The organism is Solirubrobacter deserti (assembly GCF_027587175.1).
GTDB classification, from domain to species: Bacteria; Actinomycetota; Thermoleophilia; order Solirubrobacterales; family Solirubrobacteraceae; genus Solirubrobacter; species Solirubrobacter deserti.
On sequence record NZ_JAPCID010000012.1, the window covers coordinates 55315 to 108922 of the forward strand.

General features: G+C 72.5%; 68 protein-coding genes (2 of these 68 running past the window's edge). 45 read left to right on the forward strand and 23 right to left on the reverse strand.

Translation table 11 applies throughout. The features are described 5' to 3' along the window. The 3 genes in view from OJ962_RS10280 to OJ962_RS10290 are tightly spaced (at most 21 nt apart) and all read left to right on the forward strand, a layout consistent with a single transcriptional unit that may run on beyond the window. A protein-coding gene (locus tag OJ962_RS10280; protein WP_202952788.1) for a DMT family transporter crosses the window boundary here: on the forward strand, positions 1 to 862 show its 3' portion. Its footprint begins 14 nt before the window's first position; 862 of the gene's 876 nt are visible here — the last part of the coding sequence; its start codon lies beyond the left edge, outside the window; it ends in the stop codon at positions 860 to 862. Between the two features lie 21 nt (positions 863 to 883). Further along, a complete protein-coding gene (locus OJ962_RS10285; RefSeq protein ID WP_202952789.1) occupies positions 884 to 1321 on the forward strand; it encodes a hypothetical protein in 438 nt (145 codons plus the stop codon). Between the two features lie 10 nt (positions 1322 to 1331). Beyond that, positions 1332 to 1961, forward strand: a complete 630-nt coding sequence (locus OJ962_RS10290) for an MOSC domain-containing protein (protein WP_202952790.1) — start codon at positions 1332 to 1334, stop codon at positions 1959 to 1961. Here OJ962_RS10290 and OJ962_RS10295 read toward each other — a convergent pair. Beyond that, on the reverse strand, positions 1949 to 2446 hold the full coding sequence (locus OJ962_RS10295; protein WP_202952791.1) for a ribonuclease H family protein: 498 nt from the start codon (positions 2444 to 2446) through the stop codon (positions 1949 to 1951). The genes OJ962_RS10290 and OJ962_RS10295 overlap by 13 nt on opposite strands. Before the next feature lie 79 nt (positions 2447 to 2525). Here OJ962_RS10295 and OJ962_RS10300 point away from each other — a divergent pair, with 79 nt between their 5' ends. The 3 genes from OJ962_RS10300 to OJ962_RS10310 all read left to right on the forward strand — a co-directional run bounded on the left by OJ962_RS10300 (position 2526) and on the right by OJ962_RS10310 (position 4870). Further along, positions 2526 to 3566, forward strand: coding sequence for a histidine kinase (locus OJ962_RS10300; RefSeq protein WP_202952792.1), 1041 nt, complete (start codon positions 2526 to 2528; stop codon positions 3564 to 3566). Continuing rightward, a complete protein-coding gene (locus OJ962_RS10305; protein ID WP_202952793.1) occupies positions 3557 to 4216 on the forward strand; it encodes a response regulator in 660 nt (219 codons plus the stop codon). Before OJ962_RS10300 ends, OJ962_RS10305 begins: the two co-directional genes overlap by 10 nt. A gap of 69 nt (positions 4217 to 4285) precedes the next feature. Next, positions 4286 to 4870 (forward strand): sensor domain-containing protein, encoded by a 585-nt coding sequence (locus tag OJ962_RS10310; protein WP_202952794.1) that lies wholly within the window; start codon positions 4286 to 4288, stop codon positions 4868 to 4870. On the opposite strand, the gene OJ962_RS10315 is transcribed toward OJ962_RS10310, so the two are convergent. From OJ962_RS10315 to OJ962_RS10345, 7 genes are all read right to left on the reverse strand, one after another. After that, the gene (locus OJ962_RS10315) at positions 4867 to 5823 is read right to left on the reverse strand and encodes a hypothetical protein (RefSeq protein WP_202952795.1); all 957 of its coding nucleotides are present in this window, start codon (positions 5821 to 5823) and stop codon (positions 4867 to 4869) included. The two genes, OJ962_RS10310 and OJ962_RS10315, sit on opposite strands and share 4 nt — an antisense overlap. After that, entirely contained in the window at positions 5820 to 6314 is a 495-nt protein-coding gene (locus OJ962_RS10320; protein WP_202952796.1) for an RNA polymerase sigma factor, read from the reverse strand. Before OJ962_RS10320 ends, OJ962_RS10315 begins: the two co-directional genes overlap by 4 nt. Positions 6315 to 6359: 45 nt before the next feature. Then, positions 6360 to 6866: a TetR/AcrR family transcriptional regulator gene (locus OJ962_RS10325; RefSeq protein WP_202952797.1), complete on the reverse strand. Its 507-nt coding sequence runs from the start codon at positions 6864 to 6866 to the stop codon at positions 6360 to 6362. Then, entirely contained in the window at positions 6863 to 7846 is a 984-nt protein-coding gene (locus tag OJ962_RS10330; protein WP_202952798.1) for an aldo/keto reductase, read from the reverse strand. Before OJ962_RS10330 ends, OJ962_RS10325 begins: the two co-directional genes overlap by 4 nt. 76 nt (positions 7847 to 7922) lie before the next feature. Beyond that, positions 7923 to 8291: a PIN domain-containing protein gene (locus OJ962_RS10335; RefSeq protein ID WP_202952799.1), complete on the reverse strand. Its 369-nt coding sequence runs from the start codon at positions 8289 to 8291 to the stop codon at positions 7923 to 7925. After that, positions 8288 to 8551, reverse strand: a complete 264-nt coding sequence (locus OJ962_RS10340) for a hypothetical protein (RefSeq protein ID WP_202952800.1) — start codon at positions 8549 to 8551, stop codon at positions 8288 to 8290. Before OJ962_RS10340 ends, OJ962_RS10335 begins: the two co-directional genes overlap by 4 nt. 43 nt (positions 8552 to 8594) lie before the next feature. Further along, entirely contained in the window at positions 8595 to 8987 is a 393-nt protein-coding gene (locus tag OJ962_RS10345) for a hypothetical protein (RefSeq protein ID WP_202952801.1), read from the reverse strand. A gap of 113 nt (positions 8988 to 9100) precedes the next feature. On the opposite strand from OJ962_RS10345, the gene OJ962_RS10350 reads away from it, so the two are divergent. The 7 genes from OJ962_RS10350 to OJ962_RS10380 all read left to right on the forward strand — a co-directional run bounded on the left by OJ962_RS10350 (position 9101) and on the right by OJ962_RS10380 (position 20524). Beyond that, positions 9101 to 13729 carry a hypothetical protein gene (locus tag OJ962_RS10350; protein WP_202952802.1) on the forward strand — a complete coding sequence of 1543 codons (4629 nt, stop codon included), beginning with the start codon at positions 9101 to 9103 and terminating at the stop codon, positions 13727 to 13729. Next, a complete protein-coding gene (locus OJ962_RS10355; protein WP_202952803.1) occupies positions 13726 to 13983 on the forward strand; it encodes a hypothetical protein in 258 nt (85 codons plus the stop codon). The genes OJ962_RS10350 and OJ962_RS10355 overlap by 4 nt, the downstream gene beginning before the upstream one ends. A gap of 137 nt (positions 13984 to 14120) precedes the next feature. Further along, the gene (locus tag OJ962_RS10360) at positions 14121 to 18245 is read left to right on the forward strand and encodes a sugar phosphate isomerase/epimerase (RefSeq protein WP_202952804.1); all 4125 of its coding nucleotides are present in this window, start codon (positions 14121 to 14123) and stop codon (positions 18243 to 18245) included. A 111-nt stretch (positions 18246 to 18356) separates the two neighbouring features. Then, positions 18357 to 18572, forward strand: a complete 216-nt coding sequence (locus OJ962_RS10365; RefSeq protein ID WP_202952805.1) for a FitA-like ribbon-helix-helix domain-containing protein — start codon at positions 18357 to 18359, stop codon at positions 18570 to 18572. Continuing rightward, entirely contained in the window at positions 18569 to 18979 is a 411-nt protein-coding gene (locus tag OJ962_RS10370) for a type II toxin-antitoxin system VapC family toxin (RefSeq protein ID WP_202952806.1), read from the forward strand. Before OJ962_RS10365 ends, OJ962_RS10370 begins: the two co-directional genes overlap by 4 nt. A gap of 55 nt (positions 18980 to 19034) precedes the next feature. Beyond that, positions 19035 to 20162 (forward strand): S8 family serine peptidase, encoded by a 1128-nt coding sequence (locus OJ962_RS10375; RefSeq protein ID WP_202952807.1) that lies wholly within the window; start codon positions 19035 to 19037, stop codon positions 20160 to 20162. After that, the gene (locus OJ962_RS10380; RefSeq protein WP_202952808.1) at positions 20159 to 20524 is read left to right on the forward strand and encodes a hypothetical protein; all 366 of its coding nucleotides are present in this window, start codon (positions 20159 to 20161) and stop codon (positions 20522 to 20524) included. Before OJ962_RS10375 ends, OJ962_RS10380 begins: the two co-directional genes overlap by 4 nt. 90 nt (positions 20525 to 20614) lie before the next feature. On the opposite strand, the gene OJ962_RS10385 is transcribed toward OJ962_RS10380, so the two are convergent. After that, positions 20615 to 20959 carry a hypothetical protein gene (locus tag OJ962_RS10385; RefSeq protein WP_202952809.1) on the reverse strand — a complete coding sequence of 115 codons (345 nt, stop codon included), beginning with the start codon at positions 20957 to 20959 and terminating at the stop codon, positions 20615 to 20617. A 30-nt stretch (positions 20960 to 20989) separates the two neighbouring features. Then, positions 20990 to 21868, reverse strand: a complete 879-nt coding sequence (locus OJ962_RS10390) for an MBL fold metallo-hydrolase (protein WP_202952810.1) — start codon at positions 21866 to 21868, stop codon at positions 20990 to 20992. Between OJ962_RS10390 and OJ962_RS10395 the strand changes: the two genes are divergently transcribed. The 10 genes from OJ962_RS10395 to OJ962_RS10440 are packed head-to-tail and all read left to right on the forward strand — an operon-like array spanning position 21852 to position 28450. Beyond that, a complete protein-coding gene (locus OJ962_RS10395; protein WP_202952811.1) occupies positions 21852 to 22646 on the forward strand; it encodes a hypothetical protein in 795 nt (264 codons plus the stop codon). The genes OJ962_RS10390 and OJ962_RS10395 overlap by 17 nt on opposite strands. After that, positions 22609 to 23139: an acetoacetate decarboxylase family protein gene (locus OJ962_RS10400; protein WP_202952812.1), complete on the forward strand. Its 531-nt coding sequence runs from the start codon at positions 22609 to 22611 to the stop codon at positions 23137 to 23139. The genes OJ962_RS10395 and OJ962_RS10400 overlap by 38 nt, the downstream gene beginning before the upstream one ends. A 2-nt stretch (positions 23140 to 23141) precedes the next feature. After that, positions 23142 to 23462 carry a co-chaperone GroES gene (locus OJ962_RS10405; RefSeq protein ID WP_202952813.1) on the forward strand — a complete coding sequence of 107 codons (321 nt, stop codon included), beginning with the start codon at positions 23142 to 23144 and terminating at the stop codon, positions 23460 to 23462. Continuing rightward, a complete protein-coding gene (locus OJ962_RS10410; RefSeq protein ID WP_202952814.1) occupies positions 23459 to 24094 on the forward strand; it encodes a hypothetical protein in 636 nt (211 codons plus the stop codon). Before OJ962_RS10405 ends, OJ962_RS10410 begins: the two co-directional genes overlap by 4 nt. Beyond that, positions 24091 to 24297, forward strand: a complete 207-nt coding sequence (locus OJ962_RS10415) for a dodecin (RefSeq protein ID WP_202952815.1) — start codon at positions 24091 to 24093, stop codon at positions 24295 to 24297. Before OJ962_RS10410 ends, OJ962_RS10415 begins: the two co-directional genes overlap by 4 nt. Further along, on the forward strand, positions 24297 to 25241 hold the full coding sequence (gene nudC / locus OJ962_RS10420) for an NAD(+) diphosphatase (RefSeq protein WP_202952816.1): 945 nt from the start codon (positions 24297 to 24299) through the stop codon (positions 25239 to 25241). Before OJ962_RS10415 ends, nudC begins: the two co-directional genes overlap by 1 nt. A 37-nt stretch (positions 25242 to 25278) precedes the next feature. Further along, positions 25279 to 26709, forward strand: coding sequence for a phosphodiester glycosidase family protein (locus OJ962_RS10425; protein WP_202952817.1), 1431 nt, complete (start codon positions 25279 to 25281; stop codon positions 26707 to 26709). Positions 26710 to 26768: 59 nt separating this feature from the next. Further along, positions 26769 to 27065 (forward strand): hypothetical protein, encoded by a 297-nt coding sequence (locus tag OJ962_RS10430; protein ID WP_202952818.1) that lies wholly within the window; start codon positions 26769 to 26771, stop codon positions 27063 to 27065. Positions 27066 to 27106: 41 nt separating this feature from the next. Then, positions 27107 to 27358, forward strand: a complete 252-nt coding sequence (locus OJ962_RS10435) for a hypothetical protein (RefSeq protein ID WP_202952819.1) — start codon at positions 27107 to 27109, stop codon at positions 27356 to 27358. Positions 27359 to 27397: 39 nt separating this feature from the next. Further along, the gene (locus OJ962_RS10440) at positions 27398 to 28450 is read left to right on the forward strand and encodes a glycosyltransferase (RefSeq protein WP_202952820.1); all 1053 of its coding nucleotides are present in this window, start codon (positions 27398 to 27400) and stop codon (positions 28448 to 28450) included. Here OJ962_RS10440 and OJ962_RS10445 read toward each other — a convergent pair. Both OJ962_RS10445 and OJ962_RS10450 read right to left on the reverse strand, forming a co-directional pair. Beyond that, positions 28413 to 29303, reverse strand: a complete 891-nt coding sequence (locus tag OJ962_RS10445) for a PfkB family carbohydrate kinase (protein ID WP_202952821.1) — start codon at positions 29301 to 29303, stop codon at positions 28413 to 28415. The genes OJ962_RS10440 and OJ962_RS10445 overlap by 38 nt on opposite strands. Continuing rightward, a complete protein-coding gene (locus OJ962_RS10450; protein ID WP_202952822.1) occupies positions 29300 to 30328 on the reverse strand; it encodes an NAD-dependent epimerase/dehydratase family protein in 1029 nt (342 codons plus the stop codon). Before OJ962_RS10450 ends, OJ962_RS10445 begins: the two co-directional genes overlap by 4 nt. On the opposite strand from OJ962_RS10450, the gene OJ962_RS10455 reads away from it, so the two are divergent. From OJ962_RS10455 to OJ962_RS10475, 5 genes are all read left to right on the forward strand, one after another. Beyond that, the gene (locus OJ962_RS10455; RefSeq protein WP_407697505.1) at positions 30285 to 31004 is read left to right on the forward strand and encodes a glycosyltransferase family 2 protein; all 720 of its coding nucleotides are present in this window, start codon (positions 30285 to 30287) and stop codon (positions 31002 to 31004) included. The genes OJ962_RS10450 and OJ962_RS10455 overlap by 44 nt on opposite strands. An 84-nt stretch (positions 31005 to 31088) precedes the next feature. Continuing rightward, positions 31089 to 31679: a TIGR04282 family arsenosugar biosynthesis glycosyltransferase gene (locus OJ962_RS10460; RefSeq protein WP_270006321.1), complete on the forward strand. Its 591-nt coding sequence runs from the start codon at positions 31089 to 31091 to the stop codon at positions 31677 to 31679. Then, positions 31676 to 32440 carry a class I SAM-dependent DNA methyltransferase gene (locus OJ962_RS10465; RefSeq protein WP_202952825.1) on the forward strand — a complete coding sequence of 255 codons (765 nt, stop codon included), beginning with the start codon at positions 31676 to 31678 and terminating at the stop codon, positions 32438 to 32440. Before OJ962_RS10460 ends, OJ962_RS10465 begins: the two co-directional genes overlap by 4 nt. Then, complete coding sequence (locus OJ962_RS10470; RefSeq protein ID WP_202952826.1) at positions 32437 to 33630, forward strand: molybdopterin-dependent oxidoreductase; 1194 nt, start codon at positions 32437 to 32439, stop codon at positions 33628 to 33630. Before OJ962_RS10465 ends, OJ962_RS10470 begins: the two co-directional genes overlap by 4 nt. A 40-nt stretch (positions 33631 to 33670) precedes the next feature. Then, on the forward strand, positions 33671 to 34060 hold the full coding sequence (locus tag OJ962_RS10475; protein WP_202952827.1) for a hypothetical protein: 390 nt from the start codon (positions 33671 to 33673) through the stop codon (positions 34058 to 34060). Here the strand turns inward: OJ962_RS10475 and OJ962_RS10480 are convergent. Further along, positions 34039 to 34683 carry a YncE family protein gene (locus OJ962_RS10480; RefSeq protein ID WP_202952828.1) on the reverse strand — a complete coding sequence of 215 codons (645 nt, stop codon included), beginning with the start codon at positions 34681 to 34683 and terminating at the stop codon, positions 34039 to 34041. The two genes, OJ962_RS10475 and OJ962_RS10480, sit on opposite strands and share 22 nt — an antisense overlap. On the opposite strand from OJ962_RS10480, the gene OJ962_RS10485 reads away from it, so the two are divergent. Next, positions 34668 to 35942: a hypothetical protein gene (locus OJ962_RS10485; protein ID WP_202952829.1), complete on the forward strand. Its 1275-nt coding sequence runs from the start codon at positions 34668 to 34670 to the stop codon at positions 35940 to 35942. The genes OJ962_RS10480 and OJ962_RS10485 overlap by 16 nt on opposite strands. On the opposite strand, the gene OJ962_RS10490 is transcribed toward OJ962_RS10485, so the two are convergent. The 5 genes from OJ962_RS10490 to OJ962_RS10510 all read right to left on the reverse strand — a co-directional run bounded on the left by OJ962_RS10490 (position 35912) and on the right by OJ962_RS10510 (position 38912). Beyond that, complete coding sequence (locus OJ962_RS10490) at positions 35912 to 36448, reverse strand: sugar transferase (RefSeq protein ID WP_255525728.1); 537 nt, start codon at positions 36446 to 36448, stop codon at positions 35912 to 35914. The two genes, OJ962_RS10485 and OJ962_RS10490, sit on opposite strands and share 31 nt — an antisense overlap. 101 nt (positions 36449 to 36549) lie before the next feature. Further along, positions 36550 to 37011, reverse strand: a complete 462-nt coding sequence (locus OJ962_RS10495; protein WP_202952831.1) for a cupin domain-containing protein — start codon at positions 37009 to 37011, stop codon at positions 36550 to 36552. After that, entirely contained in the window at positions 37008 to 37850 is an 843-nt protein-coding gene (locus OJ962_RS10500) for an amidohydrolase family protein (RefSeq protein WP_202952832.1), read from the reverse strand. Before OJ962_RS10500 ends, OJ962_RS10495 begins: the two co-directional genes overlap by 4 nt. Positions 37851 to 37893: 43 nt before the next feature. Continuing rightward, entirely contained in the window at positions 37894 to 38277 is a 384-nt protein-coding gene (locus OJ962_RS10505; protein WP_202952833.1) for a TOBE domain-containing protein, read from the reverse strand. Further along, a complete protein-coding gene (locus OJ962_RS10510; RefSeq protein ID WP_202952834.1) occupies positions 38265 to 38912 on the reverse strand; it encodes a molybdenum cofactor biosynthesis protein in 648 nt (215 codons plus the stop codon). The genes OJ962_RS10505 and OJ962_RS10510 overlap by 13 nt, the downstream gene beginning before the upstream one ends. Before the next feature lie 43 nt (positions 38913 to 38955). On the opposite strand from OJ962_RS10510, the gene moaC reads away from it, so the two are divergent. The 8 genes from moaC to OJ962_RS10550 all read left to right on the forward strand — a co-directional run bounded on the left by moaC (position 38956) and on the right by OJ962_RS10550 (position 44712). Continuing rightward, the gene (gene moaC / locus OJ962_RS10515) at positions 38956 to 39438 is read left to right on the forward strand and encodes a cyclic pyranopterin monophosphate synthase MoaC (RefSeq protein ID WP_202952835.1); all 483 of its coding nucleotides are present in this window, start codon (positions 38956 to 38958) and stop codon (positions 39436 to 39438) included. Then, positions 39435 to 40427 (forward strand): GTP 3',8-cyclase MoaA, encoded by a 993-nt coding sequence (moaA, locus tag OJ962_RS10520; protein ID WP_202952836.1) that lies wholly within the window; start codon positions 39435 to 39437, stop codon positions 40425 to 40427. Before moaC ends, moaA begins: the two co-directional genes overlap by 4 nt. Beyond that, entirely contained in the window at positions 40346 to 41617 is a 1272-nt protein-coding gene (locus OJ962_RS10525; RefSeq protein ID WP_202952837.1) for a molybdopterin molybdotransferase MoeA, read from the forward strand. Before moaA ends, OJ962_RS10525 begins: the two co-directional genes overlap by 82 nt. Before the next feature lie 120 nt (positions 41618 to 41737). Next, on the forward strand, positions 41738 to 42529 hold the full coding sequence (locus OJ962_RS10530; protein WP_202952838.1) for a hypothetical protein: 792 nt from the start codon (positions 41738 to 41740) through the stop codon (positions 42527 to 42529). A 42-nt stretch (positions 42530 to 42571) separates the two neighbouring features. Beyond that, on the forward strand, positions 42572 to 42832 hold the full coding sequence (locus OJ962_RS10535) for an SH3 domain-containing protein (RefSeq protein ID WP_270006322.1): 261 nt from the start codon (positions 42572 to 42574) through the stop codon (positions 42830 to 42832). After that, a complete protein-coding gene (locus OJ962_RS10540; protein ID WP_202952840.1) occupies positions 42833 to 44206 on the forward strand; it encodes a sigma-70 family RNA polymerase sigma factor in 1374 nt (457 codons plus the stop codon). 9 nt (positions 44207 to 44215) lie between these two features. After that, positions 44216 to 44425: a hypothetical protein gene (locus OJ962_RS10545; protein ID WP_202952841.1), complete on the forward strand. Its 210-nt coding sequence runs from the start codon at positions 44216 to 44218 to the stop codon at positions 44423 to 44425. After that, positions 44392 to 44712: an SHOCT domain-containing protein gene (locus OJ962_RS10550; RefSeq protein ID WP_202952842.1), complete on the forward strand. Its 321-nt coding sequence runs from the start codon at positions 44392 to 44394 to the stop codon at positions 44710 to 44712. Before OJ962_RS10545 ends, OJ962_RS10550 begins: the two co-directional genes overlap by 34 nt. Here the strand turns inward: OJ962_RS10550 and OJ962_RS10555 are convergent. After that, positions 44701 to 45168 (reverse strand): MarR family winged helix-turn-helix transcriptional regulator, encoded by a 468-nt coding sequence (locus OJ962_RS10555; RefSeq protein WP_202952843.1) that lies wholly within the window; start codon positions 45166 to 45168, stop codon positions 44701 to 44703. The genes OJ962_RS10550 and OJ962_RS10555 overlap by 12 nt on opposite strands. Before the next feature lie 103 nt (positions 45169 to 45271). On the opposite strand from OJ962_RS10555, the gene OJ962_RS10560 reads away from it, so the two are divergent. The 8 genes from OJ962_RS10560 (at position 45272) to OJ962_RS10595 (ending at position 49661) form a co-directional block, all read left to right on the forward strand. Next, positions 45272 to 45982: an MMPL family transporter gene (locus tag OJ962_RS10560; protein ID WP_202952844.1), complete on the forward strand. Its 711-nt coding sequence runs from the start codon at positions 45272 to 45274 to the stop codon at positions 45980 to 45982. After that, positions 45951 to 47297 carry an MMPL family transporter gene (locus tag OJ962_RS10565; protein ID WP_255525731.1) on the forward strand — a complete coding sequence of 449 codons (1347 nt, stop codon included), beginning with the start codon at positions 45951 to 45953 and terminating at the stop codon, positions 47295 to 47297. Before OJ962_RS10560 ends, OJ962_RS10565 begins: the two co-directional genes overlap by 32 nt. A gap of 61 nt (positions 47298 to 47358) precedes the next feature. Continuing rightward, on the forward strand, positions 47359 to 47574 hold the full coding sequence (locus OJ962_RS10570; RefSeq protein WP_202952846.1) for a hypothetical protein: 216 nt from the start codon (positions 47359 to 47361) through the stop codon (positions 47572 to 47574). Beyond that, positions 47571 to 47720: a hypothetical protein gene (locus OJ962_RS10575; protein WP_202952847.1), complete on the forward strand. Its 150-nt coding sequence runs from the start codon at positions 47571 to 47573 to the stop codon at positions 47718 to 47720. Before OJ962_RS10570 ends, OJ962_RS10575 begins: the two co-directional genes overlap by 4 nt. A 22-nt stretch (positions 47721 to 47742) precedes the next feature. Then, positions 47743 to 48378 carry a Crp/Fnr family transcriptional regulator gene (locus tag OJ962_RS10580; RefSeq protein ID WP_202952848.1) on the forward strand — a complete coding sequence of 212 codons (636 nt, stop codon included), beginning with the start codon at positions 47743 to 47745 and terminating at the stop codon, positions 48376 to 48378. A gap of 10 nt (positions 48379 to 48388) precedes the next feature. Then, positions 48389 to 48946, forward strand: coding sequence for a nucleotidyltransferase family protein (locus OJ962_RS10585; protein ID WP_202952849.1), 558 nt, complete (start codon positions 48389 to 48391; stop codon positions 48944 to 48946). After that, positions 48943 to 49437 carry an SRPBCC domain-containing protein gene (locus OJ962_RS10590; RefSeq protein ID WP_202952850.1) on the forward strand — a complete coding sequence of 165 codons (495 nt, stop codon included), beginning with the start codon at positions 48943 to 48945 and terminating at the stop codon, positions 49435 to 49437. The genes OJ962_RS10585 and OJ962_RS10590 overlap by 4 nt, the downstream gene beginning before the upstream one ends. A 32-nt stretch (positions 49438 to 49469) precedes the next feature. Then, on the forward strand, positions 49470 to 49661 hold the full coding sequence (locus OJ962_RS10595; RefSeq protein ID WP_202952851.1) for a hypothetical protein: 192 nt from the start codon (positions 49470 to 49472) through the stop codon (positions 49659 to 49661). 46 nt (positions 49662 to 49707) lie between these two features. Here the strand turns inward: OJ962_RS10595 and OJ962_RS10600 are convergent, their stop codons facing one another. The 4 genes in view from OJ962_RS10600 to OJ962_RS10615 are tightly spaced (at most 5 nt apart) and all read right to left on the reverse strand, a layout consistent with a single transcriptional unit that may run on beyond the window. Beyond that, on the reverse strand, positions 49708 to 50961 hold the full coding sequence (locus OJ962_RS10600; protein WP_202952852.1) for a vWA domain-containing protein: 1254 nt from the start codon (positions 50959 to 50961) through the stop codon (positions 49708 to 49710). After that, positions 50954 to 51790: an AAA family ATPase gene (locus OJ962_RS10605; RefSeq protein ID WP_202952853.1), complete on the reverse strand. Its 837-nt coding sequence runs from the start codon at positions 51788 to 51790 to the stop codon at positions 50954 to 50956. Before OJ962_RS10605 ends, OJ962_RS10600 begins: the two co-directional genes overlap by 8 nt. 5 nt (positions 51791 to 51795) lie before the next feature. Further along, complete coding sequence (locus tag OJ962_RS10610; RefSeq protein WP_202952854.1) at positions 51796 to 52635, reverse strand: FAD binding domain-containing protein; 840 nt, start codon at positions 52633 to 52635, stop codon at positions 51796 to 51798. Next, positions 52632 to 53608 carry the 3' end of a xanthine dehydrogenase family protein molybdopterin-binding subunit gene (locus OJ962_RS10615; RefSeq protein WP_202952855.1) on the reverse strand. Its footprint extends 1363 nt past the window's final position, so 977 of the gene's 2340 nt are visible here — the last part of the coding sequence; its start codon lies off the right edge, out of view; the stop codon is at positions 52632 to 52634. The genes OJ962_RS10610 and OJ962_RS10615 overlap by 4 nt, the downstream gene beginning before the upstream one ends.

Sequence of the window (53608 nt, forward strand, 5' to 3'; positions counted from 1 at the left end):
TGGAGCCCTACTGGTGCTGGCGTCGGCGGTCGCGTTCGGCGTCATGCCGATCTTCGGCAAGCTCTCGTTCGAGGCGGGGGTCGGCGTCGCGACGCTGCTCTTCGTCCGCTTCGCGATCGCGACGCCGGTCCTGTGGGCCGCCGTCGCCGTCAAGCGCGCCGTGCCGCGCGACCGCGGCCCGGTGCTGCGGGCGCTGGCCCTCGGCGCCGTCGGCTACGCGATGCAGGCCGGGCTGTACTTCCTCGCGCTCGAGCGCATGGACGCGTCGGTCCTCTCGCTGATCCTCTACAGCTACCCCGCACTGGTGACGGGGGCGGCGATCATCCTCAGGCGCGAGTCGGCCAGCCGGCGGCGTCTCGTCGCCCTCGTCACCGCGTCCGGCGGCCTCGTGCTCGTCCTCGCGGGCGCGGGCGTCGGCTCGCTCGATCTCGCCGGGTGCGCGCTGGGCGCCGGGGCCGCGCTCACGTACACGACCTACATCCTCGTGTCCGACGGGGTGACCAAGGCGCTGGACCCGATCCCGCTCGCCGCGCTCGTGTCGACCGGCGCGCTCGTCACGCTGGGCACCGTCGCCGCGTCGATGGGCGCGCTCGACTTCGGCTTCGACCCGGTCGGCTGGCTATGGCTCGGCCTGGCCGCGCTCGTGTCCACGGTCGCCGCCGTGGTGCTGTTCTTCAGCGGGATGAGCCGCGTCGGCCCCAGCACGGCGGCGATCCTCTCGACGCTCGAGCCGCCGGTGACGGTCGCGCTCGTGTTCGTCACCTTCGGCGAGGCGCTCGGCGCCGTCCAGCTGCTCGGGGCGCTCGCCGTCATAGGCGCCGCGATCATCGTCAACCTTCCCTCGCGGGTGAAGACCGTCTGAAATCCGGGTAATCGAGGGGCCATGACCAGGCCCTTCGTCACCTGCGCGCTCAGCGCGCTGTTGCTTGCCGCTGTCCCGGCCGTCGCCGAAGCCAAGAACTACAAGGGACGAACCAGCCAGGGCCGTGTCGCCGAGCTGCGCACGGGCGCCGACGGGGTGGTGAACCGCGTCCGCCTCGGCTGGCGCGCACCCTGCGGCGAGGGCTACCGCTTCAACGAGCACACCACGTTCCGGCCGCGGCTCGATGTCGCCACCGCCGACGCGGTCCAGGACGCCGGCACCTACCGGGTGCGCTACCGCGGCGGCCTGCGTGCGCGCATCACCGTCACGCTCGCCGGTGCGCGCGACCCCGCCACCGACCGCTGGTCCGGCACGCTCGCGGGCAAGGTCATGGTCACGCGTCGCGGCAAGGTGATCGACCGGTGCGAGGTCAAGCAGCTCACCTGGAACGCCAGATAGCCTGGGGGACGTGCCGAAGCTCGTCTCCGTGAACGTCGGAACGCCCCAGCAGATCGCGATGCGTCGCGGGCGGCCGATGATGAGCGCCATCACCAAGCACCCGGTCGACGCCCGCGTGCGGGTGGAGGGCGTCAACGTGGCCGGGGACGCGCAGGCCGACCTGCGCGTCCACGGCGGGCCGGACAAGGCCGTCTACGCGTACGCGCGCGAGGACGCGGACTGGTGGGCGGCCGAGCTGGGCCGCGAGATCCCGGCGGGCATGTTCGGGGAGAACCTCACGACCGAGGGCATCGACGTCTCCGGCGCGCTGATCGGCGAGCGCTGGCGGATCGGGACCGTCGAGCTCGAGGTCTGCCAGCCGCGCCAGCCGTGCTCGAAGCTCGGCCTGCGCTTCCAGGACCTCAAGATGGTCAAGCGCTTCTCGCAGGCCAGCCGGCCGGGCGCCTACCTGCGGATCGTCACCGAGGGCGAGCTCGGCGCGGGCGACGCGATCGAGGTCACGCACCGCCCTTCCCACGACGTCACGATCGCGCTCGTCTCCGACGCCATCCTGCTCGACGACTCACTGCTGCCGCGCGCCGCGGTCGCGACGGAGCTGCCCGTGCCGCTGCGCGAGTGGATGCTCGCTCAGGCGGCCTGACGCGCGGCCGCGACGGCCAGCTGGTCGGCGCGGTCGTTGAGCGCCTTGTAGTCGAAGCCGGCGCCGGTCTCGTGCCCGCGCACCCAGTGCCAGCGGACGTTGCCGAGCCGTGCGACCTCCGCCTCCAGCGCCATCAGCAGGTCCTGGTTCTTGACCGCGGACCCCGAAGCGGTCTTCCAGCCCTTCTTCTTCCAGCCGGGCAGCCACTTGGTCATCGAGTTGAGCATCAGCTGCGAGTCGGTGACCACGACCACGTCCTGGCCGTCCGGCAGCGCGCGCAGGCCGTTCAGCGCCGCGGAGAGCTCCATCCGGTTGTTGGTGGTGAGCTTCTCCCCGCCGGAGAGCTCGACGTTCTCGCCCCCGTCGGCCGGGATCACGATGGCCGCCCAGCCGCCGGGGCCGGGGTTGCCCGAGCAGGCGCCGTCGGTCCAGACAGCCGCTTCACCGGGGCGGATTTCTACGGGGGAGTCCTTGCGGGGTGGCATTGGGAGTAGGGATAGCCTCAGTCTCGGACGCCATCGCGCCCCATACGCAACGGGCGCTCAGAACGCGATCTTCTCTGTCATGGACAATGAGTACATGGTGGACGAGCCCAAGAGCGAGATCGACTGGCGCGCGGTCCACACGATGCAGCTCGGGGCCACCGGGTTCATCGTCTTCCTGATGGTGGTCATCTGGGCCGCGACCGGCCTGGGTGAATACTTCTGGCCGATCTGGGTGTGGTTCGGGCTGTCGATCCCGCTCGCCGTCCAGTACGCGGTCAAGCGGGCGCTGGACGGGCCACGACGATGGCGGGCGCTCTCGGTCCACGCGGCCCTGTCGTGCGTGAGCGGCGCGATCCTCACGTTCATCTGGCTGTTGACCGGCTTCGGCTTCTGGCTGTTCTGGCCGCTGTTCGGGATGTCCGCCGTGCTGATCCTGCACGCCTTCCTCACCGTCTGGTGGCGGGCGCTGCATCCCAAGCGCGAGAAGGAGCTGACCGAGCGCGTGGACGTGCTCACCCGCACCCGCCGCGGCGCCCTGGACGCGCAGGCCGCGGAGCTGCGCCGCATCGAGCGTGACCTGCACGACGGGGCGCAGGCGCGCCTGGTCGCGCTGAGCATGCAGCTCGGCCGCGCCGAGGACCGGCTCGACGACCACCCCGAGGCCGCCGAGCTCGTGCGCAACGCCCGTGTCGAGGCGTCCAACGCGATCAAGGAGCTGCGGGATCTGGCGCGCGGCATCGCCCCGCCGGTGCTGGCGGACCGTGGCCTGCCGGCGGCGGTGGAGGCGCTCGGCGAGCGCTCCGCGCTGCCGGTGAAGGTCGACGCGCGGCTGGGGCGCCGGCTCTCGCCGGTGGTCGAGTCCGCGGCCTACTTCGTGGTCGCCGAGTCACTGACCAACGCCGCCAAGTACGCCCGCGGGGCCGCCGCCAAGGTCTCCCTGTTCGAGGAGAGCGGGCGCCTGGTGGTCGAGGTCGACGACAACGGCCCGGGCGGCGCGAACCCCGAGGGCAACGGGCTGTCCGGGCTCAAGAGCCGTGTCGAGGCGCTGGATGGCATCCTGGTGGTGGTGAGTAACCCAGGGGAGGGCACGACCGTGCACGCCGAACTGCCGTGCGAGTAGTCATCGCGGAGGACCAAGCGCTGTTGCGGGAGGGCATCGTCGCCCTCCTGCGCGAAAAGGGATTCGACGTCGTAGCCCAGGCCGAGGACGGACCTGGGCTGCTGCGCATCTTGAGCGGGCACAAGCCGGACCTCGCGATCGTCGACGTCCGGCTTCCACCGACGTTCACCGACGAAGGCATCAGAGCGGCACTGGAGGCCCGGGCGAAATACCCGGGCCTCGGCGTGTTGATCCTGTCCGCGTACGTCGAGCCGGTCTACACGGCCGAGCTGCTCGACAGCGGCGGGGAGGGGGGCGTCGGCTACCTGCTCAAGGAGCGGGTGGGGGACGTGAAGGCGTTCGTCGCCGCCGTCGAGAGCGTGGCCCGCGGCGGCACCGCGCTCGACCGCGAGGTCGTGTCCGAGCTCGTGCGCCGGCGCGACCCGGACGGCACCGACGGCGCCCTCGGCGCGCTGACGCCACGGGAGCGCGAGGTGCTGGGCCTGATGGCCGAGGGCCGCACCAACACCGCGATCGCCCGCGCGCTCGTGGTCACGCCCGGCGCGGTCGAGAAGCACATCTCCAACATCTTCAGCAAGCTCGACCTGCCCGCGTCCGACGAGGACCACCGGCGGGTCCTGGCCGTTCTGGCCTTCCTGCGGCAGGGGTAGGGCTGACCTCAGTGCGGGACGCCCGCGCGCCGCATGGATCGGCGCGCGCCGCGGACCGATGCTGTGAGCATGCTCCCAACGCTCGATCGCACGGCCCGTGACGCGGCCTATCTGACCTTCACGCTGCTGACGTCGATCGCCGCGCTGGCGGTCTGGATCGTCGCCCTCACGGTCTCCCTGACCTTCGGCATCCTCGTCATCGGCCTGCCGATCGTGCTCGCCTCGGTCTACCTGATGCGCTGGACGGCCGAGCTGGACCGCCAGAACGCGGCGCTCGTCTTCGGTCGACCCGTCCGCGGCCACTATCGCTCGCACCGGGCGCCCGGCCTGTTCTCGCGCGTGTTCGTGACCTTGCGCGACCCGCAGGTGTGGCGGGACCTCGCGTGGCTGATCACGCACTCGGTCGTCGGGATGGCGTTCGGCGCGCTGGCCGTGTCGCTGATCGTCGGCACGCTCGGCACCGCCACGCTTCCGCTCTGGTACTGGGCGGTGCCCGGCGGCTACGAGCTCGGCGCGTACACCGTGGACACGTTCACCGAGGCCGTGCTGACCATGCTGCTGGCGGTGCCGTTCGCGTTCATCACGGTGTGGGTGATGCGAGGCATGGCGAAGTTCCACGCCTCGCTCGCCGTCGAGCTGCTGGGCCGTTACTAGGGAAGCTCGCCGATCCTCGTGACCCGGCCGGCCGCGAGGAACGTCTCGGTCTGCCCGCGCTCGGACCACTCGAGCAGCTCGCTGGTGTCCGGGTCGAAGATGATCGTGACGCCGCCGATCGTGACGCCGCGGCCGCTGCGGCCGCGGCGGTCGACCGCCTCCGGCAGCGGCGTCGCGCCGTCGTAGTGGCTCAGAACGGTGATCAGCGCGGCGCGCTGGTCCGGGGTGACGTTCGCGCGGGCGAGCAGGAGCACGATGTCGCGCAGCACCTGGTACGCCGCCCGGTCCGCGGCCGGATCCCAGCCACCGCCGGGCGACCAGCGGCCGTCCTCGTGCGCTTGGAAGAGCAGCTTTCCGAGCGCGTCGGGGTCGGTCGGGAGCTCGTTCAGCGGGACCTTCGCCAGCCCGGCGTCGCCGTACAGGTTCGGGATGTCCTCGGGCGTGTTGAACTCGCGCGGCTTGAGCACGCTCTGCGCGTAGCCGCGCCTGGACGCCTCCCACTGCGCGAGCTGCTCGGGCGTCATCCGCTCGCGCGCCTTGCGGGGGATCTCCGGGGCCGTGATCGTGCCTGAGACCAGCTTGGTGGTGGTCGTGCGGCGGCCCTGCCACTCGCTGTCGCTCCACCAGCGCTCCGTGGCCTCGATCGTGTGCGTCGCGGTCTCGCGGCGGTCGATCGACTCGAGGTAGCGATAGCCGGTCCACGGAGCCGGAGCGTCCTGCTCGGCGGCGGTCTGCGCGGTGGAGGTGAGGATGGCCGCGACGGTCGTCGGGGCCTGCTCGGACGGCAGCGCGGCGAACGTGATGCTCGCGGTGGCGGTGGCGGCGACGGCGATGCCCGCGATCCGCGTGCGACGACGGCGCGTGCGCCGGTCGGCGATCGTGAGCAGGCGCGCGATCTCCTCGTCCGTGGGCTCGTGCGGCTGCAGCGGTGAGAGGCGGTCTTCGAGCTTCATCGGTCGGTCTCCAGGGTCTCGCGCAGAGCTTCGCGGCCGCGGCTGAGCAGCGAGCGGACGGTCGCGGGGCGGCACCCGAGCGCGTGGGCGATCGCGGCGTCGGGCAGGTCGTGGACGTAGCGCAGCGTCAGCGCGGCTCGCTGGCGTGGGGGAAGGGGCGCGAGGAGCGCGAGCGCGTCGTCGAGGCTCGGCTGCTCGGCGTGCGGTTCGTGGTGCGGCTCGAGCAGCACGGTCGGGCGGCGCCTGCGCGCGAGGTCGATCGCCTTGCGCACCGCGACCTTGTGCAGCCACGCGTCGAGCTTGGCCGGGTCGCGGAGCTGGCGGGCGCGCTGGATGGCGACGATCGCCACCTCCTGCGCGACATCCTCGGCGGCGGCGTGGTCGCCGAGCACGCCGAGCGCGGTCGCGCGTGCGATTGCGAGCGCGCGGGCGGCGAGCTCCGTGCGCGAGTCGGTGCGCGCCTTCGCTCTGGGGAGCGCGACGGCGATCACGCGGTTGGGATGGGGTTGACCATGCCCCATAGACGGCGCGAAGACCTAGTTCTGTGGCAGCACGAGGTCGAGGATCCGGTCCAGGTCGCGCTCGATCTCCGGATCGGTCCACTCGTGCACGTGCGCGGGGTGGTGGAAGCGGGTCGTAGCCTGCAGCAGCGGGCGGCCCTTGTCGCCGACCATCGCCTCGAGTTGCTCGATCAGCCAGTTGACGTGCTCGTCGACGACGGCACTCTGCTCGTCGCACAGCGCCTGATAGGTGGCGAACAGCTCCGGGTCCACGCGCGCGGTGCCGCGCTTGGCCGCCGACAGCGTGCGGATCCACTCACGCGGGTCGTCGATCGGCTCCAGGGTCGCGTGGAACTCGTGCAGCCAGCGGCGGGTGACCGCCTCCCGCAGCGCCTGCTTGGACGGGAAGTGCCGGTAGACGGCGCCGTGGCTGACCCCGAGTGCGCGCGCCACGTCGACGACGTTGGCCTTCTGCGGCCCGTGGCGGCGGAGGACTTCCTCCGCCGCTTCCAGGATGCGCTCGGGGGTCAGCGGCTGCGTCATGCCGACAAATGTGACATCTGCGCCGCGGGGTAGCGCTCGCCGGCGGCGGCGTCGGCGGGCACGGCGGCCTCGATGCGCGCCGGGGTGTCGACGTCGAGCTCGAGCGCCTTCAGGGCCTCGGCGAGGCGCTCGCGGCGGCGCGCGCCGATCAGCGGCACGATGTCCTCGCCGCGGGACAGCGCCCAGGCGATCGCGGCCTGCGCGGGGGTCGCCCCGGCCTCCTCGGCCGTGGCGCGCAGGGTCTCGACGAGCGCGAGGTTGCGGTCCAGGTTCTCGCCCTGGAAGCGCGGGCTGAAGCCGCGGAAGTCGGTCGCGCTCATCTCACGGTCCTTGCTCCAGTGGCCGGACAGCAGGCCGCGGCTGAGCACGCCGTACGCGGTGACGCCGATGCCGTTCGCGCGCGCGGCGGGCAGGATCTCCGTCTCGATCCCGCGGCTGATCAGGCTGTACTCGAACTGCAGGTCCGAGATCGGCGCGGTCTGCGCGGCACGGCTGACGACGTCCGCGCTGGACTCCGAGAGGCCGATGTGACGGACGTACCCGGCCTCGACGAGCTCCTGGATGGCGCCGACGGTCTCCTCGATCGGCACGTCCGGGTCCGTGCGCGCGAGCCGGTAGATGTCGACGTGGTCGGTGCCGAGCCGGCTGAGCGTGTAGGCGAGGAAGTTCTTGACCGCCTGCGGGCGGCCGTCGTAGCCGATCCAGCCACCGGCCGGGTCGCGCAGCGCGCCGAACTTGACGCTGATCGTCATCGCGTCGCGGTCCTTGCCCGCGAGCGCCTCCCGGATCAGGAGCTCGTTGTGGCCCATGCCGTAGAAGTCGCCCGTGTCGATGAGCGTGATGCCTGCGTCGAGCGCGGCGTGGATGGTCGCGATCGACTCGGCGCGGTCGGCGGGGCCGTAGAGATCGGACATGCCCATGGCGCCGAGACCGAGAGCGGAGACGGTGGGGCCGGTCTTTCCGAGCTGACGAGTAAACATGAGATGCAAGGTGACAGATTTCATATTCTGTCACCGCGACGATGTCATCTGCGTGCGGGGCTCAGCGCTGGCGCCTTCAATGCGCGCGCACGGCGGAGAACGCCAGGACGTCGGTCAGCGTCTCGAAGTGACGGTCGACGTGCAGGACGTCGGCGGCGTGCTGCTGCGCGCACGCTGCGATCAGCAGGTCCGGGAGCGACACGCGGTGCCGGCCACGGGAGGCGAGCTCGCGCTGGGCGGTCACCGCGATGCCGAACGTCTCGGCGTCCATGCGCAGGTCGCGGAACGCGGCCAGATCCTGCTCGAGCCGTGCGTAGCCGTCAGCGCTGCGGGCGCTGTAGAGCAGCTCCAGACGCGTCATCGCGCACAGGCAGAGCTCGTCCTCATCGGCGACGGTGAGCGCGCCGCGGACGTACGCGGACTTGTCGATCAGCAGCAGTCTCAACGCCAGGCGGCGTCGGAGAGCAGCTCGTCGACGTCGACGAGCGAGCGCGCGCGGCTCAGCGCTTCGCGCTGGCGCTGGAGGCGGGCCGCGCGGTCGCGCGCGGCGGCGTCGGACGCGATCGCGTCATGGCCGGTGGCGGCGAGCCGCAGCAGCAGCTCGCGCCGGTCGTGCACGTCGGGCCACCGCTGCTGCGCGTCGTCGAGCATCCGAGCCATCTTCCCGGTGTCCGTGATCGCGTAGCGAGGACGGCTCGTCGGCACCGGCGCCAGTGTAACACCGGCGCCGGTAGGTGTCACACCGCGGCTAGTTGCCGACGCCGACCGTGACGGAGATCGACGTGACCGGCGGGGGAGGGGTGGCGCCCGAGGCGATCAGGGCCTGGTACTGCGCGACGGCCTCGGCGTAGGTGACGTTGTAGAAGACGAAGCCGCCGATGCTGATCACGGACGTGAACGTCGGCTCGGGAGCCAGGGCGGGCGTCGGCTCGGACGTCTGGACCGCCTCGACCGCCGGGACGGACGCGGTCTGGACGGCGACCGGCTTGGCGGCCTTCTTCTTGGCGGGCGCCTTCTTCTTCTTGGCGACGGCGGTGCGCTTGGTCTTCTTGGTGGCGGCGTCGGCGGGATCGGCAGCGGCCGGGACGGCAGCGACGGCAAGGGCCAGGGCAGCGAGGCCGGTGCGAAGGAGGGTGGTCACACTCCCGGTATCGGCACCTGACCGTTTGGGTTGAATCGGTGACGTCCTTGCGCACCGGTCCGCGGAACCTGGAATGGTTGGACCCGTTCCGCCGTCTGGCTGTTGAGGCAACCGTGATCCACGACCGCGAAGAGCAGACCCAGCAGCTGCGCTCCCCGGCCCAGGCCGCTCCGTCGCCGACGCCGCACCGGGCGCTGCTCGCGCTCCAGCAGAGCGCCGGCAACCAGGCGGTGGCGAAGCTCCTGCGCCTGGAGACCACGCCCACCGCGCGCGACGGCGTCGCCGCGGCGGCCGAGACGATCGCCACCTACTTCATCAACGCCCCGACGTCGGCCCGGCGCGAGCAGCTGCTGCAGACGCTGCTGCAGAACCGCGACCGGGCGGCCGAGCTGCGCGCGGCCTACGAGGGGACCTGGAAGCGCGACCTCGACCGGGATCTCGCGTCGATGGGCGGCGCCGACGCCCTGCGCGCGCTGGATTCGCTCAACTACGGCGAGCTGCGCCCGATGTCGAAGGTGCTGATCGCGCTCGGCGGCGCGGGCACGGACACGACGACGCTGTTCCGCGTGCTCAAGGAGTGCAACCGCGCGGCGCCGGCCGGCCAGGGCTTCGCGCGCTTCGAGACCATGTGGTCTGCCGTCACCGGCTCGCTGCCCGACACCGTGTTCCCGGACTTCAAGTCCCAGACGCTGAGCGCGGCGCTCGACGAGGACCTCGACGGCTACGAGCTGGTGAAGGCCCACGCCACGCTCGCCTACGGCGACCTGCGCCCGATCGACAAGGTCTACATCGCCACGATCCAGTCCGGGACCGACGAGGCGATGCTGTTCGAGGGTCTCGCGCGCTGCAACCCGAACACCATCGAGGCCGACTTCCAGGCGTACGAGTTCCGCAATCTCGCGTTCTCCGACAACGCGAGCTCGATCTGGGACGCGCTGGACGCCGAGCTCTCGGGCGAGGACTACCGGCGCGCGCTCGCGCTGCTGGGCCGCGAGCCCAACCCGGAGTACGGCTGGGTCTTCGGGTCGAGCGAGAAGACGCGCAAGCTCGGCGACAACCAGCGGCTCGTCGCGCTCGTCAAGGCCGCCGTGCACGGCGCCGGCACCAACGTCGAGCTGATCATGAGCGCGATCGACGAGGCCACGCAGGCCGAGCGCGACGTCCTGCGCGCCGAGGTCGAGGCCCGCAGCGACCCGCTCGGCCTGGCGGGCTGGTTCGGCGACCTCTCCAGCGGTGAGCTGAGCCGCCTGAAGGCCAAGCTCGGCATCCAGGAGAGCGCCGCCGACGCCGCCGGACAGGTCACCGACGGACAGCTCGCCGACCCCGCCGTGCAGCTGCTGCGCAGCCTCGGCGGCGTCGACCGCAGCACGATCTTCGACCAGCTCAAGCTCTCCGCGGGCGCGACGTGGGCGCGCTTCAAGGCCGAGTGGGAGAAGGGGAGAGGCCCCTTCAACGAGTACGTGTCGGCGAACACCACCGCGATCGAGAAGGGCTACCTCAGCGGCACGATCTTCTCCACGGACCTGGACCTGCGCCTGAACTTCTGCTTCGGCGTGCTCAGCGACGACGAGGACTACTTCTTCCACCTGCTCGGCAACTTCGCGTCCAACGCCGACAAGCGCCGGCTGGCGGGCGACGCGAAGTTCATGGGAGACATGCGCTCGGCGCTGTCCAGCAGCGAGCTCGGCCGGGCGATCACGCTGCTCAAGCCGTCCGACCTCACGCCGCAGGAGAACGCCAAGTGGCTCACGCAGGCGGTCGAGCGCGAGCGCAGCGGCTTCTTCGACCTGTTCAGCTCCACGGGCGACGCGGTCGCCGACGAGAACCGCGAGCTGCAGGCCGGCACGACGCTCGCCGGCCTGGACGGCAACCTCACACCCGAGGAGCGCCGGCTGCTCGAGCAGCGCGGGGCGCGCACGCAGGGCGCGCTCGACGACTACACGGCGGCGCGCGACGAGTTCGCCAACACCGCGTCGATGGTCGCCAACACCGCGGTGTCGGTGATCATCGCCGCGATCACCGGCGGCGCGGCGGGCCCGATCGTGCTCGCCCAGCTCGCCCGCGCGGCGGCCGCGATGGCCGTGGCCAAGGTGCTCACGGAGAAGGTCATCCGCGGCGACCGCTTCGACATCATCGGCGCCGACGGCGCGGTCGCGTTCGCCACGGGCGCCGTCGAGGGCGTGATGAACGTCTCCGGCGGCCTGGCGGCCAAGGGCGTGATCGGCGCGCAGCTGGACGCGGTCGGCCTGTCGGCCAAGGCGGCGTCCGGGTCGCTGTTCCGCGGCGCCGCCCGCAACGGCCTGCTGGCCGTCACCGAGGGCACGCTCGCCGGCGGCTCGACCTCGATGGTGGACACGATGGCGCGCGACGAGACCTGGCGCCAGGGCATCGCCGAAGGCCTCGAGCGCGTCGCGTCGAGCACCGCCGGCGGCGCGGCCACCGGCGCCGGCATGGCGCTCTCCCTGCACGCCGCGCTCGGCGGCATCAAGGCGCTCCGGGGCGCGCCGGAGGAGGCGCTGCCGCTCTCGCACGCGGACAATCCGCTCGTCGGCAAGGTCCTGGCCGGCGACGAGGGCGCGATGAAGCGGCTCGTCACCCGCATGGAGCGCTGGGAGAAGGGGATCGGCGAGCTCAAGAACGGCACCGGGCTCGGCGAAGGGCTCGAGAAGGCCATGCGTGACGAGCTGGTCGCGAAGCTGGTCGCGCATCGCCAGGGGATCGTCGAGACGCTGGGCAAGCAGTTCAACGCGCACGCCGTGGGCGACGCGAGCGCCGAGGCCGGCAGCGACGTCGACCTCAATGTCAAGGGCGACGACGCCGGCGCGAAGCTGATCGCCGCCGAGCAGTACATGGAGAGCGCCTATCCGGGCTGGCAGAAGAAGTACCGGATGGGGCTGCTGATCGACGCGAGCCGGATCGGCAGCGCCGAGGAGCTGATCGCCGCGCTGCCCGCGGACGCCAAGGCGCGCGTGCGGGCGCGCGTGACGCAGGAGACGGCGACGCTCATGTACGCGCGCCGGCTGAGCTTCCTCCAGGGCGCCGAGCGCGCCGCCATGGAGGCCGACCCGCCGCCGGGGGTGGACGTCGGACGCGCCAAGCAGCTCGCGGCCCTGGGCGGGGATGCGCGGATCCAGATGCGCAACGAGGCGCTGCTCAAGGGCGACCAGCTGCTGGCGGAGCTCAAGACCACCACCGATCCCGCGGTGAAGGCGCAGCTCGCCGAGAAGGTCACGTTCCAGCAGATGCTCGCCAACGCGATGGACGACGAGGCGTACATCTCCGCCGGCGGCGTGAAGGGCTTCGCGCTCGGCCAGAAGCTGACCAACGCGGCCGAGCAGTACCAGGCGCTGCTCGACCAGGTCGGGATGATCGCGCACACCGTCAAGGAGGCGGGCGGCGTGATCGAGGCCGCACGCCGCTACGAGCTGTTCAAGTACGTGTTCCGGATCTGCCAGCTGTTCGAGCAGGCGGGCATCCAGGACGAGCGGCTGGCGTTCTTCAAGAACTGGTCCGAGCTGGTGTACCGCGTGGACCGCGAGGCGACCGGCGCGCTCGACCGTCCGGGCCCGATCGAGCTCGCGGGCAGCGCGAAGAAGGCGAGCGTGATGACCGACGCGGGCGCGCCGCAGACCGCGCCCTCGGACCGCTTCCTGCTCGACAACTACGGGCGCTTCGGCGAGATGGTCGAGCACCACGGCCTCGACCTCGCCAAGCAGGCGGACGCCGGCGGCGGCGCGTCCGGCTCGCCGCAGCTGCTCCGGCTTCCGCGTCCGACGCCCGCCGACGGCGTCGGCGGCGCGGCCTCACCGGCCGTGCCCACGGCGATCGCGGGGGACAGCGCCGCGCTGATGCAGCGGCTCACGCAGTCACGCCGGACGCTCGAGCAGGAGATCGCCGACACCGAGGCCTTCCCGGCCCAGAAGCTGGCGGCCGAGCGCATGCTGGCCGACATCAAGGCCAAGCCGTTCCGCCAGCTCACGCCCGCCGACCTGATGGTGAGCGCCGCGGTCCAGCAGACGCTGTTCGACGCCGCGGGCGGCGCCGTCGACCGCATGAAGGCGTTCGCCGCGCAGATGCTCAAGGGCGCCGACGCGGAGATCATCTCGATCCGCAAGCGCGAGGACCTCGCCGGGTTCGTGACCGGCATCCTCGAGAAGTGCGAGCGCAAGCACTATCCGATCCTCGGCCAGATGGACGACATCATCCGCGGGCGCCTGAACATCACGGACGGGCCGGAGGTCGCCCGGGTCGCGCAGGCGATGCGCGAGCAGTCCGGGTTCCGGGTGACGGACGTCGTCGAGCCGCGCATCATCAAGGACACCGGCGTGACCCGCTACCCGCGCTGGCACATCATCGTCGAGGACCCGCAGACCGGGCTCACGCACGAGTGGCAGATCGGCACGCGCGCGACGAGCTCGCTCTACGAGACCAAGGGCATCAAGATCCCGGGGGAGCTCGAGGCGGCGGCCAAGAGGCTCGGCAAGCACTTCCGCAACGACATCCACGACATCGAGTACGACATCTTCCAGGCCTTCGCCAAGCGCGAGCCGGCGGCGGCCGCGGAGCTCGGCATCCCGCAGTTCGTTACCAAGGTCGCGCAGGCCTCCGACCGCTCGGGCGCGGGCGCGGCGCACACCGGCCTCGGCGCGGACATCGCGTCGCTGCACGACGAAGCCGGCCGGATCCTGCAGGCGCTGGTCGACAAGGTCGGCGCCGACGACGTCGCGAGGCTCCTGCATTGAGCCACCGCGTGATCCACGACGAACGGCTGCGCCAGGCGTGGGCCCGCTGCCCGGACGACAACCACGTGCTCGTTCCGACCGGCGCCATGTACTCCAGCGACGAGTCCGGCCGTACGTGGTCGATCGCGTTCACGTGCCCGGAGCACCCGGAGGAGCTGCTGCGCCTGTGGAAGCCGGAGCTGCAGCCGCTGATCGACGAGGTGCTCGCGGGAGTGGACGTGGAGTCGCTCCCGCTCGTCGATCGACCCACTTGAAACGGGTCGGGACACAAAACCTTCTGCTGCCGTTACCAAAGCTCTGGACTTCCGCCCGCGTCTTGGCATAAGGTACGCACAGTCCGGGTGAGGTTGCCGACAGTGAAGTCGGGAACCGTTCGAGGAGGAGAGGGCACTTGTTGGCACACCGGAAGGTGCGAGGAGCGATCGCGGCCGCGTTGGCGGCCGGCGCGATGCTCACCGGCGCGACCGCCGCGGAGGCGCAGCGCGCGCCGTCCATGGGCGAGGGCGCGCCCGTGGGGCAGAGCGGCATCCAGCTGTACAACTTCAGGGACTACCTGAGCAACGGCTCGGGCGAGATCCTGTGTCCGGCCTCGCCGGCACCTCCGACGCCGTACTGCACGCCGACGCTCCCGCCGAACACGGTGATGGGGCGGATGGAGCGCCTGCTGGCGTTCCTGCAGGCGAACGACATCAAGAACGTCGAGCTCTACGGGTTCCCGGGCAACCCGTTCCCGAGCTCGAGCAGCCCGCAGGGCAACCTGCAGGGGACGATCGAGCTGCGGGCGCTGGGTGACAAGTACGGGATCCGCTTCCCGGCGCGCCACGGCAGCCTCAACGAGGCCCGCTGGGACGCGGAGATCGCGCACGCGAAGATCCTCGGCCAGGACCACCTGGGTGAGGGCAGCCTCGGCGGGATCGGCGGCCTCGGCAGCTACACCCAGACGCTGACGACGGCGCAGACGCTCAACCGGCTGGGCAAGCGCTCGGTCGAGGCGGGCCTCGGGCCGGCGTACTTCCACAACCACAACGCCGAGTTCAGCACGCGCTTCATCGACTCCCAGGGCGACGGGCAGAACAAGAGCGCGTGGGAGATCGTGATGGAGCGCACCGATCCGCGCTACGTCGTCGCGCAGATCGACATCGGCTGGGCCGTCTGCGGCGCGTCGGGCCACGCGACCCCGGTCGACCCGGGCGTCGGCGCGGCCTACGTCAACCAGATGATCCAGAAGTTCGGTCGCCGCGTGATCTCCTTCCACGTCAAGGACATGGACCCGGCCGGCATCCGCCCGAGCTGCGGCGACGCCGACCAGCGCACGCTCGGTCAGGGCGGCATCAACTTCGGCCCGCTGTTCGCCTCGGGCAAGAACAAGACGCGCTACTACTTCTCCGAGCGCGATCCGGTCGCGATCGGTGGGCCGACGAACTTCAACCCGTTCACCAACGCGGGGGACGGCGCCAAGGCGCTGCGCGCGAACCCGATGCCTTCGCTGAAGGCCGCTCCGAAGCTGTTCCCGTCGGTGCCGGTGGGCACGGCGGCGTCGGCCAACCAGGCGCCGATCCTGGTCACCAACGACGGTGACGCGCCGATGGTGATCGCCTCGGGGGCCGACGCGATCAAGATCGAGGCCGAGGAGGCCGACGGCGGCGCCGCCACAGCCGCGGACTTCGCCGTGGTCAGCGAGGACTGCCGCGGCAAGTCGATCGCGCCGAAGGGCACCTGCACGATCAACGTCGGCTACAAGCCGACCCGCGCCGGATACACGTCGGTCGCGCGCCTGGTGATCGACGCCAACGGCGACGACGCCGTCGAGCGCGTCCTGCTCGCCGGCACGCAGACGGCGCCGGACACGTCCGCGCCCACCGTGGTCGCGCAGATCAACGGCCGGACGCCCGCGACCAGCTACACCGCGCCCGTGACGTTCACGGTGCGCGCGACCGACGGCACCGGCGCGGCCGGTGTCGAGTACATCGAGCGCCGGATCGACGGCGGCGCGTGGACGCGGGCCGACAACACCAGCAGCGCCGAGCCGTTCGAGACCTCGTTCACGGTGGCCGGCAACGGCTCGCACACGGTCGAGTTCCGCGCGCGCGACCGCGCCGGCAACGTGTCCGACCCGGTCGGCTCGGTCACGTTCTCGATCTCCGCGCCCACCGGCGGCTGCAACGCGCTGTCGGACCAGTTCGACGGCACGGCGGTCGACAACAAGTGGCAGGTCGTGAACCCGGTCGCCGGCAAGGCGCCGACGGTCGCCAACGGCCATCTCACGATGCCGATGCTGCGCGGCGATCTCTACCAGGACCAGGGCACCGCCCAGACGCTCCTGCAGCCCATGCCGACGGGCTCGTGGGTCGCGACCGCCAAGTTCAAGCACGCGAACATCAACGCCGACGGCAAGGCGGCCGGCCTGGCGCTGATCAACACGCTCAACCCGAACAACCTGCTCAAGACGACGGTCCAGTACAAGAACGACGTCGACCCGAACACGTCCGGCAACCAGAACGGCAAGTGGGCCGAGCGCGTGCTGACGTCCAACAACCAGTCGATCACGATCCCGCCGGCGACGGTGCCGTGGCCCAACTCGGGCGCGCTGAACCTGACGGGCGAGTACGTCTACGTCCGCTTCGTCTATGACGACGCGACCAAGCAGATCACGACCTGGAGCTCCGCCAACGGCACGACGTTCGCGTCCTTCGGCGCCCCGATCTCGGTCACGCAGTACCTGTCCGGGGCCGGTGGCCTGCGCGTCGGCGTGTTCTCCAAGCACGACGGCTCGGCCGACAGCACCGTCGACTTCGACGCGTTCAACGTCGTCTCGGGCGCCGACCCGCAGACGCCGGGCGACGACTGCGGCGGCATCAAGGGCTGCCCGCAGGTCGACGAGTTCAACGGCACGGCGCTGGACTCCAAGTGGGAGATCGTCAATCCGACGCCGGCGAACCTGGCCGTCGCCAACGGCAACCTCTCGCTGACGAGCGCGCAGGGCGACGTCAACCAGGGCAACTTCACCGCGCGCAACATCCTCCTGCAGGCGGTCCCGACGGGTCCGTGGACGATGACCGCCAAGCTCGACCACACGACGGTCAACCAGAACGGTCGTGCCGGTGGCGTGGTGCTCTACGGCGCCCAGAGCCCGAACTACTTCGCGAAGTTCAGCATCCAGTACAAGAACACCGACCTCTCGGGCCAGCCGATGAACGCGTTCTGGGCCGAGCGCGCGCTGACCTCCAACGGCACGAACAACAACGCGCACGGCGGCCAGTACCCGAACTCGGGCAAGCTGACCCCGACGTCGAACGACCTCTGGCTGCGCGCGTCCTACGACGGGACGAGCGTGACCACGCTGTACTCGTACGACGGGACGACGTTCACCGCCGTCGGCCCGGCGATCCCGGTCAACGCGTCGACGTTCGGCGCGGCCGGCATCACGAAGATCGGCCTGTTCGTCAAGCACGACGGGGGCGGCACCGCGGCTCCCATCCGCTTTGACTCGTTCAACGTGACGGCCGGCAGCTGCGGCTCCGCGCCCGACACGACGGCCGCGACGACCACCCACACGCTCGATCCGGCCGCTCCGGACGGGTCCGCCGGGTGGTACAAGGGCAACGTCAAGGTCACGCTGGCCGCGACTGACAACACGGGCGGCTCGGGCGTGGACTACGTCGAGTACCGCACGCAGGGCGCCGCGACGTGGACGCGCTACAGCGTGCCGTTCACGGTCGACGCGGCCGGCAGCACGACGATCGAGTACCGCTCGGTCGACAAGGCCGCCAACACCGAGACGACCCGCTCGGTGACGTTCATGATCGACAAGGCCGCTCCGGCGACGACGGTCAAGCTCAACGGCGCCGCGCCGGCCGCGGGCTACACCGGTCCGGTGACGGTCGCGCTCGAGGCGGCCGACGGCACGGGCTCGGGCGTGGCGAAGACCGAGGTCCGCGTCGACGGCGGCGCCTGGACGGCGTACACCGGGACGTTCCAGGTCACGGGCAACGGCGCGCACAGCGTCGAGTTCCGCTCGACCGACGCGGCGGGCAACGTGGAGACGGCCGGCAAGGTCGACTTCACGATCACGCCGAGCGAGTCCGTCTCCGAGGACGCTGACGTCGTCGCTCAGATCGGGCGCGTGCTGGGCATCTCGCTCCAGGGCGGGAGCGTGGCGCTCGGGGCGATGCAGCCGGGCGTGGCGCAGGACTACGACAGCGAGCTCACGGTGCGGGCGACGTCGAGCCTGCGCTCCTCGCGGCTGACGATCCATGACGAGAGCACCACGGCCACGGGGCACCTGGTCAACGGCACCTTCCCGCTGCCGCAGCCGCTGAAGGTGGCCGCCGGCACCGGCGCGTACGGTGCGGTCGGCGGCACGTCCGCGCCGACGGTGCTCGCCACGTGGGCGCACCCGCTCGCCAACGAGGCGGTGGCGGTCAAGTTCCGCCAGTCCGTCGCGTCGACCGACCGCCTGCTGGCCGGGAGCTACAGCAAGCGCCTCACGCTCACCCTGTCGGCGACCACGCCGTAGAGCTACCGGGGGGTCCCTGTCCCCGCGGCCTCCTGCCGCGGGGACAGGTCCGGTCCGCTTGCCATTGCATGTGGATTGCATGCAGTGCATGCACACTGATAGCATCGGGGCATGAACGTGCAGGTCCGCGACGTGCCGGATGATGTGCACCGCCGGCTCAAAGCCCAGGCCGCGATGGCGGGGCAGTCGCTCAACGAGTTTCTGCTCGAGCACATGCGCCAAATCGCGAGCACGCCCACGGTCGACGAGCTCGCCGAGCGCATCCGGGGGCGTGCGACGGCCGAGCTGCCGCCGAGCGCCGACGTGCTGCGCGGCGAACGCCGGTGATCGTCCTCGACGCATCGGCGCTCGCGGACTTCCTGCTCGGTCGCGAAGCCGCACTCGCGACGATCCTCGGCGCGCTCGAGGGCCGGGAGCACGAGTGGCTGCACGCGCCCGAGCTGATCGAGCCCGAGACGCTCAGCGTGCTGCGCCGGCACGCGCTCAGCGGCGCCATCAGCGCCGAGCGCGCGCGGGCCGCGCTGGACGATCTCGGCGATCTGCGGCTGATGCGACACCCGCACGCGCCGCTGCGCGAACGCGTGTGGGCGCTGCGCCACAACCTGACGAGTTACGACGCCACGTATCTGGCCCTGGCCGAGGCGCTGCCCGATCCGCTGCTGATCACCGGGGACAGAGGGCTCTTCGACGTGGCCCGTCGCTCCGTTGAATGCTCGCTAATCGACGTTATGTGAACCTGCACATCAACTCAGGGCGAGGGCCACGTTCACGGGTACCCTCATCGATCCCGTGCGCACGCTTCTCGTCCTGGCCGTGCTGGCCGCACTCATCTCGCCCACGACCGCCCACGCGTGGATTCCCGACGACAAGGGCATCGGCGGCCTCGGGTGGCAGGCCGACCAGTGGAACTTCCTGCCCGGGACCGGCGTCGACGCCCCGCGCGCGTGGGACAACCTGTTCGCCGCGGGCCGGCCGGGCGGCAAGGGCGTCAAGATCGCCGTGCTCGACAGCGGCGCGGCGTACCGCTCCAACGGGCGGTTCAAGCAGTCGCCGGAGCTCAAGTCGATCCGCTTCGCCAAGGGCTACGACTTCTGCGCGCGCACGAGCGACGGGTTCAACGCGTGTGAGGGCCGCGACGCGTACCCGAACGACGACTACGGCCACGGGACGCACGTCATCAGCACGATCGCGGAGACCACGGGCAACGGCGTCGGGCTGACCGGGCTCGCGTACGGCGCGACGATCATCCCGGTCAAGGTGCTCAACGCGCGTGGCGAAGGCGACGAGGCGACGATCGCCGCCGGCATCCGCTACGCCGTCAAGCAGGGCGCGCAGGTGATCAACCTCTCGTTCGAGTTCGGCGAGGGCACCACGTCGGCGAACCAGATCCGGTCGATCGCCGCGGCGGTCCGGTACGCGCGCTCGAAGAACGTCACGCTCGTGGCGGCGTCCGGGAACACGAAGTCCAGCCGGGTCGGGTTCCCGGCGGCGCTGCCGGGCGTGATCAGCGTCGGGGCGGTCACCGAGCGCGGGTGCGCGGCGGTGTACTCGAACACGGGCGACGGCCTGGATCTCGTCGCGCCGGGCGGCGGCCGCGACATGGCGGTCCCCGGCCAGGCGAACTGCCTCCCGAACGGCCCTGACGGCCGCCCGATCTTCCAGCTCACGTTCGCGCGCGAGCGCAAGGTCACGTCGTTCGGCTATCCCGGCGACTACTTCGGCACCTCGATGGCGACCCCGCACGTCTCGGCGACCGCGGCGCTGATCATTGCCTCCGGTGTGCTCGGCTCGAAGCCGACGCCCGACCAGATCGAGGCGCACCTGAAGGCCACGGCGCGCGATCTCGGCGTGCCGGGCGTGGACTCGATCTACGGCGCGGGAATGGTCGACGCGGGCGCCGCGACCGCACGCCCATGAGCCTGCTGCGCCGGCTGTTCGGGCCGCGGCCGGAGCCGCCGCCGAAGCCCGAGCACGTCCCGGACGAGTACGAGCGGTTCTGGCGCGACCACGTGCTGCTGTGGGTCGGCGTGTGGCCCGAGGACTGGGACAACCCCTCGCTGACAGCCATCGACGCCGTCGAACGCACGCTGCGGGCGATGCCGGAGTTCCATGACATGACCATCGTCGGCACGCCCGAGAGCCCGCGCTTCGATGTCTGGCTGCGCCGCGACACGCCCGGCGACGACGACATGATCTACATGGACCGCGCCGCGGGCGCGCTCAAGCCGTTCGACGACAGCGACGAGATCGGCTACAGCATCGAGTTCGGCGACTACTGAGCCGCGAGCCCCGGCGCATGAGCCGGCCGACCGCGCGGTGTAGCCGCGCTCGGCCATACCGCCAAGTCTCACGCTACCCCTGAGGGGTATCTAAACCGCGATCCGCTCCTCTTCGTGCAGGAGGAAGCCGGCGGCGTCGAGCACGCGGCGGTCGCGCAGCCGGGCGAGCCGCTCCTGCGCCTCGTGGTCGGTCTCCCACGCGGCGACGGCGGCCGTGTCCTCCAGCCCCTTCAAGCCGTGCTCGGACGGCTCGTCGAAGGCCTGGCGCAGCCACGCGAGGTCGTCGGAGATACGGCGGGGACGCTGCGCGCGACCGGCTGCCGCCCACGGATCGTCGCCCGCGCGACGCTCCGGCACACCGGCCGGCCGCGTCAGGGCCACGGTCAGGGCGCCCATCCAATCGGGGCGTGAGCTCACGAGTTCCAGAACAGCCATGTCTTATCGGTTACCCCTCACTGCGTGACTTCATGGCAGATATCCGTCCAGTGCAGCGACGTACCGCTCAACTGAGCGGCGGACGATACCGCTGCCGTCGGCCTCGATGACCGCTTCCCACCACGCGCCGTAGATCCGCTCGAACGCGAACGGCTCCAGCGCGGCGCCCACCGCCCGGACGGCGGCCGCCGGCAGCGGGATGTAGTTCGGGAACGAGTACATGAAGGCCACCCACTGCCGGTCCGGGATGACCTGCACGATGTCGCCGGCGAACAGGTCGCCGCCAGGCGGCCTTTCGAGGTGAGGTGGTTGATCAGGCCGTGAGGCCGGATCGACCTCCGAGAAATCGGCGCCGAGGTGCAGGACGGTCCCGCCCGCGAAGTGCCCGCCGCAGCGGATCAGCGTCATACCCGCGCCGAGGTCGTACGTCTCGCCCGACCAGTACTCCACGCGCGCGTCCGGCCGCATCACCCACTCGCGGTCGGCCTCGTGGATCAGCACCGGGCAGTCGAAGGCGTGCGCCCACTCGACCATGGACGAGTAGTAGTGCGGGTGCGAGATCGCGATCGCGCGCAACGAGCCGATGCGCTCGATCGTCTCCTCGTCGAGCAGCGTGATGCAGTCCCAGAGGACGTCCTCGACGAGCAGCGCGCGCTGGCCGATGCCGAATTTCGGCGTCGTGCCGACGCCCAGCACGCCGTGGTCGGAGTCGAAGCGGTTGCGGTGGTCGACGCGCAGCGCCTCCAGCGAGGTCCAGGCCTGACCGGACACCGGCACGTACTGCCGCGGGTCCTCGCACACCGGGCAGGAGGAGACGGAACCGCCGTACTGCACGCCGCAGGTGACGCAGATCGGGTAGCTCACGCCGACGATCCTGTCAGCTTTGAGCGCCGTGAGCCGCGAGTTCATGATCGGCATCGGCATCCTCAACGCGACGCAGGCGCTGCTCGTGCTGCTGCCCGGCGCGGGCATCCCCGCCTGGCTGAACCGCCTGAAGACGAGCGCGTGGGCGCTGCTGGCGCCGCTGTCGATCGCGATCGTGGTCGCCGCGATCGCGCTCGTCCCCGAGGTCGCGGACGGGCTCACCTGGTTCGCGCTGCTGTTGGTCCCGCCGGGCGCGCTGCTGGCGCTGGGCTGGGCGATGCGCGGCGCCAAGCCGGTCTACGCGCTGCTCGCGGTCGCCGCGTTCGTGGTCGCGCTGATCGACGTCGACTCGCCGCCCAGCGAGGGCGCCGCCGCGTTCCTGACCGCGCTGAGCTGCATCACGCTCGGCCGGCTGCTCGCCGGCCTGGTCCCGGCGTGGCCGCTGAAGCTCGGCATCATCGCGATGGCGGTGATCGACGCGATCCTCGTGTTCGGCAATCAGTTGCAGGGGCCGAACGCGACGCTCAACGCCGCGATCCCCGCGCCCGGCCTCCCCCAGCTGCAGTTCCTGGACGTCACGTGGGCGCGCATGGGTTATGGAGACGTGTTCGTCGCCGGCCTGCTGGGCGGGATCCTCGCCGTCGAGGGCCGCCGGCAGGGTCCGGCCGCGCTGCTCGTGTTCGGGCTGTGCTGCGCCTGGGACCTGCTGTTCCTGCACTTCAATACGCTCCCGGCGACGGTGCCGATCGCCGTCGCGATCGTGATCCTGGAGCTCCACCACCGCCGTGCCTCATCCACCCGCCCCCTGGCACCTCAACGGTGAGCTGGTCGTCGTCCCGGCGCTCACGCGCGGCCGCCGGCTGGGCGGCGTCATGCTCGCCAACTACACGTCCGGCACGCTCGTCTACCGCGAGCTGATCGTCTTCTCGCACGCGACGCCGCGCGGCATGGTCGTGAGCCACATCTACGTCGACGACGAGCAGTCGATGAGTGGCGGCCGCGAGATCTGGGGCCTGCCCAAGGAGCTGGCGCAGTTCGAGTACGGCGCCGCCAGCTTCACGGCGCGCCAGGGTGAGACGACCCTGCTGCACGCCCGCCTGCGACGGCGCCGCGGCGGGCTCCCGATCGTGATCCCGACCCCGATCACCAGCCCCGCCGGCGACACGATCGGCCGCGCGCGCATCAAGGCCGCGCCCGCGCTGGTCGAGCTGCAGATCCCGCACAACAGCCCGTTCGCCCACCTGGGACTGGCCGGACGGCACCTCGCGCTGGCGGGCGACGACCTGCGCCTGCACATGCCTTCGCCACACTCCTAAGCGTGCGCCACTTTCTGCGTCCCCTCTTCGACCGCGTCGTCGTCAAGGAACTCGAACCCGACCGCATCCGCCAGTCCGGCCTGCTCGTCCCCGCCGGGACGCACGAGCCGCCGCCGCAGCACGGGATCGTGCTCGCCATCGGCCCTGGCCTGGACTGGTGGGAGGGCGCCGGGATCAACATGCCGGTCAAGCCCGGTGATCACGTCGTCTTCCCGGCCAGCGCGGGCGCGTGGGTCGAAGTCGACGAGGAGCGCCTGCTGGTGTGCCGCGTCGGCGAGCTGCTGGGCGTGCTCGACGAGGTCCCGGACGAGGTGCCCGCGTGATCGAGGAGCTGGGCCACGGCATCCACCGCTGGCTGCTCCGACACCCCGAGTGGCATCCGGGCGAGTTCGGCGCGCTCGTCGGCTCCTGTCTCGTCCACGAGGGCGAGAACACGGTGCTCGTGGACCCGCTGCTCGACGACGAGGTGACCACGCAGCTCGACGACCTCGTCCGCGGCGAGGTGGTGATCGCGATCACGATCCCCTACCACGTCCGCAACTGCGTGGACGCGCTGGAGCGTTGGGGCGGGACGCTCGTCGGCCACCCCGACATCGCGAACAAGCTGCCCGAGGGCACGCCGGTGCACGGCGACCGGGACCTGCCGCTGGACCTGGTCATGCACACGCTCAGCCGCGGCAAGGAGCGCCCGCTCGAGCTCCCGCGCGCCAAGGCGCTCGTGTTCGGCGACCGCATCGTCGGCGTCGACGGCGGCCTGCGCTACTGGATGAACGATCCGATCACCGAGCAGCGGCGTACGTGGTTCCAGCAGACCGGCGCGCCGGCCCTGCGCCACCTGCTCGAGATCGACTTCGAGCACGCGCTCGTCACCCACGGCGAGCCGGTCATGGATTCGGGCAAGCCCGCGCTCGAGGACGCATTGAACGCCGACCCCTGGTATCACCGCCCGTCATGAGCGATCACGTGTACAAGTCCGTCGAGATCACGGGCACCTCCCCCGACGGCGTGCAGGCCGCGATCGACCGCGCCCTCTCGAAGGCCGGCGAGACCATCCGCAACATCGACTGGTTCGAGGTCACCGAGATCCGCGGCGCGATCGTCGAGAACGCGACGCACTACCAGACCACCCTCAAGATCGGGTTCCGGATCGAGGATTAGTGCTGAACGCGTTCACGGGGGCCGCGCTCGATCGCGCGGGAGACGGCCGGCGCCGCGACGACGCGTGGCTCGCGGCGCAGCTCGAGCACCCGGCCGCCCGCGCGGTCGTCGCGGGTGACCGCGGGCTGCGGATCGCCGACGGGGCGATCGAGCTCGTGCCGCTGGCGCAGCTGAACGGCGGCACCCCGCTGCTGCTCGGGCTGGACGCGAGCGGCCCCGTGTTCGCGTACGACGAGGACCCGCCGCGCGACGGGCGCGTGCCGATGATCGGCTCGGGCGGCGTGCGCGGCGAGCCGCCGAAGGAGGCCTCGGGCGACCGCGTGCCGCTGCGCCAGGCCGCGGCGCGGCTCTCGCGTGAGGACGGCGGCCTCGCCGCCTACACCGCCGCGCTGCTCAACTGGCACCGCCGGCACCGTTACTGCAGCGCCTGCGGGCACGAGAGCGACCTGGTCGAGGGCGGCCTGACGCGCCGCTGCCCGAACTGCGGCGCCGAACATCACCCGCGCACCGACCCGGTCGTGATCATGCTCGTCACCGACGGCGACCGGCTGCTGCTCGGGCGCCAGGCCGCGTGGCCGACCGGCCGCTATTCCGCACTGGCGGGCTTCGTCGAGCCGGGCGAGTCGCTGGAGGAAGCGGTCGCGCGCGAGGTGCTCGAAGAGGCGGGCGTGCGCGTCGGGCGCGTCGACTACATCTCCTCCCAGCCGTGGCCGTTCCCCGCCAGCCTGATGCTCGGCTTCTCGGCGACCTACGAGAGCGGGAAGCCGCGGATCGGCGACGAGGAGCTCCAGGACGTGCGCTGGTTCACGCGCGACGAGGTCGAGACGGCGGCCGGCGAGGCGAGCAACGAGGACTGGACCGCGGGCAGCCCGGACGGCCCGCTCGCGCTGCCGCCGAAGCTCGCGATCGCCCGCCGTCTGATCGAGAACTGGCTCACGCCTTAGTCACAACCGGCCGCGGCCGCGGTCGTACGGTCCGGCGATGCTCACCGCGCTCGCCGTCGCCGCGGCCCTGCCGCTCGGCGCCCCCGGACTGCCCGAGACCCGTGAGAGCCGCACGCTCGCGCCGGGTGTCGAGTACACGAAGATCGTCCGCGGGACGCCGGACGCCGACGCGTTCTGGACCGTCGACGTCGCCGTGCTCGCGGACCGCGCCGCCGCCGAGGCGCGCGCGGCGCAGATCCCGGGCGCCCGCGTGGACGCGCTTCCCCGCCCGGACGACGACCGCGCCCCCGGCCCGCTCGGCTACCGCGTGCGCGCCGGGCGCTTCGCGACGCAGACCGAGGCGAACGCGTACCGCGCGACGCTCGGCACCGGCAGCGTCGTCTACAGCGGCGAGGACGGCACCGCCACCACCGGGCCGTGGGTGGTCAACGTCCTGCGCGTGCAGCGGCGCTTCCGGGGCGAGGTCGAGCCGGTGCTGGCGACGGGCGTCGTCCCCGGCCGCGAGCCGCTGAGCGCGCTCGCCGCGCGCACGGGCGCGTTCGCCTCCGTCAACGGCGGGTACTTCGTGATCGGCGCCGCCAACGGCACCGACGGCGACCTCGCCGGCCTGTCGGTGATCGACGGCGAGCTCGTGTCCGAGGCGGTCGACGGGCGCACGTCGCTCGTCTTCGACGGCGACCGCACCGAGATCTCGACGCTCGCCGACAAGCACACGCTCGTCACCTCCTCCCGCGCCCACCGCGAGCTCGACGGCGTCAACCGCGAGCCCGGGCTGATCCGCGCGTGCGGCGACGAGACGGCGCCGGCCAAGCACGACTTCACCTGCACCGATCCGAGCGAGGTCATCCGCTACGAGACGGTGTTCGGGACCACGACGCCCGCCGGCGCGGGCTCGGAGGCCGTGCTCGACCGTTGGGGCCGCGTCGTCGCCCAGCGCCCACGCGGCGGTGCGCTGCCGCTCTCGGGGTCCGTGCTCGCGGGGACCGGCGACGGCGCCACTTGGCTCGCGCAGCACGCCCGGCCGGGCCGCTTCGTGACCACGCTGAGCGCGATCCACGGTGATGACGGCCTGCTCTGGCTCAAGCGCGGGACCGGCGTCGTCAACGGCGGCCCGCGGCTGCTGCCGCGCATCACGGCCGAGGCCGAGGGCTTCGACTGGGCCGAGGACCCGGGCTTCTACTACCGCTTCGGCCTGCGCCGCAACCCGCGCACGTTCGCGGGCACGACGCCGTCCGGCGACCTGCTGCTGGTGACCGTCGACGGCCGCGCGCCGGGGTACTCCGCCGGTGCCAGCTTCGCCGAGGAGGCGGCGATCCTGGAGGCGCTCGGAGCGCGCGAGGGCGTCAACCTCGACGGCGGCGGCTCGACCACGATGACGGTCGGATCCAGCGTCGTCACGCGGCCTTCGGACGCCGGCCAGGTGGAACGCCCGATCGCCGACGCCATTGTCCTGACGGCGAAGGGGTGACAGCGCGCGGGAGTTGTCCTAGTCTTCGACGTGAGGTGACGCTGGAGGGGTGGATCTTCATGGTCGGTCTCCGAGTCTTCGACATCGGAGCCCTCGTCGTGTGGCTCGTGTGGTTCTTCCGGCTGCGCGACGACGACGATGACGATGGAGACGACTTCCGGCGTGGGAAGGACGACGGGCACGAGCCCGAAGAGCCCCGGGACCCGGGCGGCTCGAAGCTGCCGCTGCCCGAGTCCCAGCCGTGGCATTCGCGCCGGCGCGACCACGGCGGCGACCGGCGCGGCGCGCCGCTCACGCCGCGACGGACGCCCCACCGCACGCCGACGCGCACGCCGACGCGCGGGCCTCATCGATAGTCGGGTTCTCCCCGCGCGGCAGCGCGCCATAATCGTGAGCGATGGCTGATCGGAGTCGCTGCCCCAACTGCAAAGAGCCCGTGAGCCCGTTCGCGGCGGGCTGCGCCGTGTGCGGCGCGGACCTGGACACGAGGCGCTGGGACGCCGGGCCCGGGCTCGGCAACCGCGTCGGCTCGTGGTTCTCTTCCCTTGGCTCCGGCCCGTCACTGCCCTACGGCATGGGCTGGGTCCTCGTCCTGTTCTTCTTCCTGTTCGGCGGCGCGATCCTCAGCTTCCTGTTCGGGTGGGTGTGAGCGGGGAATAGCGCCCGCGGGCCCGGCGTCTGACGGGCCATGCGCTTCCTCTTCGCCAGCACGCGCGGCGCCGCTCATATCGCGCCGCTGGTCCCGTTCGCCCTCGCCTGCAAGCGCGCCGGGCACGACGTCCTGCTCGCCGCCCCACATTCGTCGTGGGAGCACGTCGCGCGCGCCGGGCTGCCGTTCGCGGGCTTCGACTTCCCGGCGGAGGCGGAGATCGGGCCGATCTGGGCGCGCGTGAAGGCCTCGACGGACCCCGACGAGCAGAACCGGATCGTGCGCGGCGAGTTGTTCGCCGGGGCGTACGCGCGCGAGGCCTACCCGGGCCTGCTGGCGCTGGCGCGGCGCATGCGCCCCGACGCGATCCTGCACGAGACCGAGGAGCACGCGTCGCCGCGCGTCGCCGAGGTGCTCGGCACTCCGGTGTGGCGCGTCGAGTGCTACCTCGGCCCGGCTGTCCCCGAGAGCGGCCCATTTCTCACGCTGTCGCCTGCTTCGTTCGACCCGCGGCCCGGTGCGGTGCGCTTCCGCGCGCGTGTGCGACCGGAGCCGCCGCTGCCCGACTGGTGGCGCGGCTCGGACGCGCCGCTGGTGTACGTCTCGTTCGGCTCGACCGCCGCGGGCAACGGCTTCTTCCCGGGCCTGTACCGCGCGGCGGCCTCCGCGCTGGCGGAGCTCGACGTGCGTGTGCTGATGACGCTCGGCACCGAGGTGGATGCGTCCGAGCTCGGGCCCGTGCCGGCGAACGTCCATGTCGAGCGCTGGGTCCCGCAGGCGCAGGTCATGCCGGAAGCGGCGGCGATGGTCGGCCACGGTGGGTCGGCCTCCACCTTGGCCGCGATGGCCGCGGGCGTGCCGCTCGCGTGCGTGCCGCTGTACGCCGATCAGCCCGACAACGCGGCCCGCGTCGCGGCGCTCGGCGCGGGCATCGCGCTGGACGGCGTCGACGGGCTCGCGGACGCGGTGCGCGCGCTGCTGGGCGACCCGCTCTACCGCGACGGCGCCCGTCGGATCGCGCGGGAGATCGCCTCGCACGCGCTCGTCGACGACGTCAGCTGGTTTCTTCGCGCGGAAGGTCTCGCTGCGTGAGCTGGCCGGCGTACGGGCCGCGGCCGGTGAGGTTCGCGGCGCCCGCGCGGGCGGCGAGCTTGAGCGCATCGTCGATCGAGTAGCCGGCGCCGAGGCCGTAGGTGAAACCCGCGGCGAACGTGTCGCCGGCGCCGTACTCGTCCACCAGCGGGCCCGGGAGCTCAGCCACCTCGAAGCGCCCGTTGCCCTCGCGGCCGGTCCAGCTCCCGCCTTCTTTGCCCGCCGTGGTGATGATCAGGTGCGGGCGCGGATCCAGCGTGTCCGGGTCGACCTGCTCGAGGCGGTCCCTGCCAGAACCGACGAGCGCGTCGAGCTGGACGCCTTGCAGGGTCTCGACCGCGCGCGGTGTGGCGACGAGCAGCTCCCCGCGGCGGGCCTGGCGCATGGCCGCGTTGTCGCCGCCAGAGACGAAGACGGCCGCGGCGCCGTCGATGCGCTCCCACGGGAGGTCGTCGCTGCCGAGCGGGACGTGACGCTCACCGAGGATCGAGATCGTGCGCTCGCCGTCGTCGTCGAGGTGGACGAAGCCCCAGCGCTGCATGGCCTCGCGCCGCGCGGCGTGGACGCGGACGCCGAGCTCCTCCAGCCGCTCCTTGGCCCGCGCGCCGCGCCAGTCGTTGCCGAGCGCGGTGAAGAAGTCGACGTCGCCGGAGAGCTTGGCGAGCTGGACGGCGACGACGGCCGCGCTGCCCGCGGCCTCGGAGAACCACTCGGTGGCGTCGATGATCTCGCCGGGCTCGGGCACGTGGCTGAAGCGCCCGAACTCGATCCACTCGACGTGGCCGACAACGGCGAATCGCTTCGCAGATTCGCTCGGAAACGCTTCGCGGTCTCGTGAGGCGAATCGCGTCATGCCCGCAGCTTCGCCTCGGCGAACTCGCGCATGCCGGCCTCGAAGTCCTCCTGCGCCTCAAAGCCGAGCTCGGCACGCGCCTTCTCGGCGGACGCGAACACGTGCCGCACGTCTCCCCCACGCCACTGGCCCGTGACCACCGGCTCGGGGCCGTCCGTCGCGCGGGCGAGCGCGGCGGCCATGTCCCCGACGGTGCGCGGGGTGCCGGAACAGACGTTGAACGCGCCCGCGACGGCGTGCTCGAGCGCGAGCACGTTCGCGCGGGCGACGTCGCGGACGTGCACGAAGTCGCGCTTCTGGCCGCCGTCCTCGAACACGCGCGGCGCTTCGCCGGCGGCCAGCGAGGAGCGGAAGATGCTGGCCACTCCCGCGTAGGGGGTGTCGCGCGGCATTCGCGGCCCGTAGACGTTGTGGTAGCGCAGCGCGGTGACCGGCGCGCCCGTCTCCCGGGCGTATGCGTTGGTCAGGTGCTCCTGCGCCAGCTTGGTCGCAGCGTAGACGCTGCGCGGGTCCAGCGGCGCGTCCTCGGGGACGGCTTCCGGGGACAGAGGCCGGCCGCACACGGGGCACGGCGGCTCGAAGTTCCGTGCGTCCAGCTCCTGCGGCGCGCGCGGGCCCGGACGCACGACGCCGTGCTCGGCGCAGCGGTAGCGGCCCTCCCCGTAGACGACCATGCTCGACGCCAGCACGAGCGGCACGGGGTTGCGGGCCAGCACCCGGATCAGCTGGGCGGTCGCGAGGTCGTTGTGGGAGACGTAGTCGGCGATGTCGCCCAGGTCGAGCCCGAGGCCGACCATCGCGGACTGGTGGCAGATCGCGGACGCGCCCTCGACGGCGGCGGCGATCGTCGCCGGATCACGCGCGTCGGCCTCGACGAACTCGGCGCGCGGGTTCAGGTAGTCGGGCCGTTCGCGGTGCGCGGCCTCCAGCAGCATGTCGAGCACCCGCACGTCGTGGCCGCGCTCGAGCAGCGCGTCGACGATGTGCGAACCGATGAACCCGGCCCCGCCGGTTACGAGGATCACGCCGCGCCAGGCTATACCGTCCCGCCGCGTGCCCGACGTGATCCTCCCGGTCCTCAACGAACGCGACGCCCTGCCGTGGGTGCTCGAGCGGATGCCCGACGGCTACCTGCCGATCGTGGTCGACAACGGGTCCACGGACGGCTCGGGCGAGCTGGCGGCGTCCCTCGGCGCGCGCGTGGTCCCCGAGTCCACGCCCGGGTTCGGCGCCGCCTGTTACGCCGGATTGACGGCGGCGACGGCCGAGATCGTGTGCTTCATGGACTGCGACGCGTCCTTCGACCCGCGGGAGCTGCCGAAGGTCGCCGACCCGGTCGCGGCGGGGAGCGTCGACCTGATGCTCGGCGCGCGGCGGCCGACGGCGCGCGGGGCGTGGCCGATCCACGCCCGCGCGGCCAACACGGTGCTCGCGCTCGAGCTGCGGCGGCGGACCAAGGTGAAGTTGAAGGATCTGGGACCCATGCGCGCCGCCCGGCGCGAGGCGCTGCTCGCCCTCGGCATCCGCGACCGCCGCTTCGGCTGGCCGCTGGAGATGGTCCTGCGCGCGGCCGACGCCGGGTGGCGGATCGGCGAGACCCAGGTCGCCTACCACCCCCGCGACGGCGAGTCCAAGGTCACCGGAACGGCCAAAGGTACGGTCCGTGCCATCCGCGACATGGCCGGTGTGTTGCGCGAATGAGTGATCCAGGAACGAGTCGGGCACGCTAGAAGTCCTGTGGGCCCAGCAATTCTCGTGATCGCCAAGGCACCGATCCCCGGCCGGGTGAAGACGCGTCTCACCCCGCCGCTGGAACCGGAGCAGGCGGCCGCGCTCGCACGCGCGGCGTTGACGGACACCCTCGCCGCCGTGGCTGCCGCGCGCGGCGCCGCCCGCCGCGTCGTCGTGCTCGACGGCCAGCCGGGCCCGTGGCTTCCGCCCGGCTTCGAGGTCATCCCCCAGCGCGGCGACGGCCTGGACGAGCGGCTCGCGGCCGCCTTCGAGGACGTCGGCGCCCCCGCGTTCCTCGTCGGCATGGACACGCCGCAGGTCACCCCTTCGCTGATCGAGCAGGGCCTGCGCACCGTGCGCGGCGGCGGAACGGCGTTCGGCACCGCGCTCGACGGCGGCTTCTGGTGCATCGGCCTGCAGCCCGGCGACCACCCGGTCTTCGACGGCGTGCCGATGAGCACGGAGCGCACCGGCGCCGTCCAGCTGGCGAGAATGCGCGCCCGCGGGTTGACGCCCGCGATCCTGAAGCCGCTGCGCGACGTCGACACCTACGAGGACGCCGTCGCGGTCGCCCGGGAGGCGCACGGGTCGCACTTCGCGGCGCTGCTGGCGGAGTTCGCGCTCGAAGAAGAGATCGCGGTATGACCTCGCTCGAGCACGACCACCTCGCACCGCGCGGCGAGGTGGGCGGCGGCGTGCGCCGCTTCTCCGGCGACGGTCGCGGGCCACGGTTCGCGCGGCCGGACGACGACGTGCCGGCGCTGCCCGCGGACGCGCTCTACGGGCGGCTGCTCGCCAGCGCGGCGCAGCATCTCGACGGCGCCGGGCCGCCGCCGCGGGCGCGGATTCGGCTCGCGGACGGCGCGCTCGAGCCGCTGCCGCTCGACCGTTGGCTCGCGCCCGCGGACGCGGCGGACGAGGCCATCCTCACCGCGGTCGAGGCGCCCGTGCTCGATCTCGGCTGTGGGCCGGGGCGGCACCTGGCCCGGCTGCGCGAGCTGGGCAAGGACGGGCTGGGCGTCGACCTGTCGCCGGTCGCGGTGGCGTTCGCGCGCGAGCGGGGCGCGACGGCGATCAACGGCTCGCTGTGGGACGCGGTGCCCGGGACCTACGCGACGATCCTCCTGCTCGACGGGAACATCGGGATCGGCGGGAACCCGGTGGCGCTGCTGCAGCGCGCGGGCGAGCTGCTCGCGCCGGGCGGCGCGATCGTCGTCGAGACGGGCGCGGCCACGCGCCGCGTGCGGGTGCGCATCGAGGCGCCCGGGATGGTGTCGGACTGGTTCAGATGGGCGTGGGTCGGGGGCGATGATGCGGCCGCGGTCGCCGGGCGGGCGGGGTTCGAGGTCGCGGGCAGGCGGGAGCTGTCGGGCCGCACCTTCGTCACGCTGCGGCGGCCCGAATGAGACCTCCGGGACCGTTCCGCGAAGGCTTCTTCCGGTCCCCGATCCGCGGGCCGGTGCTCACGGGCATCCTCGGGTCGATCCTGCTCGTCCTGACCGCGATCGTCGCGCTGACGGGCTTCCTCAGCCACATCGCGTACATGCCGGACCTGCCCGGGAACGCGATCGTGCCGAAGGACCGGGACTTCCCGCTCACGTTCGACTGGCCGACCTCGCCGAGCTGGCTCTACGCGCTCACGCAGGGCCTGCACACGAACGTGGGTCTCGTCGTGATCCCGTTCGTGCTGGCGAAGCTGTGGTCGGTCTTCCCGAGGCTGTTCGTCTGGCCGCCGGCGAAGTCGCCCGCGCAGGCGATCGAGCGGCTGTCGATCGCGCTGCTGGTCTCGAGCACGATCTTCCAGCTCGCGACGGGCGTCGCCAACGCGCAGTACTGGTACCCGTTCAAGTTCAACTTCGTGGTCGCGCACTACTACGGCGCGATCGTGTTCGTGGCCGCGCTGGCGATCCACGTGATCGTGAAGATGCCGATGGTCCTGCGGGTCTACAAGGACCGCGAGTGGATCAAGCCGATCCGCCAGGACCTCGATGAGCCGACCATCTCGCGCCGCGGCGTGATCGCGTTCGCCGGCGCGGGCGCGCTGACCCTCCTCCTCGGCAACGTCGGCCAGTCGATCGGCGGCCCGCTGCGCAAGACGGCGCTGTTCGCGCCCCGCCGCGACAGCGGGTTCCCGGTCAACAAGACGGCCCGGCAGGCCGGCATCACGCCCGCGATGGTCGGCGACGACTACCAGCTCGTCCTGCGCGCCGGGCAGCGCGTCACGTCGCTCACCCGCGAGGACCTGCTCGCCCTCCCCCAGCACACGGCGCGCCTGCCGATCGCGTGCGTCGAGGGCTGGAGCACGACCCAGGAGTGGACCGGCGTGCGGCTGTCGGACCTGCGCCGGCGCGCGGGCGCGTCCGAGGACGCCACCGTGCTCGTGCAGTCGCTGCAGGAGGCGGGTGTCCTCAGACGCGCGTCGCTGTCGGCCGACCAGCTCGGCGCGGACGACGCGATGCTGGCGCTGAAGGTCAACGGCGAGGACCTCTCGCTCGACCACGGCTACCCGGCCCGGATCATCGTCCCGGCCCTCCCCGGCGTGCACAACACCAAGTGGGTCGCGCAGATGGATTTCAACCGGGAAGCCAGGACGTGACCACGCTCCGTGAACGTCCCCGCATGCAGGGTGGTCTCGCATGAGGCTCTGGCTGGCCCATCTGATCTTCCTGCCGCTCGCCGTGTGGGCGCTGATCACCGTGTTCGACTTCCGGGCGGCGGCGAACGTCGCGCTGTGGCTGGTCGCTGCCGTGATCGTGCACGACTTCGTGATCCTGCCGCTCTACAGCGCGGCCGACCGCGCGGGCCGGCTCGCGCTGCCCGGCACGCTGATCAACTACGTGCGCGTCCCCGCCGGGCTCTCGCTGCTGGTACTCGTGGTGTTCTGGAGCACGATCCGCGGCAAGGGCGAAGGCACCTACACGCGCGTCAGCGGCCTCGCCTGGGACGGCTACGGCACCCGCTGGCTGCTGGTCACCGCGGCGCTGTTCGCGCTCTCGGCCGCCGTCTACTTCGCCCGCAGGCGCTGAACCTCGGTTTGGCTCTGGACCGTGATCTCGTCGCCCTCGGCGGCGATGTGCCGCGCGTCCCGGATCGACGGGTACGTCTGCTCGAGCACCGGCCGCCAGCCCGCCTTGTAGAAGACGACGTCGTTGGCCCCGTTGCGGGTGATCCACAGCCCCCAGCGCTCGCGGTCGAACGCGATCGCGTACGGTGCCCCGCCGAGATGGACGCGACGGATCAACTGGAACGGGCGGCGGCGATAGACGAGCAGCGCCTCGCCGAGGGAGTCGACGACGTAGGTCGCGTCCTTGCCGTCGGTCACCATGCGGGTCGGTCCGATGCCGGCCGAGGCGGTCGCCACGCGCTTGCCCGTCTGCGTGTCCAGCAGCCGCAGCTCGCGCGCACGGCCGCACAGGACGACGGCCTGCGCGCCGCCCGCGAGCCCGTCCTCGGCGAGCGGGTCCTGGCACGGTGCGCTGTCCACGATGCGGAACGCGTCCGGCGCCGGCTGCGCCGGCTCGACCACGCCCGCCGGCTCGGCCGTGAGCGGCGGCGAGGCGGGCGGCCCGGCGGGCGCGGGCAGCTCCGCGACCGCCGTCGAGCCACAGCCGCAGAGCAGGACGAGCAGTAACGGTGCGAGCCGGAACATTCGTCAAGCAGCATGCCACGCCGCTGGCCGCGGCCATCCTCGGCGTGCTCACCGTGGCCGTCGGGCTCTACGAGGACGCCAACGGACGCCTGCTCGGCGTCCCGCATCCGCCGTTCATCGGCGGCTACAACCCCGAGGCCACCGGATGGCTCGCGCTCGCCATCCCCTGCTTCGCCGTGGCCGTCGCGCTCGTGAACCCGCTGCTGGCCAAGCCGAAGGCGCTCGCGTTCGCCGCGGCGATCTTCGCGACGACGCTCGTGCTGCGCATCGTCCTGTTCGCCGCCCGGCTCGGCGGCGACTTCGACCGCACGCTCACGGTGCTCCCACGCGGCGAGGGCAAGAACGAGTACCTGCCGACGATGGCGGCGTTCGAGTACGGCCCGCGCTTCGTGCTCGACCGCTTCGCCGAGCTGGTGCCCGCGCTGCCCGTGCACTCGGCCGGCCACCCGCCCGGGCTGATCCTCACGATGCACTACCTCGGGCTCACGACCGGGATGCGGCTCGCCTGGTTCTGCCTGATCGTGGGCGCGCTCGCCACCCCGCTCACCTACGTGCTGGCGAAGCAGCTGTTCGACGAGCGCACGGCCCGGATCGCCGGCGTCCTGATGGTCTTCGCGCCGGTCGTCCTGCACTTCGGCGCCGTCTCACCCGACGCGGTCTACCTGACGCTCGGCCTGCTCGCCGCCATCCCGCTGGCGTCCGGCCGGCTCGTGCTCGGCGGGATCGCGCTCGCGGTCGTGGTGATGTTCGCCTGGAGCGAGCTCGCGGTCGGCGCCTGGGCGGCGATCCTCGTCCTCACCCGCGACGGCTTCAGGCCGGCGCTCAAGCTCGGCGTGGTCTGCGGGATCGCGGTGCTCGGCGTGCAGGCGCTGCTCGCGCTCACGACCGGGTGGGACCCGATCGGCACCTTCCACGCCACCCACGAGGTCTACGACGTCGGCATCGCTTCCCGGCGCCCGTACTGGTACTGGCTGTTCGGCTCCCCGACAGCGTTCTTCCTGATCCTCGGCCCCGCGATCTCCTGGCTGGCCTTCACCCGCCTGCAGCAGCGTGCGCCCGAGGCGTTCGCGATCTTCGCCGTCATCCTCGTCGCCACCGTCGCCGGCTTCACGAAGGCCGAGACGGAGCGCATCTGGCTGTTCCTCGTGCCGTTCGTGTGCCTCGCCGCCGCACCGCTCGTGCGCCGGCCGACGCTGATCGCCGCGACGCTCGCCGTCCAGGCGATCGTCTACGAGCTGCTGTTCGACACGCTGTGGTGAACGGAGCCGCGGCCGGCCAGCAGCCGCGCGTCCCGCCACAGCGACCACTGCTCGACGTACTCGTCGTCGTCGAGCCCTGACCGCGGCCCGATCAGGCCCGGCGTCATCAGCCGGCGCGGCCCCGTGTAGCTCGTGCCGGGCGCGGCCACGCGCGGCCCGACGAAGCTCAGCCGCCCGCGCAGGACCGTCAGCAGCAGCGGGAGCTCACGTGCGCCGGCGCGCTGGAGCGCGCGCCCGAACGCGCCGCCCGGGAGCTCCCGGAAGCGCGTCAGCACGATCGGCTTGCCGTTGCGGCCGAGGCGCGTGCGGCGCTCGATCAACCCGTCCCCGGCGAAGCCGAGCAGCAGCAAGACGATGACGAACACCGGCAGCGCGGCGAGCAGCATCGCCAGCGCCAGGGTCACGTCCAGCAGCCGCTTGCACGCGAGCGCCGCCCGGGAACGCGGGCGTGCGAGCCGCGCAGCGGCCCGTTCGACGTCGGGTGACCGTTCGAGTCCGTGTTCCATCGTTCGCGTTGCCACGCGGCACACCCCTTCGAGTGGGCGCAGCCACCATCCCAGATGGAGGGGTCGCAGCCAAGGCGAACCCGACAGATGTCCAGGTGCTTTTAGGAAAGCGGACGCAATTCTTCGGCATAAGACAGCGAGTGCCGCCGCAGCTCGCCGCCGTCGAGGACCTCGTAGGCCCCCATGCGCCACAGCGGGGGCGAATACGCGTGGATCGTCACCGCCGGCTCGTCACCCACGTGACGGACGCGATGGATGTCCGCCGCGGTGAAGTGGAACGACTCCCCCGCTTGCGCCACACGCGTGGCCGGCGGACCGCCGAGTGCGAGGCGATCCTCCGCGACCGCACCGACGGCGACGGCGACCGCGCCGCTGGAAAGGTCGTGGTCGTGGAACCCGGTGTCGTGCTCGTCCATCCAGCAGATCAGCCAGACCGCCACGTCGTCGTCGCGGTGCAGCTCGACGTACTCGCGCTGCCCGCGCGAGTGGCGCACGAGGTGCTCCCAGCGCTCGCGGTCGGCGGCCAGCTCGCGCGCCAGGGCTTCCAGCTCGGTCTCAGTCACAGCACTCGCTCCGGGTTGGCGACCATCAAGGCGTGCAGCGCCGCCTCCCCCAGCGGCGCCAGGTCGGAGGGCGCGACCACGGGCACGTCGGTCCCGTACAGCAGACGGTCCACGCCGACCACCCGCACCATCGCGTCGATCGCCCGCGGGCCGTACGAGGACGTGTCGAAGAACGTCAACGGGTCGTGGACGGCGTCCGAGGGGCCGCCGCGCGCCGCCAGCCGCTCCGCGTGTAGCGGCGCGAGCCCGGCGAGCATGGCGAAGATCACGCGCAGCCGCGGGTGCCGCGGGCGGCCGTACGCGGCCCACGCGTGCCAGGCCGCGTGCATCTCCGCGACGTAGTCCGTGAGCGCCGGCAGCCACGCCGGCGAGCCGGAGGCCGGGCCGGGATGCACGAACAGCGGCTTGCCGGCCTCCGCCAGGCGTTCGAGCGCCGGCGCCCAGCGCTCATCCACGAGCTCCCGGCCCGCGAGCGCGATCCCCGCCGCGCCCGCCTTCAGAAGCTCGTCCACGAGCGCCGGGCGCGCCGGGCTCGCCCACAGCGTGAACGGGGCGCCCAACGCGAGCACCCCACTGTGGAAGTCCTCGAGCAACGCCTCCGCCTCCGGCAGCGCCTCGACGCCGAGTGGCAGCGAAGGCGCGACGACCACGCGGTCGAAGCCCACCCGGGCGGCCGGGTCGTGATCAGCCGGGTTGAACCGCGCCGGGGCGTCGCCGGCCAGTTCCAGCCACCACCCGTGCCCGTCGCGCTTGAGCCGAGGAGGAGCCGTACGGCGCGCCAGGGAGGAGAGAAAGGCATCCGGCCACAGGTGCTGGTGGATGTCGATGGCGCGCCGCACGGCCCGACACACAATATCGATAAATCCGATCGACTTTCAAGTATTAGGGTCGCTCGACCATGACGGAGGTCGCTTTCACCGCCGCCGTGGCCGCCACGCCGGGCGCCAGGCCGAGCTCCTCGACCGAGTCGCGCGTGACCGCCGCGACGACGATGTGCGGGCCGGCCTCGATCTCCACCAGCGCCATCACGCCGTCCACCTCGACCGAGCGCACGATGCCCGAGAAGCGGTTGCGGGCCGAGAGCTTGGTCCCCGTCGGCGGCCGCTGCGGACGCTCGGAGAGCCGCGCGACCTCCTCCTCGGGCACGAGCCGGCGATTGCGTGCGTCCCGGACCGTGCGCAGCTTGCCGGCGCGGTCCCAGCGCCGCAGCGTGTCCGCGGAGACGCCGAGCGCCCGCGCGGCCTCACCGAGCGTCAGGTCGGCCACTGCGGCAGCGCGCCTTCCACGCGCTGCGGGCCCTCCGGCGTGAGCTCGACCTTCCAGATCGGCGCCTCGGCCTTCGCCCGGTCGATCAGCTCGCGGGCCCCGGCGAACGTCTCCCCCCGGTGGGCGCCGGACGCGGCGGCGAGCACGGACGGCTCGCTCAGCGGCACGCGGCCGACGCGGTGGACGACGGCGACGCCCCACAACCCGTGCTTGGAGGCCACCTCACCGGCGATCGCCTCGAGCTTGGAGATCGCCATCTCGGCGTAGGCCTCATAGTCGAGCGCCGGGACGTCACGCGTGACGCCCTCGAACAGCACGACGGCGCCCGCGCGCGGGTCGCGCACCGCGGCGAGCACGACCGCCGGGTCCAGCGTCTCCTCGGTGACGGCGACCAGCCGCACCGTGTCCGACGCGCCGCCGCTGACGGGCGGGATCAGCGCCACCTCGTGCGACGGCAGCACGGGCTCGTCCACGCGCGCGTACTCGCGGTCGAGGGCGACGATGCACTGGCCCGGCTCGAGCCCCATCGCGGCGAGGACGTCGCCGGCGCGGGCGTCGTCGGGCAGCTCGAGCTCGACGCGGTCGGCGCCCGCGCGCTCGCGCAGGCCGGCGAACAGACGCACGGAGATCTTCACGCGCAGGATCCTACGCTCTGGCGGTAGCCACGTTTTGACTACCATGGACGTCGTGGAGGCCTCGCTCACCCACCTCGACGCCGAGGGCAACGCCCGCATGGTCGACGTCAGCGGCAAGGCGCAGACGTCGCGCTGGGCCCGCGCCCGCGCTGTCGTGCGCATGTCGCCGGAGACGGCCGCGCGTGTGCAGGCCGGGGACGCGCCGAAGGGCGACGTGCTGACGGTCGCCCGGCTGGCCGCGATCCAGGCCGCCAAGCGCACCGACGAGCTGATCCCGCTCGCGCACTCGCTGCCGCTGAACTCCGTCGACACGGACATCACCGTGGACGTCGAGGCCGGCACGGTCACGCTGGTCTGCGAGGCGCGCGTGGACGCCAAGACCGGCGTCGAGATGGAGGCCATGGTGGCGTGCTCGATCGGCGCGCTGGCCGTCTATGACATGGTCAAGGGCATCGAGCACGGCGTCGTGGTCGAGCGCGTGGAGCTGCTCGACAAGACCGGCGGCAAGAAGGACTATCACCGGTGAGAGCCCAACTGATCGACGGCCACAAGCGCAAGATCGGCGACGTCCGCATCTCGGTGACGGACCGCTGCAACTTCCGCTGCCAGTACTGCATGCCCGCCGAGGGTCTCCCCTGGCTGGACCGCGACGACCTGCTCAGCTACGAGGAGATCGCGCGCCTGGTGTCGCTGATGGCGAGCATGGGCGTGCACGACGTGCGCCTGACGGGCGGCGAGCCGCTCGCACGCCGGGAGCTGTGGCGCCTGGTGGAGCTGCTGAGCGCCGACGAGCACGTCCACGACCTCTCGCTCACGACCAACGGCTACCTGCTCGAGCGCCAGGTCGAGCAGCTGGTGAAGGCGGGCCTGCGCCGCGTGAACGTCTCGTTGGACGCGCTCGCCCCTGACCGCTTCTTCCAGCTCACCCGCCGCAACTCGCTGCAGAAGGTGCTGGACGGGCTCGCGGCGGCCGAGCGGCACCCCGAGCTGCGCCCGATCAAGGTCAACGTCGTCGCGCTCAAGGACTTCACCGAGGACGAGGTCGTGCGCTTCGCCGAGTTCGCGCGCAAGCACCCGTACGAGGTCCGCTTCATCGAGTTCATGCCGCTGGACGCCGACCGCACGTGGTCGCGCGACCGCGTGCTGCCCAACGCCGAGGTCCGGCGGCTGATCCACGCCGCGTACCCGCTCAAGGACATGGGCCGCGAGCGCCACGGCACGAGCCGCCGCTGGGAGTTCGCCGACGGCCAGGGCTCGATCGGCTTCATCTCCCCCGTGAGCGAGCCGTTCTGCGGCGACTGCAACCGCATTCGCGTCACCGCCGAGGGCAAGCTGCGCACGTGCCTGTTCTCGATGACCGAGACCGACCTGCGCGGCCCGCTGCGCGCGGGCGCGTCCGACGACGAGCTGGAGACGATCATCCGCGACGCGGTGTGGGAGAAGGAGCTCAAGCACCACGTCAACGACGAGGGCTTCGTGCAGCCGGCCCGCACCATGTCGCAGATCGGCGGCTGACCCTGAAGGACTTCGACGAGGCGCTCGCGCTGGTCCTCGAGGGGATCGAGCCGCTGGCGCCCGAGACCGTCCCGCTCCCCCGGGCGGAGGGGCGCGTGATCGCCGAGCCCGCGCGCGCCGCGATCGACCTGCCGCCGTTCGACCGCACCGCGATGGACGGCTACGCCGTGCGCGCGGCCGATGTCGCGCCCGGCGTGGCGCTGCAGGTGGTCGGCGACCTGGCCGCGGGCGGCGAGACGCTGGTCATCGGCCCGCACACCGCGGCACGCATCTCGACGGGCGCGGCCATCCCGGAGGGCGCGGACAGCATCCTCAAGGTCGAGGACACCGAGGGCGGCGACGGCGTCGTCACGGCGACCGCGAGCGTGCGGGAGGGCCTGCACATCCGCCGCCGCGGCGAGGACGTGCACGCGGGCGACGTGCTCGCCCGGCCCGGCGACGTGCTCACCGTCGCGCGCCTGTCCGCGCTCGCCAGCGCCGGCGTCGCCACCGTCTCCGTCCCGCGGGTGCCGAAGGTCAGCCTGATCGTCACCGGCGACGAGCTGCTGCCCCCGGGCGCGCCGCCCGAGCCGGGCAAGATCTACGAGTCCAACTCGCTGGTCGTGGCTTCGCTCGTGCGCGCGGTCGGTGCCGAGGTCGAGCAGCAGCCGCCCGTCCCCGATGACTTCGAGGCGACGAAGGCCGCCATCGAGCACGGCCTTGAGAGCGACATCCTGATCGTGTCCGGCGGCGTGAGCGTCGGCCCGCACGACCACGTCAAGCCCGCGTTCGAGGCCTGCGGCGTGGACGAGGTCTTCTGGCGGGTACGGATCAAGCCCGGCAAGCCGCTGTGGTTCGGCCGCCGTGGCAGGACGCTCGTCTTCGGGCTGCCCGGCAACCCGCTGTCGGCGATCGTCGGCACGGCCATGTTCGTCCTCCCCGCGCTGCGCTCACTGCGCGGCGAGCCGAACGTCCAGCCGCGGCTCGTCAAGGGCCGGCTCGGTGAGCCCGCCGGTCCGTCCGACAACCGCACGACGTTCCTCATCTCCAAGCTCGTGGAGGACGAGGACGGCACGCTGGTCGCGTGGCCGACCGAGCGCCAGGGCTCGCACATGACGGGCGCGCTGGGCGAGAGCGACGGGTTCGCGATCGCCCCCCACGGCTCCGGCTCGCTCCCCGCGGGCGCCGAAGTCCAGCTGCTGCGGCTCTAAGAGCCCGCCGAACTCTTAGTCCGTCACATCCGCCGCCGCGCGCGGTTTCACGTACGCACACCGGGGCCCCGGGCGTGTCAAGTCCGACACACGAACCTCAGGAGCTACGTCCTCATGAGCATGAAGAAGACCCTCACCGCGTGCGCGGTGGTCGGCGCCGCCGCGCTCGCCGCGAGCCCGGCGGGCGCCGCCGAGCCGCCGCGCATCCTCCCGCCGGACATCCCGTTCCCCGCCGACCAGATCGAGCATCGGGTCTCGCGCCACTGCCAGGAGGTCTCGGGGATCTACGCGCAGTTCGGCCGCAACGGCTGCCTCACCATCGACAGCTGGATCACGAGCGACCGCGACCATGAGGTCGCACGCGACGCGACCAGCGGTGAGCTGATCGCCGAGAACGCGACCGTGGACGGCACGGTCTTCTCCTGGACGGCCAACCGCAACGTGCTGTTCGTCGTGCCCACCACGCCGAACCGGCCCAGCAACATCACGCGCGAGGCGCGGGCGGCGATGACGCGAGAGCTGATCCAGCGCGGGTGGTACCAGGTGAGCGGCGAGCAGGTCCGTGACGGCCGCGCCCTGCTCGTCCTCACCGAGACCGCGCAGTCGCCGGCCGACTCGGGCAACACGACGCTGCTCGTGGACAAGGCGAGCTACGAGACGGTCGAGATGACCTTCGTCTCCCGCGACGGCAAGCAGAAGTTCGTCGACACCCAGCTGTCCGTCGAGCAGCTGCCCCGCAACGCGGCCAACAGCAAGCTGCTCAACATGGGCGATCACCCGACCGCGACGGTCCGCCAGGTCGAGGGCGACGACGACGTGATCGCGTCCGCCGCTCGCAAGGTCGGCATCAAGGCCAAGACGCGCGCCAAGATCGCCCGCAAGGCCCGCGCCGGCAAGAAGGCCGGCCGGTAGATGACGACCCTGCGGAGGCCGGCCACGCGCCGGCCTCTCGCTGTGGCGGGCCTGACGGCCCTCGTGCTCGCCGCCGGTGCGATCACCGCGCCGGCGGCGTCCGCCGGATCCACCGACCGCGTGTGCGCGCCGCGGGCGAACCTGTACGAGAGCCCGGGCGGGCTGCAGATCGGCGTGATCGCCGAAGGACGGACGGTGATCATCCTGCGGCGCGCCGCGTCCGGGCGCTGGGTGCGGGTGCGCACGAACATCGGCGCGCGCGGCTGGGTGAAGTCCCGGTTGCTGTGCGACGAGGGCGCGTGAGTGGCCGTCGTCACGCGCATGTCCGACCAGCAGCTGCTCGCGCGCTATCGCGCCGGCGACGACGAGGCGCTCGCCATCGCGCTGCGGCGCTATCAGCCGCGCCTGCTGCGCTTCGCGCGCCGCATCCTCGGCGATCGCTCGCCGAACGCCGAGGACGTGGTGCAGGAGGCGCTCCTGCGCACGCACCTCGTGCTGCGGCGCGGCGACCGCGCGCTCGACCTCGGCCCGTGGCTGTTCAAGCTCGTCCGCAACTGCGCGCTCGACGAGCTCGCCCGCGTGCGAGCGGAGCTGACGCCGCTCGACGACGCGCCCGAACCCGCAGCGGCCGGCGCCGACCCCGCGGACGTCTCCCTCGCGCGCGGGCACGTGCGCGACACGCTGTCAGACGTCGCGGCGCTCCCGGACCTGCAGCGTCACGCGCTGCTGCGCCGCGAGCTGGAAGGCGCGCCGCACGTGGAGATCGCCGCGGAGCTGGGGATCAGCGAGGCGGCCTCGCGCGTGCTCGTGCTGCGGGCGCGGAGCAACCTCGTCAAGGCCCGCGCGGGCCGCAACGCCCGCTGCGACGACATCCGCGAGCAGGTGCTGCTCGCCGAGGACGCGCGCCGGCGCGCCACCGCGCACGTCTACCGCCACCTCGCCGCGTGCGCGCCGTGCCGGGAGTTCCGGAGCGAGCTGCGCCGCCGCCGCGCCGACCTGCGGGTGCTGGTCCCCGGGCCGGTGCTGCTCGGCGTGCTGCTGAGTGCGGCGGTGCCGGCGGGCTCCTCGAAGCTGATCACGGCCGGCGCGATGAGCGTCGCGGTGGCCGGCGGCGCGCTCGGCATCGACCGCCTCGCCGGGCCCGGCTCCCCCGCGCCCGTCACGGTCCGCAGCGCGGTCGTCCCCGGCGGCGTGCTGCCGCTCGGCAGCGCGGTCCCGCAGGGCACCGCGGTCGTCACCCGCACGGTGGCCACGACCCCGGGCCTGCCGGTCGGCCGCTACCGCATCGCCTGTCCCCCGGGCCACCGCGTCGCGGGCCTGCAGCCGACGACGGCGAAGACCTCGCACGCATTCGCGCCCGAGACGATCGTCGGCGCGAGCACGGCCGCGGTCGTGCTGGTCGAGCCGACGCCGCACCCGCTCACGATCGCCGTCGTCTGCAAGCGCCCGGGCGCCGACGGGTCGATCCTCGCTGCCCCGGTCACCGCGCCCGGCCGGCCGGCGGCCGTGTGCGTGGACCGCGTCTACCTGCGCCGCCGCCCCGGCGGGCCGATCGTCGGCTCGCTCACCCGCGGGCAGCCCGTGACGATCCGCGCCACGCGGGACGGCTGGCGCCGGGTCACGGCGGATTCCGGCGCCCGCGGCTGGCTTCCGGCAGACCGGCTCTGCGCCCGGTAGGGTCGCGCCATGGGACTGATGAACGACTGGCTGCGGAGCAAGCGGATGAAGGACCCGGTCCGCGGCAGCGCGCACGTCGTCGCCTGCAGCCGGTACCTGAGTCCCGCGGTGAAGTCGAACCTCGTCATGAACCTGATCGTCAGCGCCGAGGGCCTGCAGCCGACGCCGGTCGAGCACGAGTGCATGTGCCGCAGGACCAGTGGCCGCAGCAGGGCATGACGCTGCCGGTCACGCTCGACCGGGCCGATCCGACGCGGCTGAAGGTCGAATGGGACGAGCTGCCGACGGCGCAGGAGCTCATCCAGCAGCGCACGGAGGCGATGCTGTCCGGCGGCCTGCCGGGCGTGACGATGGGCCAGCCGCTGGTGATCGACCTGCGCGGGCAGCCCGCGCAGAGCAACGGCGGCGACCAGGTCGACCGGCTGGAGCGGCTGGCCGCCCTGCACGCGTCGGGCGTGCTCACCGACGAGGAGCTCGCCGCCGCGAAGGCGAAGCTACTCGGCTAGCTCGTAGCCGTCGGTGACGGGCCCGCACGCGAGTCCGTTGCCGAGCAGGACGTGCGCGTTGACGTCGCGCAGCACGGCGGCCTGCTCCTCGGTGAGGTAGCGGCTGAAGATCTCCTCGACCGCGGCGAAGTGCAGGGGCTTGGCCTCCTCGAGCACCGTGCGGCCCTGCTCCGTGATGCGGGCGAAGGTCGCGCGGCGGTCCTCCTTGGGGATCTCGCGCTCGACGAGCCCCGCTTCCTCCATGCGGGCGACCAGGCGGGTCGCGCCGCCGCGCGACAGGGTCAGCGAGTCGGCCAGGTCCCCCATGCGCACCGGACCCTTGTACAGCTGCGCGAGCACCTCGAACCACGCCGGCGCGAGCCCGGACTCGCGCTCCATGCGGTCGCCCACGAGCTCCAGCAGCCGGCTGCTGACCTGCAGCATCCCGTAGAAGGCGAGGTACTTCGGGTCATCCATGAGCGAAGACTGTAGAGGCAACGGTTGACAAGTCAATCCTTGCGAGCTTTACTTCGCAACGGTTGCTATGTCAATGCTTGCTCCGGAAAGGGAGTTGACGACCGTGCCCGTCACCCGCCTCGCCCGCCTCGGCGCGTTCGCCTTCCGGCGACGCCGCCTCGTCCTCGCTGCCTGGGTCGGCGCCCTGGTCGCGGCCTTCGCGCTCGCCGCCACGTTCTCGGCCGACTACAACACGCCCGGATCGGACTCCAAGGCGGCCGCCGATGCGCTCGCCGATCGCTTCCCGGCGACGTCGCCGGACACCGTCGACGTCGTCTGGCGCACCGCCGAGGGCACGCCGACCGCGCTGCTGCGCGAAGCGTCCACGCTCCCCGGCCTGGCCGCCGCGGGCGAGCCGCAGATCTCGCCCGACGGCCAGGTCGGCGTCGCGCGGATTCCCCTCACCGTGCTGCCGGACGAGGTGCCGCGCGCGACCGGCGAGCGGCTGCTGGAGCTGGGTGAGGCGGCGGACGTCGAGCTCGGCGGGCAGGTGATCGCCACCGCGCAGCAGGGGCCGATCTCGAGCGAGATCGTCGGCATGGCCGTGGCCTTCATCGTGCTGCTGATCGCGCTCGGCACGATCGTCGCCGCTGGATTGCCGTTGATCCTGGCGCTGTTCGGGCTGGGGATCGCGTCCGCGCTGATCATGCTGCTGGCGGCCGTGCTGCCGACGCCCGACTGGTCCTCGACCGTGGCCGCGATGCTCGGCATCGGCGTCGGGATTCGACTACGCGCTGCTGATCCTGACGCGCTACCGGGCCGCGGGCGGCGGTGAGGGCGCGATCCGCGAGGCCGTCGCGACCGCGGGCCGCTCGGTGCTGATCGCGGGTCTGACCGTTGTGATCTCGCTGCTCGGCCTGTTCGCGATGGGCCTGACCTACCTCTACGGCGTCGCGCTGGCCGCGATCATCGCCGTGCTGGTCGTGATGGCGGCGGCCATCACGCTGCTGCCCGCGCTGCTCGGGTTCGCGGGGCCGCGGATCGAGCGGCTGCGCCTGCCCGGTCGCCGGCGTTCCTCCGGCGGCGCCTTCGCCGCGCGCTGGAGCCGCGCCGTGCAGCGCCGGCCGTGGACGGCGGCGATCGCCGGCGCGCTCGTCCTGCTGGCGCTGGCCTCCCCCGTGACCGGGCTGCGGCTCGGCTTCCCGGACGCGGGCAACGACCGCGCCGAGACGACGACGCGGCAGGCGTTCGACCTGATGACCGCGCACTTCGGCGCGGGCGCGAACGGGCCGCTCGTCGTGGTCGCCCCGGCCGCCGCGGCCGCCGGCGTCGCGGAGACGATCGGGCGCGACCCGGGCGTCGCGTCCGTCGCGCCGCCGCAGCTCAACCCCGCGGGTGACACGGCGCTCGTGCTCGCCACGCCGACGACCTCGCCCGAGGCCACCGCGACCGAGGACCTGCTCGCGCGGCTGCGCGACGGGCGGCTCGGCGAGGAGGTCGTGATCGGCGGGCGCACCGCACAGGCCGTCGACCAGGCGCAGGCCACCGCCGACCGGCTGCCGCTGTTCATCGGCGGCGTCGTCGGCCTCTCGCTGTTGCTGCTGCTCGTCGCGTTCCGGTCGGTCACGGTGGCGCTGAAGGCGGCCGCGCTCAACCTGTTCAGCGTCGGCGCGGCCTACGGCGTGGTCGCGCTGCTCGCCCAGGGCGGCTGGGCCGGCCAGCTCGTCGGCATCGACACCGCCACGCCCGTGCCGCCGTTCATCCCCGTGATCATGTTCGCGACGCTGTTCGGGCTCTCGATGGACTACGAGGTGTTCTTGCTCTCGCGCGTGCGGGAGGCGTGGCTGGGCGGACGCTCGACCTCACGCGCCGTCACCGAGGGTCTCACGCGCACGGCGGGCGTGATCAGCGCCGCCGCGGCGATCATGGTCGTGGTCTTCGGGGCGCTCGCGCTCTCGCCCGAGGTGTTCCTGAAGCTGATCGGTATCGGGCTGGCGACCGCGGTGCTGGTCGACGCGACAATCGTGCGGATGGTGCTCGTGCCCGCCGTGATGCAGCTGCTGGGCGAGCGCAGCTGGTGGATGCCGCGCTGGCTGGACCGGATCGTGCCCCATACCGAACTGGAGGCGCCCGCACTGTCGCGCGCTTGACAGTTTGCGTGTAGCGGATGAGCGCGACGGGCGCGACGCGCAGGAGGAGGCTTGGGGCATCGTGACGCACACCACCCTCGTCTCCGAGGCCACCTCCCCCGGGGTGCGCCTCGCCCGCGCCCAACTCGTCGCGCTGATCCAGCAGCAGGTGGTGCGCGTCGCCGCCCTGCGCGCGCAGCTCTCGGCCGGGCTGCCGGTCACCGGCGACCTCGCCGCCGAGCTGCACGAGCTCGAACTCCTCCAAGACCGCCTCGACCTTCCCGGAGAAGCCCGATGAACCCGTCCCGTCCGCTCATCCTGGCCACCGCGCTCCTCGCCACGCTCGCCGTTCCCGCGGCGGCGTCCGCCGCCGGGCTCGGCACGACGAACGTGCAGAAGAAGCACCTGGCGACGATCACGCACGAGCCGGTCACCGCTCGCTGACGCGGTCAGCTAGGTTCGGCGCATGCAGTGGCCGATCCTGGCTGGCGTTCCCGAGGAGGACGCGCGGCGCGTGCTGTCGATCGCGCGCCGCCGCACCTTCGCCCGCCGCGAGGTCGTCTTCCACCACGGCGACCCGGCCGACACGCTGCACCTCGTCGCCAGCGGGCGCTTCGCCGTGCGCATCCAGACACCGCTCGGCGACACGGTCATGCTCTCGCTGCTCGGGCCGGGCGAGACGTTCGGCGAGATCGCGCTGCTCGACGGCGTCGGGCCGCGCTCGGCCACGGTCGTGGCGCTGGAGAGGGCCGAGACGCGCGCGATCCACAAGCTCGACTTCGACACGCTCGTCGCCCGCCATCCCGGCATCGCCGACCTGCTCGCCCGCGCGCTCGCCCTGCGCGTGCGGCGGCTCTCGGAGCTGCTGCTGGAAGCGCACTACGTGCCCGCCGACCGGCGCGTGCTGCGCCGGCTGGCCGAGTTCGGTCTCGAGGACGGCGTCGTGCCGCTGACGCAGGAGGAGCTCTCCAACCTCGCGGGCACGTCCCGCGCGACCGTCAACCGCGTCGTGCGCGACGCCCAGGCCCGCGGCGAGCTCGCCCTCCGGCGCGGGCGTATCGAGGTGCTCGACGCCGCCTCGCTCGTGGCGCGCGCTGGCTAGCCTGGGATCCATGCCCGTGGGTCTCATTCTCGCCGCCGGTGCCGGCCGCCGCTTCGGCGCCACCAAGCAGCTGGCGCTGCTCCGTGGGCGGCCGCTGCTCTCGCACGCGGTCGAGACGATGAACGCGGCGCTCGACCGGGTGGTCGTCGTGCTCGGCCACGAGGCGGAAGCGATCCGCGCCCGCGTGGACTTCGGCGGTGCCGAGGTGGTCGTCGCGGACGACTGGGCCGACGGCCAGGCGGCCTCGTTGCGGCGCGGCCTGCGGGCCGCGGGCGAAGCGGACGCCGTCGTGATCACGCTGGGCGACCAGCCGTTCATCACGCCGCAGGTGATCACCGCGGCGATGGCCCAGCTGCCGGGCTACGACGCGGTGCGCGCGGTCTACGACGGCAAGCCGGGCCATCCGGTGGTGCTCGGCCGCACGGTGCTGGCCGCGGCGGATGAGCTGCAAGGCGACCAGGGCGCGCGCGAACTGCTCGCGCGCTTCAACGTGCGTCGCTGGGACGCGGGGCACCTGGCCGACGCGACCGACGTGGACACGCCCGAGGAGCTCCAGGCGCTCTCATGAGGATCGAGCACACCTTCGAGGTCCGCGCCGAAGCGGACGAGGTCTTCGCGGCCCTGAACGACCTCGAGCGGGTCGTGCCGTGCCTGCCGGGCGCGCGCATCACCGGGCGCGAGGAGGACGGCAGCGTCCACGGCGACCTGAGCGTCGGCTTCACGCGCCTGCGCGGCACGGTCGCCATCACGGCGTCGGACCCGGTCACGCGGACGATGGAGCTGACCACCGGGCATCACCGGGCGCAGCTCGCGGTCGCCGCGCGTGACGGCGTCGCCGACGTCACCGCCGCCGCCGACCTGGCGGAGATCGGCGCGCTGGCCCTGTTCGGGGGCCTCGTGCACGACCTCTCCGGGCGGCTGCTGCGCGACTTCGGCGACTGCCTCTCGCGCAAGCTGGGCGACGTGCCGAGCGGCGAGGACATCGCAGGGGGCCGGGCCGCGCCGGAGGAGGCGCTCCGCGACTCGCCCACCCCCGACCCGGACACGGCGGCGGGATGAGCGACCCTCGGACGGCGGGAAGCGACGTGAAAGTGAATCCGCGAAGCGATTCGCCGGACTGCGGCGTCTGCGCGGGCGACGTCCCGCCGCTGATCGGCCAGATCCTCACGGGCACCGGCCTGACGCTGGACCAGGCCGCGCGGCGGCTCGCCGCCGGCGAGCAGCTCCCCGACCTCACGCCGCTGCAGCGGCGGATGGTCGAGGAGTACGCCGAGCGTGTCTAGCGCGGCGTCGGCGCCTTGATCGCGAGCTACAGAGCGAGTGTCAAGCTCACGACACTTCGGCTTCCATCAGCGCGGCCAGCGTCTCCAGCGAAGCGATCGAGTTGCCGGGCAGCAGCCGGTCCACGTGCGGCATCGCCGCCTTCATGCCGCGCGTGAGCGGCTCGTAGCGCGGGTCGGCGGCCAGCGGGTTGAGCCAGATCACGCGGTGCGCGGTGCGCTGCAGGCGGGCCATCTCTTCGGCCAGCTCCTCGGGCTCGCCACGGTCCCAGCCGTCCGAGAGCAGGATCACGACCGACCCGCGGCCGATCCGGCGGCCGTGCTCGCGGTTGAGCACGGCGATCGCCTCGCCGATCCGGGTGCCGCCGCTCCAGTCGTCGACCGCGGCGGCCGCGCGGGCGAGGGCGCGATCGGAGTCGCGCCCGCGCAGCTCACGGGTCACGCGCGTGAGCCGGGTGCCGAACACGAACGCCTCCACGCGGGCCCGCGCGGCGACGCACGCCTGCATGTACTGCAGGAGCATGCGGCTGTACGGCGCCATCGAGCCGCTGACGTCGCACACGAGCACGAGCCGCCGCGGCCGCTCGGCCTGCTCGCGGTAGCGGCGTTCGAGCAGCTCGCCGCCCGTGCGCAGGGACGCGCGGATGGTCGCGCGCAGGTCGTGCGTCTCGCGCCGGCGCCGCGTCGGCACCGTCCGGCGCGAGCGGCGCGTCGGCCCGCGCAGCGCGATCCGCATCAGAAGCCGCCGCGCGACGGCGCGCTCGGCGTCCGTGTAAGCGGCGAAGTCCTTCTCGCGCAGCAGCTCCTCCTCGCTCCACGCCGCCGGGGCGGGCAACAGCTCGGCGCCGGGCGCCTCGTCGCCCTGTGGCGGGATGCCGACCCGCGGCAGCGCCTGCTTGGCGATCTCCCCCAGCTCGTCGAGCGCGTCGCGGGCCTCTTCGGCGCCGAAGACCGCCGTGAAGGCACTCGCGAACGCGCTCATCTCGGCCCGCGTGGAGCACAGCGCAGCACGCAGCGCGAAGAAGACCTCAGTCCGGTCGGTGGCGTCGACCGCGGCGAGCGCCCGCTGAGCGGCGAGCACCTCTCCCATCCCCACTCGGGCCCCGTGCGCACGGAGTTGTTGGGCCACCGCGCTGACCCGGCCAGAGAGGTGGTCCGCGAGTGGAGCGAAGTCGGTGACGGAGGCGGCCCGCGCGATCGTCGCCTCGTCCGCCACCCGCGCGCGCTCGCGGCGCGCGACGTTCTCGCGCGCCTGCTCGGCGATCTGCCCGTGGCCGGAGGCGATGCGCGGGCCGCTAGGCACCCTCGAGGATCCTGTCGCGGCGCACGCGATCGATGTCCTCACGGACCTTCAGCGCCACGCCCAGCGTGTCGTCGAGCGAAGCGGCGCCGTCGAGCGCCAGCAGCGCCCGCGCCCAGGTGATCGTCTCCCCCACGCCGGGCAGCTTGTACAGCTCACGCTCGCGCAGCTTCGCGACGGCGCTGCACACGCGCGCGGCGACCTCCTCCGGCACGCCCGGCAGCCGCGTGCGGACGATCTCGGCCTCGCGCTCGGGCGTCGGGTAGTCGATCCAGTGGTACAGGCAGCGGCGCTTGAGCGCGTCGTGCAGCTCACGCGTGCGGTTCGACGTCAGGATCACCAGAGGACGATGCGCGGCCGTGATCGTCCCCAGCTCCGGGATCGTGATCGCGAAGTCGGCCAGGAACTCGAGCAGGAAGGCCTCGAACTCGTCGTCGGCGCGGTCGATCTCGTCGATCAGCAGCACGGCGGGCCCGCCCTCGTGCTCGAGCGCCTCCAGCAGCGGCCGCTTGAGCAGGAACTCGGGCCCGAACAGCTCCCGCGCCGGCGCGCCCGCCTCGGCCGCCCGGATCGCGAGCAGCTGGCGCTGGTAGTCCCAGTCGTAGACGGCGTGGTGGAGGTCGATGCCCTCGTGGCACTGCAGCCGGATCAACTCGGAGCCGGTCGCGGCCGCCAGCGCCCGCGCGACCTCGGTCTTGCCGACGCCCGCCTCCCCCTCCAGCAGCAGCGGCTGCTCGAGCGCGAAGGCGAGGTACGCGGCGGTGGCGAGCCCCTGGTCGGCGAGGTAGCCCTCGCCGGCCAGGGCCCGCGAAACATCCTGCGGGGTCTGCACCTACCTCATTCTGACGCGGTGGTGAGCGCCCGCCGCGTCAGCACCCGTGCCAGGTGGCGCTTGTAATCCTGGGAGGCGTTGAGGTCGGCCGGCGGCTCCGTGCCCTCGGCGGCATGCGACGCCGCCGACGCGATCGACTCGGCCGTCAGCGGCTGCCCGCGCAGCGCCTGCTCGGCCGCGGTCGCCCGCAGCGGCACCGAGCCCATGTGCGTGAGCCCGATCCGGACGTCCTCGCACGTGCCGTCCGCCGCCTTCTTGACCAGTGCGGACACGGCCACCATCGCCCAGTCCTCCTGGCGGCGGTTGAACTTCTCGTAGCCGTACCCGTAGCCCTCGAGCCGCGGGAAGCGGACCTCGGTCAGGATCTCGCCCTCGCCCACCGCGGTGGTGAGGAAGTCCTCGAACAGGTCGTTCGCGGCCACCTCGCGCTCGCCGGACGACCCGCGGATCACCACGGAGCCCTCGAGCGCGAGCAGCACCGCGGGCATGTCGGAGGCGGGGTCCCCGTGTGCGAGCGTCCCGCCGATCGTGCCCATGTTGCGGACCTGCTGGTCGGCGATCGTGGCCGCGGCGGCCGAGGCCAGCCCGAAGTTGCCCGTCGCCACGCGGTGGTGCGTGACCATCGCGCCGAGCCGGATCTGCCCGTTGTCGGCGTTCACCGACTTGAGGTCCTGGAGCTGGCGCAGGTCCACCAGCAGCGACGGCTGCGACATCCGCAGCTTCATCAGCGGGATCAGCGAGTGCCCGCCGGCCAGGATCTTCGCGTCCTCGCCGCCTTGCGCGAGCGCCTGAAGCGCCTCGTCGAGCGACTGCGGCGCGACGTAGTCGAACTCAGCGGGGATCAACGCTTCGCCTCCTCGATGGCCTCCCAGACCCGCTGTGGGCCGAGGGGCATGTTGATGAACGTCACGCCGAGCGGGCGCAGGGCGTCGATGACGGCGTTCGTGATGCACGGCGAGGCGGCGATCGTGCCCGCCTCCCCGATGCCCTTGACGCCGAGCGAGTTGACCGGCGACGGGGTCTCCGTGCGGTCCAGGTCGAAGGACGGCACGTCTGCCGCGCTCGGGAGCGCGTAGTCGGCGAAGTTGCCGGTGACGAGCTGGCCGTCCTCGTCGTAGTGGATGCGCTCGAACAGCGCCTGGCCGATCGCGTGCACGATGCCGCCGTGGACCTGCCCGTCGATGATCTTCGGGTTGATCGCCGGGCCGCAGTCGTCGACCGCCGCGTACTTGATCACGTCCACGTTGCCGGTGTCCGGGTCCACCTCGACCACGCACCCGTGCGCGCCGAACGGGAACACGAAGTTCTCCGGGTCGTAGAACGCGAGCTCCTCGAGCCCCGGCTCCATGCCCTCCGGCAGGTTCTCCGGGATGTAGGCCGCGCCGGAGATCTCGCCGATCGTCATGCCCTTGTCCGGCGAGCCCTTGACCGCGAACTTGCCGTCGATCAGCTCGATGTCCTCGGGCGAGGCCTCGAGCTGGTGGGCGACGATCTGGCGCGCCTTTTCGACGATCTTGGCCGTCGCGCGCGCGACCGACTCGCCACCGACCGCGGTGGAGCGCGAGCCGTAGGTGCCCAGGCCCTGCGGCCCGGTGCCCGTGTCGCCGTGGATGACCTCCACGTTCTGCGGGTCGACCCCGAGCCGCTGGGCGACGATCTGCGCCATCGTCGTCTCCAGCCCCTGGCCGTGCGGCGAGGTGCCGGTGTAGACGGTGACCGCGCCGGTTATGTGCACGCGCACCATCGCCGACTCCCACAGGCCGGTCTGCAGGCCGAACCCGGACGGCCCCGTCACGCGCGACGGCGCCAGGCCGCAGA

Bases quoted from the DNA above. Each gene is read 5' to 3' on its own strand.
- OJ962_RS10285 (WP_202952789.1), top strand. From the start codon at position 884: ATGACCAGGCCCTTCGTCACCTGCGCGCTCAGCGCGCTGTTGCTTGCC.
- OJ962_RS10295 (WP_202952791.1), bottom strand. From the start codon at position 2,446: ATGCCACCCCGCAAGGACTCCCCCGTAGAAATCCGCCCCGGTGAAGCG.
- OJ962_RS10300 (WP_202952792.1), top strand. From the start codon at position 2,526: ATGGACAATGAGTACATGGTGGACGAGCCCAAGAGCGAGATCGACTGG.
- OJ962_RS10310 (WP_202952794.1), top strand. From the start codon at position 4,286: ATGCTCCCAACGCTCGATCGCACGGCCCGTGACGCGGCCTATCTGACC.
- OJ962_RS10315 (WP_202952795.1), bottom strand. From the start codon at position 5,823: ATGAAGCTCGAAGACCGCCTCTCACCGCTGCAGCCGCACGAGCCCACG.
- OJ962_RS10325 (WP_202952797.1), bottom strand. From the start codon at position 6,866: ATGACGCAGCCGCTGACCCCCGAGCGCATCCTGGAAGCGGCGGAGGAA.
- OJ962_RS10330 (WP_202952798.1), bottom strand. From the start codon at position 7,846: ATGTTTACTCGTCAGCTCGGAAAGACCGGCCCCACCGTCTCCGCTCTC.
- OJ962_RS10365 (WP_202952805.1), top strand. From the start codon at position 18,357: ATGAACGTGCAGGTCCGCGACGTGCCGGATGATGTGCACCGCCGGCTC.
- OJ962_RS10380 (WP_202952808.1), top strand. From the start codon at position 20,159: ATGAGCCTGCTGCGCCGGCTGTTCGGGCCGCGGCCGGAGCCGCCGCCG.
- OJ962_RS10385 (WP_202952809.1), bottom strand. From the start codon at position 20,959: ATGGCTGTTCTGGAACTCGTGAGCTCACGCCCCGATTGGATGGGCGCC.
- OJ962_RS10390 (WP_202952810.1), bottom strand. From the start codon at position 21,868: ATGAACTCGCGGCTCACGGCGCTCAAAGCTGACAGGATCGTCGGCGTG.
- OJ962_RS10415 (WP_202952815.1), top strand. From the start codon at position 24,091: ATGAGCGATCACGTGTACAAGTCCGTCGAGATCACGGGCACCTCCCCC.
- OJ962_RS10425 (WP_202952817.1), top strand. From the start codon at position 25,279: ATGCTCACCGCGCTCGCCGTCGCCGCGGCCCTGCCGCTCGGCGCCCCC.
- OJ962_RS10430 (WP_202952818.1), top strand. From the start codon at position 26,769: ATGGTCGGTCTCCGAGTCTTCGACATCGGAGCCCTCGTCGTGTGGCTC.
- OJ962_RS10435 (WP_202952819.1), top strand. From the start codon at position 27,107: ATGGCTGATCGGAGTCGCTGCCCCAACTGCAAAGAGCCCGTGAGCCCG.
- OJ962_RS10440 (WP_202952820.1), top strand. From the start codon at position 27,398: ATGCGCTTCCTCTTCGCCAGCACGCGCGGCGCCGCTCATATCGCGCCG.
- OJ962_RS10445 (WP_202952821.1), bottom strand. From the start codon at position 29,303: ATGACGCGATTCGCCTCACGAGACCGCGAAGCGTTTCCGAGCGAATCT.
- OJ962_RS10455 (WP_407697505.1), top strand. From the start codon at position 30,285: ATGTGCGAACCGATGAACCCGGCCCCGCCGGTTACGAGGATCACGCCG.
- OJ962_RS10465 (WP_202952825.1), top strand. From the start codon at position 31,676: ATGACCTCGCTCGAGCACGACCACCTCGCACCGCGCGGCGAGGTGGGC.
- OJ962_RS10470 (WP_202952826.1), top strand. From the start codon at position 32,437: ATGAGACCTCCGGGACCGTTCCGCGAAGGCTTCTTCCGGTCCCCGATC.
- OJ962_RS10475 (WP_202952827.1), top strand. From the start codon at position 33,671: ATGAGGCTCTGGCTGGCCCATCTGATCTTCCTGCCGCTCGCCGTGTGG.
- OJ962_RS10480 (WP_202952828.1), bottom strand. From the start codon at position 34,683: ATGTTCCGGCTCGCACCGTTACTGCTCGTCCTGCTCTGCGGCTGTGGC.
- OJ962_RS10490 (WP_255525728.1), bottom strand. From the start codon at position 36,448: ATGGAACACGGACTCGAACGGTCACCCGACGTCGAACGGGCCGCTGCG.
- moaC (WP_202952835.1), top strand. From the start codon at position 38,956: ATGGACGTCGTGGAGGCCTCGCTCACCCACCTCGACGCCGAGGGCAAC.
- OJ962_RS10530 (WP_202952838.1), top strand. From the start codon at position 41,738: ATGAAGAAGACCCTCACCGCGTGCGCGGTGGTCGGCGCCGCCGCGCTC.
- OJ962_RS10545 (WP_202952841.1), top strand. From the start codon at position 44,216: ATGGGACTGATGAACGACTGGCTGCGGAGCAAGCGGATGAAGGACCCG.
- OJ962_RS10555 (WP_202952843.1), bottom strand. From the start codon at position 45,168: ATGGATGACCCGAAGTACCTCGCCTTCTACGGGATGCTGCAGGTCAGC.
- OJ962_RS10575 (WP_202952847.1), top strand. From the start codon at position 47,571: ATGAACCCGTCCCGTCCGCTCATCCTGGCCACCGCGCTCCTCGCCACG.
- OJ962_RS10580 (WP_202952848.1), top strand. From the start codon at position 47,743: ATGCAGTGGCCGATCCTGGCTGGCGTTCCCGAGGAGGACGCGCGGCGC.
- OJ962_RS10585 (WP_202952849.1), top strand. From the start codon at position 48,389: ATGCCCGTGGGTCTCATTCTCGCCGCCGGTGCCGGCCGCCGCTTCGGC.
- OJ962_RS10590 (WP_202952850.1), top strand. From the start codon at position 48,943: ATGAGGATCGAGCACACCTTCGAGGTCCGCGCCGAAGCGGACGAGGTC.